A 57671-nucleotide genomic window follows, 5' to 3' on the forward strand; every position below is an offset into this window, starting at 1 on the left:
TTCGTTTGTCTCACGGATGATGACCCACAACCGGACCTTGGCCATTGTGCAAAGCATCTTGTGGCTGGGTCGAAAACTCGGATTCGACATCACGGCTGAGGGCATCGAAACCACCGAGCAATTGGAACGCCTGAAAGAACTGCGCTGCCCTTCGGCTCAAGGTTATCTGCTCGCGTACCCGATGCCGCCGGACCAACTGGCTGAGTTGTTGGCTGCGCAGCGTTGAGGGTTTAGCGCGGCGTTCTGCGGCACCTCTACACCGCGCTGTCGCGCTGCAAACTGAGTGGCACTTTGTGTGGATTGAGGTTGCAGCGTGTCAGGACGGAAGCCTTCCCGAATGAATTCGGTCCCACGGGTTTCTGGCGCTGCACAAACTGTAGGAGCTGCCGAAGGCTGCGATCAGTCCGAAGGACCTTCGCCAACAAGTTGGCTCAGATGGCTGAGGCAGTGCTCTGTCACGTTTTACCCCTCCATCACCCACATCAATCTTGCTATTCAGCCTCTCGCGTCTGGGCCTAGACTTCGGCCATTCCAAAAAAAGGTAGGCCGCCATGTCCGAGATGCTTCTGAGTTCACGCAACCTGGCCTTCGAGCTGTATGAAGTGTTGGACGCCGAAGCCTTGACCCAGCGCGAGCGTTTTGCCGAGCACAATCGCGAAACCTTTGACGCTGCCATCGGAACTGCACGGACCATCGCCGAAAAGTTTTTCGCGCCGCATAACCGTAAGGGTGACGAGAACGAGCCGCGTTATGAAAATGGCGAAGCGGTGTTGATTCCAGAAGTAAAACCGGCGGTGGATGCGTTTCTTGAGGCGGGTTTTCTGAACGCCGCGCGCAGTTTTGAAGCGGGCGGGATGCAGCTGCCGACGTTGTTGTCACAAGCCTGTTTCGCACACTTCCAGTCGGCTAACGCGGCGTCGACGTCATACCCGTTTTTGACCATGGGCGCGGCGAATCTAATTGAAAGCTTCGGCAACGATGAGCAGAAGCAGCGCTTTCTGCAGCCGATGATCGACGGCCGTTTTTTCGGCACCATGGCGCTGACAGAACCTCACGCGGGCTCGTCACTGTCGGATATTCGCACCAAAGCAGAACCTGCCGCTGACGGCACTTATCGACTGCGCGGCAACAAGATTTTCATCTCGGGTGGCGACCATCCGCTGTCTGAAAACATCGTGCACATGGTGTTGGCAAAACTGCCAGATGCGCCGTCCGGGGTGAAGGGTATTTCTTTGTTCATCGTGCCCAAATTCCTGGTCAACGATGACGGCAGCCTGGGCAAGCGTAATGACGTGTTGCTGGCCGGGTTATTTCACAAGATGGGCTGGCGCGGTACAACGTCAACGGCTCTGAATTTTGGCGACAACGGTGAGTGCATCGGTTACTTGGTGGGGAAACCGCATCAAGGCCTGAGCTACATGTTTCAGATGATGAACGAGGCCCGAATCGGCGTCGGCATGGGCGCTGTGATGCTCGGCTACGCCGGTTATTTGTATTCACTGGACTACGCCCGCGAACGACCGCAGGGTCGCCTGCCAGACAGCAAAAATCCGGACACTGCGCCGGTTTCGATCATCCAGCACGCCGACGTCAAACGCATGCTGTTGACGCAAAAAGCTTACGTCGAAGGCGCCTTTGATCTAGGCCTGTACGCCGCGCGCTTGTTCGACGACACGAACACCGGCGAAACCGAAGAGGTTCGAAAACAGGCTCATGAGTTGCTGGATTTACTGACACCTATCGTCAAGTCATGGCCTTCGGAGTTTTGCCTCAAGGCCAACGAACTGGCGATACAGATACTTGGCGGCCACGGCTACACCCGTGAATATCCGGTGGAACAGTACTACCGCGACAACCGTCTGAACCCGATTCATGAAGGCACCCACGGCATTCAATCTTTGGACTTGCTGGGGCGCAAGCTCGCACAAAACGGCGGTGCCGGGCTCAAGCAACTTATTCGGTTGATCACCGACACGGCGGCTCGATCACAGGCTTACGAAGGTTTGACCCCGCTCCGTCAGCCGCTGGAGCAACTGATCGCTCGCCTGCAAATCGTCACCCTTGGCTTACTGACCGATCTGGCCCAAGGAAAAATAAATAGCAGTTTGGCGAATTCAGCGCTGTACCTGAAAGTCTTCGGCCACACCGTCATCGGCTGGCGCTGGCTGGAACAAGCAATTCGTGCAGAGGAAGGGTTAGCAAAGGGTAACGAAGCCGACGAGAGCTTTTATAAAGGCAAGCTGCAGGCCGCCCGGTACTTCCTGACATGGGAAGTACCGGGTTGCCATCATGAACTAGCGATCCTGGAAGCTCGGGACGACACCTGCTTGTCGATGCGGGCCGACTGGTTCTAGCCCGCGAGTCTGAACATGGGGCTCAAATAGAATGACCATTCACCATTCGTTTGCGCTCCCTGGCAGAATTCGAGTTTTTCGCTTGAAGGGGAAGTAGAAGTCCCGCGCAGCCTCCATTTGTTCGGTATAAGCGGCAGAAATAATCACCTCGGGTTCAAGGCTTCGCGCCAACAGATCGAAATAGTCAGGACGCAGTTTTCTCATGACATCAGAAAATACGCTTGGGCCCGTCAATTCAAAGATCTTGATCATGTAGGGAGCCATCGCCGCTTTGGACGCAGCACTCAGCGCTTGGGTTGAGGTGTCTAAATGAGGACGCGGTGTTGTGAAAAACACAGGATCTTCGCTTACATAGCGCCTTTGCATCTCCCGCAACAGTTCCTTTAATACCGGGTTTCGAGGAAGGCTGGCGAAATGACTCGTGTTCGGGCCGACATAATTAAACGACGGTGCGCTGACTTCGTTCCCCATCAACACATCGCAAGGCCCCGCGTCGAGACTGACCCCCTCGAAAGAACTCATGATGATGTCGTCACAATCCATGTAAATCCCGCCATATTCATAAATCAACCGATAGCGAAGAACATCGGAGGCCGCCGCGAGATTTTGATAATCCCCATAGCGGAAATAATCAAACATCGGTGCACTTTCACTTTTCAGAAAATCTGAATAACAAGCCTCATCTTTTAGCCGTGAAAGATGAACATTGGGGTGATTGATGAACCGCGATGACAGGTCATGAAAGGCCAGTTCATTATCAATATCGATATGCAGGGTAAAGGCCAGATCAGGGCTTTTCGCTGCATTTTTCGACAGGTTAGTTAACAGCTGCTCTCCGGGTATCCGATTCCCCATCCAGATGTAGTGGACTTCGCGTGGAATGGCCGTGGCATTAGCAGGAAGCTCCGGCAACCTTGGAAAGGTGTAAATCCGATAGTCCTTACTTTGAGCAATCCTGCTTTCGATTTTTTTGTAATCGGCGGCGCCTGCACTATGCCACTCACCAGCCCTGTCTCTCCATACATAGTCACCGCGACTGTTTGTCCAGCCCGGCAACTCAGGATTGGCGTCGTAGTACACGCGCGTTCTTTTACCGTCCCGATGGATGAAATAACTGTCGTCTGCCATTTCAACCCCATCCATGGGGATTTCAATTTGAATCTTGGGAATGTCCGGTTGGAGGACGATAGGCGGGTATGGCGCTACCGGAACAGCACCCGTATCAATAGGGGCTGATGCGGAGCCATCAAAACTTTCACCACCGCGCAAGCCGGGTTTCAAATCCAGGTCCCAGCGCCCAAGACTCAGCTCTTTTACAAACGGACCAGGGGGGCCGGCCTCATATGGCGCAAAAATACGAAACTGGCTTGCCGCCTCCACCCACTCAACCCGATAGACCTTTGAGTGCAACCGAATGAAGGACTCATAGGTGTTAGTCAGGTTGTCGAATACTTGATAGGTCTCGTTAGCGCCGCTAGCCAATGTCCATGCACCGTTCTTCAGCGGTGACGTGTACTCAAGCGTCCTTAACTTAGCCCGCATGGCCGCACGCAACGAGCGCAAACCCTCAGGCTCAATACCGAAGCCACGCTCAGTATCGTCAATGCTTTTATGCCGTGCCTGCTCCGCGAGTCGGGCTTGTTGTTCTTCTGCAGCCAGGCTTTCAGGGGTTGCATCCGCCTGAGTTTCCACACCCGTATCAGTTTCCCAAGTAGAGGATGCAGCATCTTCGCGCACAACTCGGCCAGCATCGATTGCGCCAGCAACGACCTCGGCAATGATTGGCAAAGCGTTCAACACCCCAAACTGGATGTGTGCAAGCCCTTGCTCTTTTTCCGCCTTATCTTTGCCCTCAACCGTCTCATCTACACCCAAACCTACTAATGCAAGCGACAGCGCAGCGAGTAATGGGCTTACTTCAGGAGCGACCATTACCACCGCGCCCAAAACCAGAATCGCGTCCGTTACGCCCTCGGCCGCCGCAGCTTTCCAATAATCGCTCTGGGTATGTATCGTCTGTGCGGCGTCAGAGTCCAAACGCTCTTTGAGCGCTTGTTGAAAATGCGTAAAGGGCCATTCAATGGCAGCACCAAACTTGATGGTGGAGCGAGGGGGCCAGTAGCCCGTTGCCTGATTCAGAAATTTCGGATAAACCGCCAAGCCTGCCAGCGCCGCATGCAACCCACTTAAAAAGGGGCCGTCACCTTCGTCTTCCATTCTGAAATGGCTTTCTAACGCTTTCCTTTTTCGAGGGTCCCGGCATTGCTGCCCCAACCACTCTGCGGCTAAGGGTTCAGAATCAAAACCATGAAAAGGAGATGAATTACCCGGAATGTAGAGAATGACCCGGCCCGTTAACTCGTTTCTGATAGCCAAGATGTCGGTGGCGGTATAACGGTAAACAATGAGTTCACGGAAGGTGACGGTTCTTAAAAGCGGGGCATTGACGAAACGCTCCCACGTTAGGGTTTCCCATGGCTGGCTGGCATCCAACCCCAACGCGCTCAACAAAAACCCCTTGTCTTCAGCCGTCAACGACCTCGCCGCCGCCTGCCTATAGACGGCCTTTAGAAACGAACCTTTGATAAGCAAGTGGTAATAAGACCCGTGTTCCTTCCAAAACTCGCCAAGTCGCGCTTGATAATGCGCCTGGAGATTGCAGTCCCACACGTATTGTTTGAATTCGTCAGCTCGCATGTGCAAGTGCGTGGTGGCGTCGTACCGCTGCGGAGTGGTTTTGCGGTAAACAGCCTCATAGGCGGCGCAGTTCCAAAGCGGTAGCGGACTGTGTACGACATTGACTTCAAAGCCCCCTGACCGGTAACCCTCAAGTCTGCTGAGGTGGTCAAAAAAATCGCCATTACCGTTTTGCTGCCAGTTTCGCAGCATCGCCTGGGTGAGCGTCATGGAGAACGCAACGCTGGCGTTGAACGGGGCGTGTCTACCTGCCGTTTCGATATAAAGCGTGGCGATGACCATTTCACTAGGGTCCAAATCAATGCCCCACTTCTTTTGCGCGTAGGTACGCACCGTTTCCGTCGCGTATTCCTCTGGCGATTCATAGTTGATTTGCAAGGTTTTGAAAAATGTTTCAGCGAGGAGATCAGGCATACCCCGTGCCTGCTCAAGGGAGATTTTCTGGAGGGGCTCCTGCGTCACCGGGAACTCCTCGAAAAGTTTCTCGGCGCCCACGTCTGCGGCCGAACCAGGGTCCCACCCATAACCCGTGCTCAAATCCAAACCGGGATATTTTGCTCTAAGTTCGGCGGCCCTTTTATTGAAGGCCAATCGTTGTTCTTCCGTGATTTCCATGATGCTGACGTCCTGTCAATGATAAGAGCGCAGAAAATAATCAATCAACGACAGCAAAAAGCTTAATTAATTACCCCATAAGGTTTAAAAGCGGTAAGCAACCTACCGGGGTTAAGCAACCGAATGGCTGGGCCTAATCGGCGCCTTCAATTCGTAACAAACAGACAAAGCTTTGACAGCCATCCAATTCAACAGGTTAGAATCGCTTGGCACGCGGACTGCATGGTCAGTCAGCGCCTCGCTTTTCGATTTTGATTCTGGAGTACGCCCTTTGGATGCAAACACCATCAACAGCCTGTTCTTGATCGGCGCGTTGCTGGTGAGTGCAAGTATTCTGGTCAGCTCCCTGTCCTCGCGCCTCGGCATCCCTATTTTGGTAATCATCCTCGCGGTCGGTATGACGGCCGGAGTTGATGGTGCCGGCATCGTTTTCGATAACTACCCCACCGCTTATTTGGTCGGCAACCTCGCACTGGCAGTGATCCTGCTCGACGGCGGGTTGCGCACCCGAGTCGCCAGTTTTCGGGTGGCGTTATGGCCTGCACTGTCATTGGCCACGGTTGGCGTATTGATCACCACGGCGCTGACCGGCATGGTCGCTGCCTGGTTGTTCAACCTGAATTTGATTCAAGGTTTGTTGATTGGCGCCATTGTCGGTTCCACCGATGCCGCTGCGGTGTTCTCACTGCTGGGTGGCAAAGGCCTCAATGAGCGCGTCACCGCCAGCCTGGAAATCGAGTCCGGCAGCAACGACCCCATGGCGGTGTTTTTGACCGTGACCCTGATCGATATGCTGCACAGCGGCGAGACCGGTTTGCACTGGAGCCTACTGGGCCATTTGATTCAAGAGTTCGGCATCGGCGCAATTATTGGCTTGGGCGGCGGATGGATCATGCTGCAACTGGTCAACCGCATTAACCTGGCGACCGGCTTGTATTCAATTTTGGTGGTGGCGGGCGGGCTGGTGGTGTTTGCGTTGACCAACGCCATTCACGGCAGCGGCTTCCTCGCGGTCTACCTGTGCGGGCTCGTGTTGGGTAACCAACCCATTCGTAGCCGCCACGGGATTCTGCACATGCTCGACGGCATGGCCTGGCTGGCGCAAATCGGCATGTTTTTGGTGCTGGGTCTACTGGTTACGCCCCATGATTTGTTGCCTATCGCGTTGCCCGCGCTGGGCTTGGCACTGTGGATGATTCTCGTGGCACGGCCGCTGTCGGTTCTGGTTGGACTGTTGCCTTTCAAGGCGTTCCACACCCGAGAAAAAGCCTTTATTGCCTGGGTCGGGCTGCGTGGCGCGGTGCCGATCATTCTTGCGGTGTTCCCGCTCATGGCTGGTCTTCCCCATGCGCAGCTGTATTTCAACCTGGCGTTCTTTATCGTTTTGGTGTCGCTACTGGTGCAAGGCACGAGCCTGCCGTGGATTGCCAAACTGCTGAAAGTTACCGTCCCTCCCGAGCCCGCGCCGATATCCCGCTCCGCGCTGGAGGTGCATGTCACCAGTGAGTGGGAACTGTTCGTTTATCGCCTGGGCGCTGAAAAATGGTGCATCGGTGCGGCGCTCCGGGAACTGAAAATGCCCGAGGGCACTCGAATCGCAGCCCTGTTTCGTGGCCAGGAACTGCTCCATCCGTCGGGTAGTACGAAGCTGGAAGTGGACGATTTACTCTGCGTGATCGGCCATGAACACAACTTGTCAGCCCTAGGAAAACTGTTCAGCCAGGCCCCGCAACGTGGTCTTGATTTGCGATTTTTTGGCGATTTCGTTCTGCAGGGAGACGCTCAGCTCGGTGCTGTCGCGGCCTTGTACGGTTTGAAACTCGACGGTCTGGATGCAAATATGCCGCTCAGCCAATTCATCATTCAGAAGAATCGTGGCGAGCCCGTCGTGGGCGACCAGATCGAGTGGAATGGCACCCTGTGGACCGTCGCGGTGATGGACGGGAACAAGATCCTCAAAGTCGGCGTCAAATTCCCCGAAGGTAGCCGCCCAGGTCCTGGGTTGTTCCTCTAAACTTCCTTTTTCTTCAATCAGTTCGACCGGTATTTATGTTGACCTTGCGACCTTTTTTTACTGCCGCCCTCCTTGGACTTTGCCTCTCCATTTCCGCCGTTCAGGCCGCCGACCCACCTACCAGCGCCGCTGTGCAGCAAAGCTTGGCTAAAATTGCTGACCGCAAACTGCCGGACGCTGATCAAAAGGCCTTGCAGCAGGTCTTGGAGCAGACCCTTTCTTTTATTTCGAGCAAAGAAGACAGCGACAAGCGACTGGTCGACCTCAAGCAGCAACTGAGCCAGGCACCGCGCCAGACCACCGACAATCAACGCGAACTGACGCGATTGAAAGCCAGCAAGGTCGTTCCCATTGCCCAGCGCTTCGCCAACCTCGACGTGGCGCAGTTGGAGCAACTGCTCACTGAGCGCAGCACTCAGCTAGCGGATCTGCAAAAAACACTCAATGATGCCAACAGCCTGACTATTACCGCTCAGACTCGGCCTGAGCGGGCGCAAGCAGAAATCAGCGCCAATCAGACGCGCAGTCAGCAGATCAATAACCTGCTGAAAAGCGGTAAAGACAGCGGTAAAAGCATCAGTGCCGATCAACGCGACCAACTTAACGCCGAGCTGGCTTCGCTGAATGTGTTGACCCTGCTGCGGCGCCAGGAATTGGCAGGCAACAGTCAGTTACAAGACTTGGGCAATAGCCAGCGTGACTTGCTCACCGAAAAAGTCAGCCGGCAGGAACAGGACATCCAGGACCTGCAAACGCTGATCAACGACAAGCGTCGCGCCCAATCGCAACAGACTGTGACGCAGTTGTCCCTGGAAGCCCAGAAAGCCGGCAGCAGCAGCCTGCTGGCCACAGAGAGCGCGGCCAATCTCAAGCTCTCCGATTATCTGTTGCGCGGCACCGACCGACTGAACGAACTGACCCAACAAAACCTCAAGACCAAGCAGCAACTGGACAGCCTGACCCAAAGCGATCAGGCGCTCGACGAGCAAATCAACGTCCTTCGCGGCAGTTTGTTGCTGTCCAAAATTCTCTATAAACAGAAACAGGCCCTGCCGTTGCTGACCCTCGACAAAGGACTGGCGGATGAAATTGCTGACATTCGCTTGTATCAATTTGAGGTCAACCAACAACGGGAAGTGATGAGCAGCCCTGGCGCCTATGTCGACAAACTCCTCGCCACCCAACCGCCCGAAGACGTGACCCCGGCGCTGCGCAAAACGTTGCTCGATCTCGCAGTAACTCGCACCGATTTGCTTGAACGCTTGAATCACGAACTGAGTTCGCTGCTCAATGAATCCATCACGTTGCAGCTCAATCAAAAGCAATTGGTCGGCACTGCCGTCGGCCTACGCTCCACCCTTGATGAGCAGATGTTCTGGATCCCGAGCAACAAGCCCCTGGATCTAGACTGGATAGAAGGCATTCCACCGCGCCTCACCAAACAAATCACCACCCTGCCTTGGGCCTCCAGCGTCAGTGAGCTAACCGACGGCCTGACTCAACGGCCCCTGTTGTTCTTGCCACTGCTGGTGCTGATTGGTGCTTTGGTATGGAAACGTAAAGCGCTGTACGACAAGCTCAACCGACTGCATTCGGACATCGGCCACTTCAAGCGTGACAGCCAATGGCATACGCCGCTGGCGATTCTGATCAATATCTTGCTAGCCGTACCGGTTGCACTCGGGTTGGCACTGTGTGGGTACGCGCTGCAGATTGACGCCCGAGGCCAAAACGTCAACCTCGGTTCGGCCTTGCTGCAAATTGCCTTGGCGTGGCTAATGTTTTACACCGCCTATCGCGTTCTGGCGCCGGGCGGGGTTGCCCAACTGCACTTCCGCTGGGAAAAGCCGCAGGTTGAATTTCTTCAGGGCTGGATTCGTCGCTTGGGTCTGGTGGTGCTGGCCTTGGTGGCCGTGGTGGCCGTGGCCGAACACCAACCGGCTGCGCTGGCCGATGACGTGCTGGGCATCGCGGTGGTATTGACCTGCTATGCCTTGATGACATGGCTACTGAGTCGCTTGCTAATCCGCAGTCCGACGCAACACAGCGCCTCTTTTTTTCGCAAAGCCATTGGCTTGCTGTTCACCGCATTACCGATCGCGCTCTTCCTCGCGGTCTGCTTCGGCTACTACTACACCGCGCTGAAACTGAGTGATCGATTGATCGACACCCTGTATTTGATGATGTTGTGGCTGGTAATCGAAGCCGCCTTCGTTCGCGGGCTAAGCGTTGCCGCACGGCGACTGGCTTACCAACGAGCCCAAAGCAGACGTCAGGCCGCCAAGGAAAACGGCGATGGCGACGCGGTGGAAGAACCTGCGCTGGACATCGAAAAGGTCAACGACCAATCATTGCGTCTGATTCGGCTGGCGCTGCTTGCCGGCTTTATCGGCGCGCTGTATTGGGTCTGGTCGGACCTGATTAGCGTGTTTTCTTACCTGGATAACATCACGCTCTACGAATACACCAGTGGCACTGGCGCCACCATGAGCATGGTGCCCCTCAGCCTCGGCGACCTGATGGGTGCGCTGATCATCATCGGCACCACGGCAGTGTTGGCTGGCAACTTGCCCGGGCTGCTGGAAGTGCTGGTGCTGTCGCGGCTGAACCTTGCACAAGGTAGCTCCTACGCGACCACCACGTTGCTTTCGTACACCATTGCAGGCGTCGGCTTTGTTTCCACGTTGTCGGCGCTAGGCGTCAGTTGGGACAAGTTGCAGTGGCTGGTGGCTGCTCTGTCGGTCGGCTTGGGCTTCGGCATGCAGGAAATCTTCGCCAACTTCATCTCCGGCATCATGATTCTGTTCGAGCGTCCGGTACGCATCGGCGACACCATCACCATCGGGAGCCTGTCGGGCACGGTCAGCAAGATCCGCATCCGCGCCACGACCATCACCGACTTTGACCGCAAAGACATTATTGTCCCGAACAAGACGTTTATTACTGGGCAACTGATCAACTGGTCACTGACCGATACCATCACCCGTGTAACGCTCAAAGTAGGCGTCGACTACAGCTCGGACCTGGAATTGGTCCGCACCCTGCTGTTGCAGGCGGCCAACGACAACCCACGGGTACTGAAAGACCCGGCGCCTCATGTGTTCTTCCTGAACTTTGGCGAAAGCACGCTAGACCACGAGTTGCGCATACACGTTCGTGATCTGGGTGACCGCAACCCGGCGGTCGATGAGATAAATCGCTTCATCAACAAAGAGTTCAAAGCCAACAACATCAACATTTCGTTCCGGCAGATGGAGATTCACCTCAAAAATCTGCATGGGCAGGAATACAGGTTGGTGCCCACCGACGAACCGGGCGACGCAGGCAAACCCTCGCTTCCAGCCCCCTCTGCGATCAGCGACGTACCCGAGCCACCAGAGGCTAAGCTCGACTGATGGCTTTAATCCCAGCAGAATGGTCGGACATTCTGCTGGGAGATGGCCCTTGAAAGCCCTCGACGAACTGACCTTCGACAACCGCTTCGCCCGACTGGGGGACGCGTTCTCAACGTCGGTGCTGCCTGAACCCATTGCTGACCCACGGTTAGTCGTGTCAAGCGCGGCGGCCATGGCGTTGCTTGACCTCGATCCGGCCCAAGCCGAATTGCCGGTCTTCGCCGAAATCTTCAGCGGCCACAAACTCTGGGCCACTGCCGACCCTCGGGCGATGGTGTATTCCGGTCATCAATTTGGCTCGTACAATCCACGCTTGGGTGATGGCCGTGGCCTGCTGCTGGGCGAGGTCTACAACGAAGCCGGCGAACATTGGGACCTGCACCTCAAAGGCGCAGGGCAAACGCCGTATTCAAGAATGGGTGACGGTCGAGCGGTATTGCGCTCGTCGATTCGCGAATTTCTGGCGTCCGAAGCCCTGCATGCACTGGGCATTCCCACTAGCCGAGCGCTGTCTGTCATCGGTTCAAGCACCCCGGTGTGGCGTGAAAAGCAGGAACGCGCGGCCATGGTGCTGCGCTTGGCGCCCAGCCACATCCGCTTCGGCAGTTTTGAATACTTTTTCTATACCAAGCAGCCGGATGAACTCAAGGCGCTGGGCGAGCATGTACTTGCGATGCACTACCCCGAATGCCTGGAGCACGCCGAACCTTATTTGGCGATGTTTCGCCAGATCGTCGAGCGCAACGCCGAATTGATCGCGAAATGGCAAGCCTACGGTTTTTGCCATGGGGTGATGAACACCGACAACATGTCGATCCTGGGCATCACCTTCGACTTTGGCCCGTTCGCGTTTCTCGACGACTTCGATCAAAACTTCATCTGTAACCACTCCGACCATGACGGCCGTTACTCCTTCAGCAACCAAGTGCCCATTGGTCAATGGAACCTCAGCGCCCTCGCCCAAGCCCTGACGCCGTTCATCAGCGTCGAAGCATTGCGTGAAGCCCTCGGTTTGTTCCTGCCGCTGTACCAGGCTCATTATCTGGACCTCATGCGCCGCCGCTTGGGGCTGACCAGCGCTGAAGACGCAGACGCCACCTTGATCGAACGCCTGCTCAAACTGATGCAAACCGGTGGCGTCGATTACACCTTGTTCTTCCGTCGGTTGGGCGATGAATCTGCTCCAGTCGCGTGCAGTCGATTGCGCGACGATTTCATCGACATTCAAGGCTTCGACGCTTGGGCCGGCGACTATCAAGCGCGCATCGCCCGCGAAGACAACGGCAGCGAACTTGAACGCCAAACCCGGATGCACGCCGTCAATCCGCTCTACATCCTGCGCAATTATCTGGCACAAAAGGCCATTGACGCTGCCGAGAACGGTGACTACGAAGAAGTCCGTCGTTTGCACAGTGTCCTGACCAAACCCTTCGAGGCTCAGCCAGGAATGGAAAGCTACGCTGAGCGGCCGCCGGAGTGGGGCAAGCATTTGGAGATCAGTTGTTCGTCGTGACCCCATCTGCGGCGCAGTTCGTTCTGTAGAGCCAACTTGTTGGCGAAGCGCTTGACCCGGTGACGCGGTATTTCAGCTAAGCCGCCTCGCGAACAAGTTCGCTCTTACAGAAGACTGAACTGCGGCGTTAGTCGCGTGGCCAGACATCCTCATCAGCCAACTATGGAACCCGCCATGCCCCACCCTCTAACGATCCCTTGCCCACACTGCAACGGGCTCAACCGCATTCCTTCCGACCGCGTTGGCGATCAGCCCAAATGTGGGCGTTGCAAGGAGCCGGTGTTGCTCAGCAAACCCTTCGCGCTGACCCAAGCCAATTACGCCAGTCAGATCAAAGGTGATTTGCCGTTGTTGATTGATGTCTGGGCGCAGTGGTGTGGGCCATGCAAGTCGTTCGCACCGACCTTCGAGCAAGCGGCGATTCAACTCTCGGGCCGATGCCGATTGGCGAAACTCGACAGTGAAGCCAATCAGCAACTGTCCGGCCAGTTGAACATTCGCTCAATCCCTACCTTGATCCTGTTTAAAAATAGCCGAGAAGTCGCACGTCAAAGTGGCGCCTTCCCCCTGTCCCAACTGCTGGCTTGGTTAAAAACCCAGGGCATTTAGGTCATGGGCGGACAGGTTATGTGCACTGACTTTCCCGTAGGGCATTTCCGAAACCGCTTTTGCGCCTACTCATCGGTGCTTTTCTGCTCTAGCCTTGCGGACTCAAATCGAGCAATAGCCGGGAGCAGTCATGACGTATGTCATCAGGGAAGGTGATCGCACAACCACGGACGGTTTCGTCATTCGCGCATCGGGCAAGGTCGTCGTGCAATCACGCAAGCTAGCGCGGATGGGTGACTTGGTGTGGTGTCCGGGGTGCGAGCGCGTCGGTTTTATCGCCGAGGGCAACCCGACCTATATCGACCACTATGTGGCCGTCGCGACTCAGGGCCAGACGGTCCGGTGCGAGTGCTCGCCGGGTAGCCATCGCCTGTTGGCGAGCGCGGATAGCGTTCCGGCGGATATGGACGCGACCGTCAGCATCCCTCCTGACTTGGCCGAGATTGCACACATTGCCGCCGAGCGGCTGTTGAGTGCCATTCAGGCCGGCACGCTGGGCGAACATCTGTTTTCACCGTTACGGCCACCCGCCGAAACCTGACCACTCTCAATGCGGCGAGGCGCTCTCCAGCAAGCTATGCAGCTCGACAAATTGCTGGGTCAGCTTGTGTCGAGGATCGAGGTAGATCAGCGGCGTATTAGCTTGATGCGACTCGCGCATTTTTACCGAGCTGTTGAGGTAGACCGGCAGTACCGGCAACCCTTCAGCGATTAACTCGTCGAGTATTTGTTGCGGCAGACTGGCCCGGGATTGGAACTGATTGACGATGATGCCTTCGATTTCCAGGCCCTCATTGTGATCTTCCTTCAGCTCCTCGATCTCTTTGAGCAGACCGTATAACGCTTGTCGGGAAAAGCTGTCGCAGTCAAAAGGAATCAGGACTCTATCGGCGGCTATCAACGCCGAAACCGCGTAAAAATTCAGGGCTGGCGGCGTATCGAGATAGATACGGTCATAGTCCTCGTCTAACTCATCCAGCAGTTTGCGCAGTTTGTTTATCTTATGTTTGGCTTCAAGCTTGGGCTGCAAGTCTGCCAATTCAGCGGTGGCAGTGACCACGTGCAGGTTATCGAAAGGAGTTTCGTAGATATCGACCTTGTTTTTCTTGGCGAACGGCCCGGAAGACAGGGTTTGTTTGAAAAAGTCGGCGATTCCCATCGGGATATCGTCGCCGGTCAAACCCGTGAGGTACTGGGTTGAATTGGCTTGGGCATCAAGATCGATCAACAGCGTCCGATACCCTTCTGAGGCGCTGACGGCCGCGAGATTGCAGGCAATGCTGGACTTGCCCACGCCACCCTTTTGATTGAACACCACACGCCGCATAGGAAAAACTCCTTGGTTCTGAAAGAGTCCAGAATCGCCCGAGTCTATGCAAAGCAGGTCGCAAGGGCGAGCGATAGATCTAAGGACAGCAAAAGTGAGTAAAGAGTTACACCGTAAATCGAATGTCCTACATCACAATGTCAGAACAGAACATGAGTAAGCGTAGGAATAGACTGATGTAAACAAGCTATTTGTAACAGAATTTGCTACTGATCATCCCCACCGGGATAATGTGCGCCACTGGGCTATATCGTCCCGCCAAGGTTGGCCCCGTTCGGGAAGCTGTACTAGAAGTAGTCCGAAGGGACGGGAAGACAATCGTGATCACCTTTAACATCGCACAGTGGCGTGCCTGGGCTCCCGGCCTGGAAACGATCGAGGACTGGCAGCAGTGGAACAGTGGCCAGGCAACTGTCGACATCGGCGACACGGCGCCTGACGTCTCGTTCTTGCCAGCCATGCAGCGCAGACGCTTGAGCCGTCTGGCGCGGATGGCGTTTAGCGTCGGCTGGCCGCTGGCCGATGGTCGCGAGCAGCTGCCCCTTGTCTTCGTCTCCCGCCACGGCGAAACCCCGCGCACTTTCGAAATCCTTAGCGAACTGGCTGCCGACCAACCTTTGTCTCCCACACAGTTCAGCCTCTCTGTGCACAACGCAGTAATCGGCCTGTGGTCGATCATGCGTGGCGAAACCAGCGAAATGACCGCACTGGCTGCGGCGGGCGATGGCCTTGAACACGGCGTCATTGAAGTGGGGGCGCTGCTCGCCGAAGGGGCACCGGCCGTATTGCTTATCGTCACCGAAGAACAACCGCCCAATGCCTACGCCACGTGGGTGGACGACGTGCCCTTCCCGTATGCCGTCGGTTTGTTACTGACACCGGGTACAGACTGGCAACTGTCGTTGAACACCTGCGAGGAAAGCCTGCCCCGCATGCAACTGCCGCATGCCCTGAACCTGCTGCGCACTTTATTGAGCGGGCACTCCTGCTGCCAACATTCATGGAAGAACCGGCTGTGGAACTGGCAACGACGACCCTAAGCAAAAGCCGCGACGCCTACTATTGGCGCCTGCTGGCAACCGCCGTGAGCTTTACCCTTTTCGGGGTGGGCGGCCTGTGCCTGCGATTATTGATTTTTCCGGTATTGAGTTGCCTGCCAGGCTCCGCAAGCAACCATCGGCAACGCGCACGACGTACGGTCAGTCAGCTGTTCTGGCTGTTCATTCGCTTTATGGCGCGTACCGGCGTGCTGACGTATGACGTTCAAGGTGCCGAGCGCCTGGGGCGCCCCGGACAAATAATCATCGCCAACCATCCGTCGCTCATCGACGTGGTGTTTCTCATTGGCCTAGTACGTGACGCCAATTGCGTAGTCAAACAGAGTCTGTTTCAAAACCCCTTTACCCGAGGGCCCGTGCGATCCACCGACTACATCAGCAACGACGGCAGCATGGACATGCTCGATGCCGCCGCCGCTGCGTTACATAGCGGACAGACCTTGATCATTTTCCCGGAGGGCACCCGCACCCAACCCGGACAGCCACCGGCCTTTCATCGCGGTGGCGCCGCAATCGCCTTGCGGGGTGCGAAACTCGTGACCCCGGTGGTTATCCGAGTCAACCCAAGCACCCTGACCAAGGCCGAGCCTTGGTATCGAATTCCACAGCGGCGCTTTCACTTCAGTTTGAAAGTAGGTGCCGATATAGACCCACAAGCCTTTGCTGTGCTTGGCCCGGCGCCCGTGGCGTCACGCAAGCTCAACGACTACCTGCATCAATACTTCATTAAGGAGCTCGCCATAGATGAGCGATCTGCACCTGGAAATTAAGCAACTGATCATCGATGCTCTGGGCCTCGAAGACATCAGCACCCAAGACATTGGCAACGACCAGACCCTGTTCGGCGAAGGTTTAGGGCTGGACTCGGTAGACGCGCTGGAACTCGGCCTGGCTATCCAGAAACACTACGGCATCAAGATCGACGCCGACGCCAAGGATACCCGCAACCATTTCACCAGCGTCGACAGCCTAGCGGCGTTCGTCAGCGCCAGACGGGCGGCCTGAGGCATGATCACTCAAGAGCACGTGATGCAAACCCGCGAAGACATTTTTGAAACCCTGCGCACTGCGCTGGTCGAGCTGTTCGAACTTGAGCCCGAGCGTGTCACCCTGGAGTCCAACCTGTATCAGGACCTGGAAATCGACAGCATTGACGCTGTTGACCTGATTGATCACATCAAACGCAAAACCGGCAAGAAAATCGCTGCCGAAGAGTTCAAAGCCGTACGCACCGTCAACGATGTGGTCGAGGCTGTCTATCGCCTGGTTCACCCCGCCGCATGAGTCGGCTGATCGGCCTGGTGCTGTTGCTGGCGGGCATGTTGTACCCGTTCGCCGTTTATTTCGGTCTGGGCCACATCGCGCCTTGGCAGTTCGCCTTGCTTCTGGGTTGCCTGTGGCTGCTCCGTGGGCTGACCGGCGAACGAAGACCCGGCAGCCTTTGGATGGCGGTGGTTGCCATCGGTTTCTGCCTGTTATTGGGGGTCGTCGATAGCCCCGCGCTGTTGAGCTGGTATCCGATGCTGAGCAGCGGGTTCATGTTGATTCTGTTCGGCGTAAGCCTGATTTATGGCATGCCGATAGTTGAGCGTTTGGCACGCCTGACCGACCCAGAATTATCTGACATCGCCGTCCGCTACACCCGCACAGTGACCAAAATCTGGTGCCTGTTTTTTCTCGGCAACGGGCTGATCGCGAGCGCACTGACCCTGTGGGCGCCGCTCAGTTGGTGGACGCTGTACAACGGATTGATTTCATACGGGCTGATGGGCCTGTTGTTTGCTGGCGAGTGGTTAGTACGCCAGCGTGTAAGAGGCCGCGCATGAAGTGGATACCCCTTGAGCGTCTGTTGCTCGACGCTACACCGGGCCGTGACCTGACGCGAGCCCCCGCCCTTGATCACGCTCACTTTTTCGAACAAGCGCTGAGCCTTGCTGCCGGTTTACAGGCCCGAGGCATAAAGCGCTTGGCGGTGCATCTGGACGATGCGGGCGAGTTGGCCGTGGCGCTGTTTGGCGCCTGGCGTGCCGGGGTCAGTGTATTGATGCCGGCCGACATACAAGCGCCGACCCGGGCGCGCTGGTCGAGCGAGGTTGATCTGTGGTTAACCGATCAGGCCGAAGACACGCGGTTGAACGATCTGCTGGCTGAACCGTTATCGCCTGCTCTGCTGAATCTGGACACGTGCAGCCTAAGCCTGTGCACTTCCGGTTCCAGTGGCGAGCCGAAGCTGATCGAAAAGCGTTTGCGGCAGTTGGCCAACGAAGTCGACGCGCTGGAGCGGCTGTGGGGCGCAGACCTTGGGAGCGCCTGCATCGTCGGCAGCGTCGCGACGCAACACATCTATGGCTTGCTGTTTCGGTTGCTGTGGCCGCTGTGTGCCGGTCGCACCTTTGTCCGCCATCAACTGCCATTCCCCGAAGACTTGCAGCGCGCCAGCCAAGAACACCTGGCATTTGCCTGGGTCGCCAGCCCCGCCCTACTCAAACGCATGGGCGACAATCTGGACTGGCCGGGATTGAGCGCCGTGCGACGGGTATTTTCATCCGGCGGCGCCTTGCCGTCCGAGGCAGCTCAAAGCCTGCACCAACGCTTGGGACAATGGCCGACCGAGATTTTCGGCAGTTCGGAAACCGGCGGCATTGCTTGGCGTCAGGGCGACAACCTGTGGCAAGCTTTTGAGGGCGTGAACCTGAGCCAAGACAACGATGGCGCGCTATGCATTGAGTCACCGTATCTGCCAACCGGGCACATTGAGCACACCGCCGACGCCATACGCTTCGCCAATGATGGTCGTTTCGAGCTGTTGGGCCGTCTGGACCGCATCGTCAAACTGGAAGAGAAGCGTATTTCCCTGCCACTGCTGGAGCGCGCGCTGGAAACTCACAGCTGGGTTAGCGAGGCCCGTCTGGGCGTGGTTCAAGAGAATCGGGCGTCGCTGGGGGCGTTGCTGGTGCTCAGTCCGAGCGGCCTGCATGCCCTGCGCAACCAAGGTCGGCGGTCAATGACCGAGCGACTGCGCGCGCATTTGCGCCCGCACTGCGAAGCCATCGCCCTGCCCCGTCGCTGGCGGCTGCTGCGCCAATTGCCCTTTAACGCTCAAGGAAAATTGCCTCAGGCTGACGTCGACGCCTTACTGCGCGCCCCTCGCCCACTGGCGCCCGAACTGCTCAGTGAGCAGCAGGTAGACGGTGAATGGCGCGTGGAATTGGTTATCCCGCCCGACCTGGCGTATTTCAGCGGGCACTTTCCGCAGATCCCGGTGCTGCCCGGCGTGGTGCAAGTGGATTGGGCGCTGAGCCTGGGCCAACGGCTGTTAGACCTTCCGACCCGATTTGCCGGCATGGAAGTGTTGAAATTCCAGCAACTGGTACGCCCCGGCGATGAGATTTCCCTGACCCTGCGCTTCGATGCCGAGCGCAGTAAATTGTATTTCACCTACCGCAACGCCGATGCCCCCTGCGCCAGTGGCCGGATTTTGCTGGAGGCGGCGCATGCATAACCCGTGCGCGGTGATCCCGGTTTATAACCACGAACACGCGGTGTCTGCGGTCGTGCAGAAACTGTTAAGCGCCGGCTTGGCCTGCGTGCTGGTGGATGACGGCAGCAATCCGTGTTGCGCCGCTGTGCTGCAGACTTTGGCAGAGCAACCCGACGTCTATCTGTTGCGCCTATCTACCAATCAGGGCAAAGGCGGTGCGGTGATGGTCGGATTTCGCGAAGCGGCGCGTTTGGGATTCAGCCATGCGTTACAGGTCGATGCCGATGGGCAACATGACCTGCAAGATGTGGCGCTGTTTCTGGAGGCTTCACGCGGCCATCCGCAGGCGCTGATCTGCGGCTTCCCGCAATACGACGCCAGTGTGCCGAAGGGTCGTTTGTATGCACGCTATCTGACCCACGTCTGGGTCTGGATCAATAGCCTGTCGTTGCAGATTATCGATTCCATGTGTGGTTTTCGGATCTATCCACTGCCGCCGGTGCTCACCCTGATGGACTCTGTGCAGATCGGTCAGCGCATGGACTTCGATACGGAAATCATCGTGCGCCTGTCATGGCGCAACCAACCCATGCGCTGGTTGCCGGTTCGGGTGCATTACCCCCAAGACGGTGTGTCGCACTTCCGACTGCTCCACGACAATGCGCTGATTTCAAAAATGCACGCCAAGCTGTTCTTTGGAATGTTGGCGCGGCTGCCATTGATCCTCTGGCGAAGGTGGCTACCATGAGCGACACCAAACGGCATTGGGCCGACCACCGGGAACGTGGCAGTTTTTTGCTGATGAAACTGACCGCCTGGGCCGTGCGTCATCTCGGCCGGCGGGTACTGAGCCCAGTCCTGCACGGGATTGTTTTTTACTTCTTCCTGTTCGGCCGCGCCGCGCAAACAAGTGCTTGGCAATACCAGCAACACTTGGCCGACTGGAGCAACCAAGCGGCACTGCGCCCCACCCGCTGGCGCGTGTTCAAGCAGTTCATGGCGTTTGCAGACTCGCTGCTGGACAAGCTCGACATGTGGAACGGCACACTCAAAGTCGAACACATCGAAATCGTCGACCCCGCGTTATTACGCCAAGAACTGCGCGGCAAGCGCGGACAAATGCTGGTGGGTGCTCATTTGGGCAACCTTGAGGTCTGCCGCGCACTGGCCGAGCTGGGCGAGAAAGTCACCATGAACGTGTTGGTGCACACCAAGCATGCGGAGCACTTCAATCGACTGCTGGGTGAAGCCGGCGCAACCCATTTGCGTTTGGTTCAAGTCAGCGAACTGGACCCGGCGATCATGCTCCAATTGAGCCAACGCCTGGACCGTGGCGAATGGCTCGCCATCGCGGGGGACCGCGTTGCCCTGCACGGCGGGCGCAACGTGCAAGTAGACTTCCTCGGCCAACCAGCCCTGTTCCCACAAGGCCCGTGGCTGTTGGCCGGGTTATTGAAATGCCCGATCAACCTGATTTTTTGCCTGAAAGGCGCCCGTGGCTATCGAGTCATTCTCGAACCGTTCGCCGACGCCATTCAATGGCGCCGCAGCGACCGCCAGCAAGTAATCGCCGAACACACTCAGCGCTACGCCGACCGCCTCGGTTTCTATTGCCTTGAGGCGCCACAGCAGTGGTTCAACTTTTACCCTTTTTGGAAAACCCATGACGACCCAAGCGCTTGAATCGGTAACCTTCGGCGAACGGCCGTTGCAGATCGAAGAAGTCTTGGCGCTGGCCAACCGCCAAGTGCCGACCCGCTTGCAAAGTGATGCTGCCTTTCGCCAGCGGATTGCCAAAGGCGCGCAATTTCTTGATTCTCTGTTGGATAAAGAAGGCGTGATCTATGGCGTGACCACCGGCTACGGCGATTCCTGCGTGGTGGCGGTGCCGCTGCATCACGTCGAGGCGCTGCCGCGACATTTGTACACGTTCCACGGCTGTGGTCTGGGCAAAATGCTCGATGCGCAAGCCACCCGCGCCGTGCTGGCGGCGCGTTTACAATCGCTGTGCCAAGGCGTTTCCGGGGTCCGCGTCGAATTGCTTGAACGCCTGCAAGGATTTCTCGACCAAGACGTTCTGCCGCTGATCCCGGAAGAAGGCTCGGTAGGCGCTAGCGGCGATTTAACCCCGCTGTCCTACGTCGCCGCCACCTTGTCCGGTGAGCGGGAAGTGATGTTCCGCGGCGAACGCCGTGAAGCCAGCGATGTGCATCGTGAGTTGGGCTGGGATCCCTTAGTGCTGCGGCCCAAAGAAGCCCTGGCGCTGATGAATGGCACCGCTGTGATGACCGGCATCGCCTGCCTTGCGTTCGCCCGTGCTGACTATTTGATGCAGCTGGCAACGCGCATCACGGCCATGAACGTGGTCGCGCTGGAAGGAAACCCCGAGCATTTTGACGAGCGCCTGTTCGCCGCCAAACCACACCCTGGGCAGATGCAAGTCGCCGCCTGGTTACGCCAGGACCTGGCCATCGACGCACCCACCGCGCCACTGCACCGTTTACAGGATCGCTATTCGCTAAGGTGCGCGCCACACGTACTGGGGGTTTTGGCCGACAGCTTGAATTGGCTGCGTTCGTTCATCGAAATCGAACTGAACAGCGCCAACGATAACCCGATCATCGACGCCGAAGACGAGCGCGTGCTGCATGGCGGGCACTTTTATGGCGGCCACATCGCGTTTGCCATGGACAGCCTGAAAACACTAGTGGCCAACGTCGCCGATCTGCTGGATCGGCAATTAGCGCTGTTGGTGGACGTGCGTTACAACCACGGCCTGCCGAGTAACTTGTCCGGCGCCAGCGCCGAGCGGGCGATGCTCAACCATGGCTTCAAAGCGGTACAAATCGGCACCAGCGCCTGGACCGCCGAAGCCTTGAAAAATACGATGCCGGCCAGCGTGTTCTCACGTTCCACCGAATGCCACAACCAAGACAAAGTGAGCATGGGCACCATCGCTGCCCGCGACGCGATTCGGGTGCTGGAGCTGACCGAACAGGTCGCGGCCGCCACCTTGATCGCCGCGAACCAAGGCCTGTGGCTGCGCAGTCAGGCAGCAGACGCACGGCCATTGCCCCCGGCCTTGGCGGCCATGCACCAGCAGTTGCAGGAAGACTTTCCTCCGGTCATCGAAGACCGAGCATTGGAGCGCGAACTGCGCCTGTGCCTGCAGCGAATCGGCGATCGGCATTGGAGGCTGCATGCGCAGTAAGGGCCCGATTCACGCAGACACCGAAGTGGTGGTGCCGTTTTTCGACATCGACATGATGAACGTGGTCTGGCACGGCCATTACATCAAATACCTGGAAGTCGCCCGCTGCGCACTGCTCGATCAACTCGGCCACAACTACATGCAGATGCTGGAGTCGGGCTATGCGTGGCCAGTGATCGACCTGCAACTGCGCTACGTGCGTGGCGCGGTGTTTGGACAGCGGCTGAATGTCCGGGCCAACCTGATTGAGTGGGAGAACCGCCTGAAGATCAATTACCTGATCACCGACGCCGTGACCGGTGAGCGCCTGACACGCGCCACCACGGTTCAAGTGGCCGTGGAAGTTGCCAGCCGCGAGATGCAATTGGCCTCGCCCAAGGTGTTTATCGATGCGGTATTGAGAGCGCTGCCATGACTGTCGTTTTAAAAATGCTCTGCGCTGTGGCGCTGATTGGCCTGTCGCAGATGGCCAATGCGTTCGACGTGCAACAACTCAGCGCGCAGCTGGGTAAGCCTTCAGTGATTCACGGTGATTTCATTCAGGAAAAACACCTACGCGCCCTGCCGCAACCCTTGACCAGCAAAGGCAAGTTCGTCTTGGCCAAAGACTTCGGCCTGCTCTGGCTGCTGGCAACCCCGCTGAAACAGGACTACCGAATCAATACCGTCGGGATCGCCCGGCGTGATGCCCATGGCTGGCAACTGTTGCCCAACAAGAGCGCCGGAGCGGAACAAAACCGGTTGTTCCTCGCGGTGCTGCAAGGCGACAGCAGCGGCCTGCAACGTGATTTTGACTTGCAGCTAAAAGGTGACGCTCAAGCATGGCAACTGACCTTGACCCCGCGCTCACTGCTGCTGCAACAAGTGTTCAAGCAGATCAATATTGACGGCGGCGAACTGGTGCAGCGCATTGAACTGCTGGAAACCCAAGGCGACAGCACGTTGTTGCGGATGATCGACAGTACCAGCGCAACGGGCCTGAGCGACGCGGAGCACCACGACTTTGTTGACTAGCCGCGAACCGATTAAACACACATTGATGGAATATTGGCTGCCGCGTTTATTCCTGATCGTGCTGCTGGCGGTACTGGCCCTGGCAGGCTGGCAATGGCGCGACGGTCCTCCGTTGTCGGCCAACTTGATGGAATTGGTTCCCGGATCAACCCCAGACGCCTTGGAATTGCGCGCCGAAGAGCGCATGCAAGAGCCGCTCAACCGCGAAATGCTGGTGCTGGTCGGGCACGCCGACCGCCAACAGGCCATCAATCTCGCGCAAAAACTCGGTGAACAATGGCAAGCCAGTGGCCTGTTCGAAAAGGTCCAATGGAACCTCCAGGCGGACTTGCCGGGCGCGCGCCAACAATTGCTGCAAGGGCGATTGGCGATGTTGTCGCCGACAGATCGCAGCCAGTTGATCAATCAACCCCAAGCGTTTATTCAGCAACGGGTGGAAAGCCTATTTGACCCGTTCACCGGCTTCAGTCTGGTCGCCAGCCAGGATGACTGGCTTGGCCTGACCGGACGCATTCAAAACAGCCAGCCGCAACATGGTTCGGTGCAGCTCGATATCGGCAGCGGTGCCCTGATCGCCAACGCAGATGGCAAAAGCTGGGTATTGCTGCGCGCCAGAACCACGGGCAATGCGTTTGATATGCACTTGCCGATGCAGGTCGCGGACTTGCTCAGCGCCGCGCGGGTGCAGGCCCATCAAACCGATGCGCAACTGCTGGCTGCCAGCGGCCTGCTGTACGCCGCCAACGGTCAGCGCCAAGCCACTCGCGAAATTACCTGGGTGGGCGGCGGCGCCACCTTCGGAATTTTGTTATTGCTGTTATTGGCCTTCCGTCGTTGGCGGGTGCTGCTGGCATTCGTGCCGGTGGTAATTGGCATGCTGTTCGGCGCGGTGACCTGTGTCGCGCTGTTCGGGCATATGCACGTCATGACGCTGGTGCTGGGTTCAAGCCTGATCGGCGTGGCAGTGGATTACCCGCTGCACTCGCTGTCGAAAAGCTGGAGCATGAAACCCTGGCGAAGCTGGCCGGCGTTGCGCCTTACAGTGGGAGGCCTGAGCTTGAGCCTGGTCACCAGTTGCATCGGTTACTTGGCCTTGGCCTGGACGCCGTTTCCAGCACTGACGCAGATCGCAGTGTTCTCCGCCGCCGGCCTCGTGGGCGCTTATTTGACTGCCGTGTGCCTGTTGCCGGCGATGCTCAACACCCTCGAACTGCGTCCGGCCCAATGGCCATTACGTGTCGCCGAACGCTTGATGAGCTGGCGTGAGGCCCTGCTTCGGCGCGTTGGCACACCTGTTCTGCTGGTGCTGTTGCTGGTGTTTTGTGCCGCCGGGCTGTGGCAATTAACCACCAAAAACGACATTCGCCAATGGATCGGCGCGCCGCCGCAACTGCTGGCCGAAGCGCAGGCCATTGCGCGTATCACCGGTTATCAACCCACCAGTCAATTCTATTTGGTGCGCGCCGCCAATCAACAGCAACTGCTGCAGAGGCAAACCGAGTTAAGCCAGCGCCTCGATCAACTGGTCAGCCTGGACAAGTTGCAGGGTTACTTATCGCTGAACCAGCTGCTGAGCTCACCTTGCGAACAACACCAGGTGCGGGATGCGTTGGGTAAGTTGCCCTTGTTTTGGCAACCGCTGATTGACCTCGGTGTTCCCCAAGCCAATCTTCAAGCGGAGCTGACGCGGCTGCAGATGCTGCCGGACCAAGACATCGACGCCGCACTGGCCGGACCGCTGGGCGAACCGTGGCGCACATTATGGCTGGGGTCGACCGCTGATGGCGTCGCAGGCATGGTCAGCCTGCGCGGCTTGAACGACGCTAATTTGTTACGCGTGCAGGCGCTAGACATTGAAGGCGTGCAACTGGTTGATCGTCTCGGCGACTTGAACAGCGTGTTTGCCGCCACGCAAATCAGTGCGGCGGAGCTGAAACTGCTGTCTTGCGCGCTGATCGCACTGCTGTTGATTCTGCCGTTTGGTCTCAAGGGCGCGCTGCGGATCATCGCGTTGCCACTGCTGGCCGCGCTGTGCAGCTTGGCGAGCCTCGGCTGGATGGGCCAACCGCTGACCCTGTTCAGCGTGTTCGGACTGCTGCTGGTCACGGCCATCAGTGTCGATTACGCGATTTTGATGCGGGAGCAGATCGGCGGTGCGGCAGTCAGCCTGCTCGGGACCCTCCTGGCGGCCGTCACCACATGGCTATCGTTTGGTTTACTGGCGATTTCAAGCACGCCTGCGGTGAGCAATTTTGGTTTGTCGGTGAGTCTCGGTCTGGCTTTCAGCTTCATGCTCGCGCCATGGGCCGGCCGTCAAGCGGATGCCAAAACCGTTAGCGAGGCCGCCGTATGATGAGCGTGCTGCTGTTTGCTTTGGCGGGCATGTACCGAACTTTCATTAAGAATGCCGAACAGGCAAGGGAGCCTTTGTGCCAATAGCTGAAATGGAGCGACGCCAAGTTGTGGTCATTGGGGCTGGGCCTTCCGGCGCGATTGCCGCTGCACTGTTGAAACGCCAGGGTCACGACGTACTGGTCGTTGAGCGTCAGCTTTTCCCGCGTTTTTCCATTGGCGAAAGCCTGCTGTCCCATTGCCTGGATTTCGTCGAAGAAGCCGGCATGCTCGACGCGGTAAACGCGGCCGGGTTTCAAATGAAGAACGGCGCGGCCTTTGCCTGGGGAGATCGTTGCTCCCATTTCGACTTTGGTGACACATTCAGCAACGGCAAACCGACCACCTTTCAAGTAGAGCGCGCCAGCTTCGACAAGCTGCTTGCCGATCAGGCCGCACTGCAAGGCGTGGAAATCCGTTATCAGGAAGAAATCATCGCCGTCGATTTTGACGCGGCAAAACCCACCCTTCGAGCGCGTCGTGCAGACGGCAGCCTGTACAGCGTAGAGGCAGATTTTGTCCTTGATGCCAGCGGTTATGGCCGCGTGTTGCCGCGCTTTCTGGACCTCGAAGCACCGTCGAGCTTTCCGGTTCGCCATGCGGTGTTCACCCACATCGAAGACCGTATCGATGACCCACGCTTCGACCGCCTGAAAATTCTCATCACCACCCACCCCGTACATCGCGACGTGTGGTTTTGGCTGATCCCCTTCAGCAATGGCCGCTGTTCACTGGGCGTGGTCGGGGCGGTCGAAAAGATCAAAGACAAACCCGCAGACTTCGATGCGTGCCTGCGAGCGTTTATCGCCGAAGCACCCGAGCTGGAACGCCTGCTGCACGCCGCTGTGTGGGACACGCCGGCACGGACCATCGAGGGTTACTCTGCCAACGTAAAATCCTTGCACGGCAAGGGCTTCGCTTTACTGGGCAACGCCGCTGAGTTTCTTGATCCGGTGTTCTCGTCTGGCGTGACCATCGCCATGCGTTCGGCGAGCATGGCCGCGGCCGTGTTGAAACGTCAGTTGCAGGGCGAAACCGTTGATTGGGAGAGCGAATTCGCTGTGCCACTGAAACGTGGCGTGGACACCTTCCGCGCCTATGTCGAGGGTTGGTATGACGGCAGTTTTCAGGACGTTATTTTCCATCCTGGCAGTTCCCCGGAGATCCGCCGCATGATCAGTTCGATTCTCGCCGGTTATGCCTGGGACGAAGGCAACCCGTTTGTCAGTGAACCCAAGCGCCGCTTGCGGATGATTGCGCAAATTTGCGCGAGCAGCGCCCAATGAGCGCCCACAATTTCAGCGAGACCTACGTCGAGGAAACTCGTTTCGGCTTATGGTTTCTGCGCAGCCACACCTGGCAGCATCATGTCCTGCGCGTCGCGATTAACGATCTGCGCCGGTTGTTCAATGACGGCTCGGGCACGCTTCCGCCCTCCGACCCAGTGTTGCTCGATGTCGGTTGCGGTCAGGGAAAATCATTTCAGCGCTTGAAAGAGGTGTTCTCACCGGCGCGGTTATTGGGGGTGGACGCCGATCCGCGGAGCCTGACACTGAGCCGGACTGAAGCTCAGATACGCAGTATCAGCGTCGAGCTCACCGGCAGCGATTGTGCGCAGTTGCCAATGCCGGACGCCAGCGTAGATCTGTTGTTTTGCCATCAGACGTTTCACCATCTGGTGGAGCAGGAAAAAGCTCTCGCCGAGTTCTATCGGGTGCTGAAACCGGGTGGTTATTTACTGTTTGCCGAATCGACCAAGGCCTATATCGATACCTGGGTCATCCGCTGGTTGTTTCGCCACCCTATGCAGGTACAGAAAAGCGCGGCGCAGTACCTGGAAATGCTCCGCGGCCAGGGATTTGAGTTCGGCCCGCAAAACGTCTCGTATCCGTACCTGTGGTGGAGTCGCGCCAAAGATTTCGGTTTGTTGGAGCGTTTCGGACTGAAGCGTCCGGCGCCGTTTGGTCAGCGCGATGAAACCCTGGTCAACGTGGTGGCGCGCAAACCCGTGCAAGGCGCTGCCGGATGATTCGTCGTCTACTGCTCAGCCTTGGCTTTTTGCTGCTGTGTGCCTGCGCCAGCCCAGCGCCGCTGCCTGAACATTCGCCGCAACTGGCGCTGCCGATGCAACTGCATATTTTGCGCGAACAGGCTGAGCAGCGTCAGGACTGGTTGTTGGTGATCCAACAGGAAAGCGGCGGCCTGCGTTGGTCGTTGATGGACCCGCTCGGAATCCCGGTCGCGCGCCAACGCTTGGTTGACGGTACGTGGCAGGCTGACGGTTTGTTGCCGCCCAACCCACAAGCCCGAGAACTGTTCGCTGCATTGCTGTTTGCCCTGACCCCTGCCGCCCAATTGCGCAGCAACTACCCAGCAGCGCGAATTAATGCCGGGCAGCGCGACCTTGGCAGCCGCTGGCACGTTGAGTACCGTCTGCCCCTGGTATTCGATGTACGGATGGATCAAGGCGTGGCGTATCACGTCAGCCCCTTGGATGACGAGGCCAACCCATGACGGCCTACCTAAACGCCTTGGGCGTGATCTGTGCGCTTGGGGCTGATAAGGCCAACGTCGCTCGCGCGCTGTTTTCGGGTGATTGTTCGGGCATGCGTGACGACAGCGGTTGGGTGACTGGGCGCTCTTTCCCAGTCGGGGCTGTTCAAGGTGAGCTGCCATCTATCCCCAACGAATTGGCCCAGCACAGCAGCCGCAACAATCAGCTGTTGTTGGCCGCCGCGCTGCAAATCGAGGACGAGATTCGGCAGGCGATCAAACATTTCGGCCCGTCAAGGATTGGCGTGATTCTCGGCACCAGTACCTCAGGGATCGATGAAGCCAGCCGTGGTCTCGCCGCCTACCTGCGGGATCAAGTATTCCCCGCCGATTATGACTATCAGCAACAAGAACTTAGCGCCCCGGCGAATTTTCTTGCGGCGTGGCTGGACCTCAGCGGACCGGCGTATGTGATTTCTACCGCCTGCACGTCCAGCGCCAGGGCCTTGCTCAGCGCCCGGCGATTGCTCGACATGGGTCTTTGCGACGCGGTGTTGTGTGGCGGCGTCGACAGTTTGTGCAAGCTGACACTGTGTGGATTTTGCGCACTGGAAGCGGTCTCGGCACAACGCTGCAATCCGTTTTCAAGCAATCGCAATGGGATCAATATCGGCGAAGCCGCCGTGTTGTTTTTGATGACTCGCGAAGCCAGCGGCACCCACCCGATTGCTCTGCTGGGTGCGGGCGCCACGTCGGACGCGCACCATATTTCCGCGCCGGAACCTAGCGGCCGGGGCGCGCAGGAAGCCATGCAAAAAGCCCTGAGCAACGCCGGCTTGCAGGTCGAAGACATCGGTTATCTGAACCTGCATGGCACTGCGACTCAACACAACGACGCCATGGAAAGTTTCGCCGTGGACGCGGTATTCCCCAACGGCGTGCCCTGCTCTTCGACCAAGCCATTGAGCGGTCATACCCTCGGTGCCGCCGGGGCGTTGGAAGCAGCGTTTTGCTGGTTGTGCCTGGCCCCTGAAAACAGCGAAAACGCTCTGCCTCCGCACGCTTGGGACGGTCAAGCCGATCCGCAATTACCCGCGCTACAGTGGGTCGAACCCGGCCAATGTTTGACGCACGCCCATCCCCGTCGACTGATGAGCAATTCTTTCGCGTTCGGTGGCAACAACGTCAGCCTGATTATTGGAGACGCCTCGTGATCGACTGGCCGCTTGCCGAACTGTTGCCCCACGCCGGGAACATGATCCTCATTGATCGGGTGCTATCGTTCGATGCTGAGCAAATCCACACCCGGCTGACGGTGCGCCCTAATGGTCTGTTCAACCGCGCCGATGGCAGCCTGCCCGCCTGGGTCGGCGTCGAACTCATGGCGCAAAGCATCGCCGCGTTCGCTGGCTGTCACGCCCGTGAACAGGGCAAACCGGTGCAGTTGGGTTTTTTGCTGGGGACACGCAAGTTCGAATGCAACGTCGAGCATTTTCCCGTTGGTACTGAACTGACGATCCACGCCCTTTGCTCGTTGCAGGATGACGCTGGCATGGGCGTGTTTGAATGCCACTTGAGAGCCCCCGGCATTCACGCCACGGCGCGCCTTAACGTGTACTGCCCGCCCCAGCCCGCCGCCTATCTTGCCGAAGGAGTTCCCGCATGACTGAATCGATACTGGTCACCGGCTCCAGCCGTGGCATTGGCCGCGCCATTGCACTGCGCCTGGCTCAAGCCGGGTATGACTTGATCCTGCATTGCCGCAACGGTCGAATTGAAGCCGAAGCGGTACAGGTTGAAATCCAGTCTATGGGCCGCGCCGCGCGTATCTTGCAATTTGACGTCGCCGATCGAGCGGCCTGCAAAGCCATTCTCGAAGCCGACGTGGGAACCCATGGCGCGTATTACGGGGTGGTCTGCAACGCCGGACTTACCAGGGACGGCGCGTTCCCGGCGCTGACCGATGAAGACTGGGATTTGGTGATGCGCACCAATCTCGATGGCTTTTATAACGTGCTGCACCCGGTGATGATGCCGATGATTCGACGCCGTGCGGCGGGACGTATCGTCTGCATTACCTCGGTCTCGGGGATGATCGGCAACCGTGGACAGGTCAATTACAGTGCGTCGAAAGCCGGGATCATTGGCGCCGCTAAAGCACTGGCCATCGAACTGGGCAAACGCAAGATCACCGTCAACTGCGTCGCGCCCGGTTTGATCGACACCGCGATGCTCGACGAAAACGTGCCGGTGGAAGAATTGATGAAGATGATCCCGGCACAACGCATGGGCACCCCCGAAGAAGTCGCAGGTGCCGTGAATTTTCTGATGTCGGCCGAAGCGTCCTACATCACCCGCCAGGTCTTGGCAGTCAACGGAGGCCTGTGCTGATGAAACGCGTCGTCGTCACCGGCATGGCCGGCATCACCTCGTTAGGCAGTGATTGGGCCAGCATTCAGGCCAATTTCATCGCCAATCGCAGCGGCATTCGGCGGATGGATGAGTGGAACCGTTTCACAGAGCTCAACACCCGGCTCGCGGGGCCTATCGATGATTTCGCCGTGCCCAAACACTGGAACCGTAAGCAATTGCGCAGCATGGGCCGAGTCTCGCGGCTGGCCGTCGGGGCCGCCGAACAAGCGCTGCTCGACGCCGGGTTGTTGGGCGACGCGATCATTCGGGACGGACGAATGGGGGTGGCCTGCGGCTCGTCCACCGGCAGCACCGACGAGATCAAAGCCTTCGGCAATATGCTGCTCAATTCAGTGGCCGAAGGGCTAAACGCCAACTCTTACGTGCGGATGATGCCGCACACCACGGCCGCAAATATCAGCATCTTCTTTGGTCTGACCGGGCGCTTGATTCCCACGTCCAGCGCCTGCACCAGCGGCAGCCAAGGCATCGGTTACGCCTATGAGTCGATCAAGTTTGGCCGGCTGCCATTGATGCTCGCCGGCGGCGCTGAAGAACTGTGTCCAACCGAAGCCATGGTGTTTGATGCGCTGTACGCCACCAGCTTGAAAAATGACGCTCCGCACACCACTCCGCGCCCTTACGACAGCGCGCGTGATGGCTTAGTCATCGGTGAAGGCGGCGGCATGCTGGTGCTCGAAGAGCTGGAACATGCCTTGGCCCGAGGTGCGCACATTCATGCTGAGATCGTCGGTTTCGGCAGCAATGCCGACGGCGCTCACTCCACCCGCCCGGAGCAAATCACCATGCGCCGCGCCATGGAGTTGGCCCTGGAAGACGCAGGCCTGACGCCCGACGCGATCGGTTACGTCAACGGTCACGGCACCGCCACCGAACAAGGCGACATCGCCGAAACCCTGGCCACCAACAGCTTGTTCGGCCCGCGCATGCCCATCAGTTCGCAGAAAAGCTTTCTTGGCCACACCTTGGGCGCCTGTGGTGCACTGGAGTCGTGGTTCTGCATCGAAATGATGAACCGCGACCGTTATGTTCACACCCTCAACCTCGACGTTATCGACCCCCAGTGCGGCGAACTGGACTACCTACGCGGCGAAATGCGCCAGATGAGCAATCAGTACGTAATGAACAATAATTTTGCCTTCGGTGGTGTGAACACGTCACTGATATTCAAGCGTTGGGCGTGAGTTGACCACGCAGGTTCCTATCTGAGCCAACTTGTTGGCTCGTACAGATTGATGAACCACAGAGCAACGTTAGTCTTGGACTACAGCCTGTTGAGTTAACAACTCAACAAACGCCTTGGCCATCGGTGAATGTTGGTCTTTGCGTTGTACTAGCCAAACGGCCGTGTTGGCGCCTTCGTCCAGTACCGTCAGATAGACCACGCCGTCGATTCGCATCCGTTGGTAAGACGCTGGCAACACGGTCACGCCCAGTCCTGCCGCGACCAACCCAATGATGGTCATAGGTTCGCCAGCCTCTTGGGTTATCTGCGGACTGAATCCGGCTTGAAGTGCCAGGCTCAATAATTGTGCATACAAACCGCTGCCGTAGGTTCGGGGGAAAAAAACGAAAGGCTCCGCAGCCAACGCGGACAAATACAATCCTTTCTCACTGCCCGCCGCCAACGGATGGTCAGCACGAATAATCGCCACCAAGGGCTCGCGGAACAGTTCCACGGCGACCAGTGAATCCGGCAGTGGCAAGGGACGCATGATCCCGACTTGCACCGAATTTTCCACCAACGCCTCGGCGGTTTCCCTGCTGCTCATTTCCTGTAAAGCCAAGTGGACGGCAGGAAAAGCCTGACGAAACGCGAAGATCGCTTGGGGAATGCTGGAGTTGAACGGCGCCGATGCCGTGAAGCCAATCTTCAGTTCACCGAGCTGCCCCAACTGGGCACGACGCGCCACATCGGCGGCTTTCCCGACTTGGGCCAAGACTAGGCGCGCCTCGTCAAGGAACAACCGGCCAGCCTCACTCAACTCAACCCGACGGTTGGTACGATCAAATAGTCTCGCTCCGACCTCTTTTTCCAGCGCCTGAATTTGCTGACTTAACGGCGGTTGAGAAATACCTAACGCCAGCGCGGCCCTGCCAAAGTGCAGTTCTTCGGCTACGGCGATGAAGTAGCGCAGATGACGTAATTCCATGAACTCACCATTAGGTCTTTTTAAATATCAAACAGGTCGAACAATATATTGGAAAGAATCATTAGCGAGCTATATTCTTTTTTACATTGCTTGCCGCACACGCCATCGAGGTCATTTTGAAAACTGCTGTTGCTCTACCCTCCGAGATTGCCGATGGCCGACGTCGCCAACAAGCGCCTGTCCGTGGTGGGATCGAGGCACTGGAAGAAATCTATATCGAGAAAGGCACGCCCCTATTTTTACGTACGGTGCTGGCATTGTTCTCTGGCGGTTTTGCGACCTTTACGTTGTTGTATTGCGTGCAACCGCTGATGCCGGTGCTGTCCCGCGAATATTCAATTAATGCCGCACAAAGCAGCCTGATTCTGTCGGTCGCCACCGGCATGCTCGCCTTCGGCTTACTGATTACCGGACCGATTTCAGACCGGCTCGGGCGAAAACCGGTGATGGTGACGGCGCTGTTTTGTGCTGCCCTGTTCACCCTGCTTGGCGCCTTGATGCCGACGTGGGAAGGAATTCTGCTGATGCGCGCACTGGTTGGCCTGTCGCTCAGCGGTTTGGCGGCAGTGGCGATGACCTACCTGAGTGAAGAAATTCACCCTCAACACATCGGCTTGGCGATGGGCCTTTACATCGGCGGTAATGCCATCGGCGGCATGAGCGGTCGGGTGATCACTGGGGTCTTGGTGGATTATGTGAGCTGGCACACCGCTATGCTGGTCATTGGCGGCCTGGCGATGATCGCTGCGGCGGTGTTCTGGAAGATTCTCCCGGAATCACGCAACTTCCGTCCGCGCTCATTGCACCCTCGCAGCCTGCTTGATGGCTTCACCTTGCAGTTCCGTGATGCAGGCCTGCCGTGGCTGTTCCTCGAAGGTTTTCTGCTGATGGGCGCGTTTGTGACGATGTTCAACTACATCGGCTACCGCTTGCTGGCCGACCCTTATCATTTGAGTCAGTCGTTAGTCGGTCTGTTCTCGCTGGTGTACCTGTCGGGCATCTACAGCTCGGCGAAGATCGGTGCATTGGCCGATAAACTCGGCCGACGCAAAGTGCTGTGGTCGGTCATCGTCTTGATGCTGGTCGGCATCGCAGTAACGATGTTCAACCCATTGTCGATGGTCATCATTGGCGTGCTGTTGTTCACGTTCGGCTTCTTCGGCGCGCACTCCGTCGCCAGCAGTTGGATCGGCCGTCGCGCAATCAAGGCCAAGGGCCAGGCATCGTCGCTGTATTTGTTTTGCTACTACGCAGGCTCCAGCATAGCGGGCACTGCGGGCGGTTTTTTTTGGCATTACGCAGGGTGGAATGGTATCGGCGCGTTCATCGGGGTGTTGTTGGTGGCAGCATTGGCGGTGGCATTGCGCTTGGCGAAGTTGCGGCCATTGGGGACGAACGCTCAGGGCTGATGTTTCCTGCGCTACAAAAACGCCCGGAAGCCGGGCGTTCCAGTTCCAGCGCTTAAAGCGACATCCGCTGGATTATCCGTGCCCCACTGACCTCGTGCTTGATCACGCCAGCAATGTGCATCACGACCAATACAGCCAACAGTGCGCAGGCCACCTCATGAACAGTAAACAACGCTGCCAACCAGCGTGGGTCATTGATCAGGTTCGGGATACTGATCGCGTTAAAAACATTGATGGGCCGTTCCATCATCAGCACACCGGTCACCAATACCAGGCTTACCGTCCCGTAGATCAACGACTGCACCAGCGCAGCGGTGAGTTGCTCGAACGGCTTGCCTGAGGAGGGCGCGGGCCTGACGTGGGTCTGTCGAGCGTAAAACCGAAGGATAAACACCGGAATGAATAAGGTGCCCACCGACACGTTAACGAATGCCACCCATTTTTTGATCTCCGGGTTCACCGGCAACAGGCCAGTATAAAAGCCGCTGACCAACGCCCAACAAATCACTAACGCTGAAATCCAGTGCAAGGTGACCATGAGCTTTGAATATTTTTGAATGTTCATTACCCTGCTTATTTCTACCCAACAAAAAAACCTGCTACGGCGAGTGCGGTAGCAGGAACGGGGTGAAAACTACTTAGTCTGCGTGATACTGCGCCGACATTTCATGCACCGCTTCCATAAAGACGCCTGCGTTAGCCGGGTCAACTTCAGGCGTAATGCCATGACCGAGGTTGAAAACGTGTCCGGTGCCGCTGCCGTAACTGGCGAGGATGCGTGAGACTTCGCTGCGGATTGCGGCAGGGTTAGCGTAAAGCACGGTCGGGTCCATGTTGCCTTGCAAGGCGACTTTGTTGCCGACGCGCTGACGGGCTTCGCCGATGTCGCACGTCCAGTCCAGGCCCAGTGCATCAGCGCCCGCGTCAGCAATGCTTTCCAACCACAGGCCGCCGCCTTTGGTGAACAGGATGACCGGCACTTTGCGCCCGTCGTGTTCACGGATCAGGCCGTTGACGATTTTGCGCATGTAGGCCAGTGAGAATTCCTGATATGCCGCTGCCGACAGGCTACCGCCCCAACTGTCAAAGATCTGCACCGCTTGTGCGCCCGCGAGGATCTGGCCGTTGAGGTACGAGGTTACGGACTGCGCCAATTTATCCAGCAACAGATGCATGGCCTGTGGATTGTCGTAGAGCATGGCTTTGGACTTGCGGAAATCTTTCGATGAACCGCCTTCGACCATATACGTCGCCAGGGTCCATGGGCTGCCAGAGAAGCCAATCAAGGGCACGCGGCCGTTGAGCTCGCGGCTGATGGTGCTGACGGCGTCCATTACGTAGCCAAGGTCTTTCTGCGGATCAGGAATCGGCAGCGCTTCGATGTCGGCTAAGGTACTGACGGTTTTCTTGAAGCGCGGACCTTCGCCGGTTTCAAAATACAGACCAAGGCCCATGGCGTCCGGGATGGTCAGAATGTCGGAGAACAGGATGGCCGCGTCCAACTGGGGGTAGCGGTCCAGCGGTTGCAGTGTGACTTCGCAAGCGAACTCCGGATTCATGCACAGGCTCATGAAATCACCGGCCTTGGCGCGACTGGCGCGGTACTCCGGCAGATAACGACCGGCCTGACGCATCATCCACACGGGGGTGACATCGACGGGCTGCTTTAGCAGGGCACGAAGGAAACGATCGTTCTTCAGGACAGTCATGTCGGCATCCGGTTAAAAAGTGTGGGCATTTTCTCAGAGACGGACGCAAAAGGCACGGCAAGAGCCGTGCCTTTTATCTATCGAGGCGATTTGTCGCAGGTTTAGTGAGTATCAACCTTGTTAAATATCAGTTGCATCGCCCTTTTGGATTTAGGGTTTTTAGGATTTAACGTTGGCCGGTCGAACCATAAGCGCCAATTTCCTCGCCCGGTGCTTTGTCCGATGCCCGGAAGATCCAAGGTATAGAGACCACCCGCAGAGGGGTGCAATTTGCCTTCACCGTTAAGTAAGTACCTTTCAACAGCAGTGTTAATGGCGGCGGCAAGGTCATCATTCGGGAGACGTTTTTGAGCATCCTTAAACGCATGACTGTCTAAGAAGTCACCCATTTCAATTGTGAAATTCTTCTTACCGACCGACGAAACATTTACAGAACTGGCTGCTGCCGGCGCATCGCTGACGTTAGAGGCTTTGGCAGCTTTCGCAGCTTTTTTCGCGCCCTTACCTGGCCCTCCCCCCGATAATCCGATGTTGTTGTAATTCCAGTTTCCCTGTTCATCAATGCGAATGGGCATCTGGTAATAAGCATCCGGTCTTCGCGGATCTATAACACGCCATGTGGCGTTATCGGCATCGTACCGAATAGGAAAGGTCTTCCCTGCACGCTGGCCATAAAAACTCGAAGGGCCGGAAATGTTCGCTTTTTCATATACGCCGCTGTAGACGCCGTCGGTACGTAATTTCAACCCTCCAGGCTCATCCGACAAGGCCGTTGCCGGTGTCAGCCCGCCAAAGCGCGTCCTGTTCGCTTTTGGTTTCTTGCTCCCTGGTAAACCATCAGTCAGAAGTAACGCGGCCTGTACAAAATGCACAGCAGCGCTGCTATTCCCCTCGCCCACCGCTCGAACCCCCCGCGAAACGGCATAAATACTGCGCGCGGCAGCGATGGGCAATCTGACCTTAAACGGCGTGAACTCAATCGCCAATTCGGCCAATGAACTAGCAATGGTCCAGGCCGTTTGCCAGTTGACCTCGCTAGTGCTGGTCGTTTGCGCATCGACTTGATCGATAATGCGCTGAACTTCAGCCTCGTAACTGGCGAAGTAGACGTTCTCAGCAATTACCCGGGAAGGTGTGACTTTCAAGTGGCCCTCACTTATAAGTGTGCCAAATACTTCACCCAATGCGGTTTTCGGCTCTACAGGCAGCCTGCTTATCAGATAGTCAGCTAACAGAGAATTAGCGAATAGTTTCTCCAGCATTTCCTGCTCACTGGCATATTCACGGAAACTCACGCTGTCCGGAGCCGAGGGCGTATAGACCACTACACTCGGAATGCTTTGCCTGGATTCGGGAGCGATTATTAACACCCCCTGCAACGTCAGACCATCGAATTGGCCAGGGGAGTAAACCCCCGGTGGGCCGTAGTAATGCAAGTTAGTCGGCGTCGAATCGGTGAGCTTAACTTCCTGTACCCGAATGCGGTGACCTTCAACCCGTACGCTCGCCTCGCTATCGACCGCGCGATCAAGAACGGCCATTACCCACTTATAGCCTCGGTCTGCGAGTTCTGGCGGCAAACTACCGTCGTCTAGAAAGTCCATGGCCATTTTGGCTTCGATGGCGTCCAGACGCATTTGCGCATCCATGACCCGTGCATATTGATCGCGACTCCACTGACCATGAAAGGAGGTCAGCAAACGCTGCTTCAGAAATGCGGTGTAGCTGTCGCCCACATTTAGTTCGCGGACGAGACTGTGCACATAACGGCTGCTTAATTCCTTAATTGGAATGTCGTTTTTATCAACGAAGCTCGCCGTCAGCAAAAAGTTTAAATCGAAGAGGCTTATATTTTGCAAACAGAGCTGAGGGAGACTGCACCGTGTCGGAGTAATTTTAAGTCCCCCGCCGACTACCGGAAGAACCGCACCGCCGGGCCCAAGACCTACCGGCCCCTGAAAGGGGATCCACTCACTGTTGGTGATCTCGACCGTTATATCATCCGGATCCAGCCGCAAACCCAGGTCGAATTCAAGGCGGTCTCTGAGCAGGTTTTTGGCGTAAACGCGCAGTTGATCGGCATCGCCGTATTCACTGAGGCTTGGAAGCGCAGGCGCTTGCGCTTCTATCAACGCCTGACGATAGTTCTGAGTAGCATTGTTCCAAATGAGTTTGTCCGCGGTTGAGGCCTGCTTCATCCAATCGGGCAGCGACGCCTCCTTAACTTGCAAAGGTTGCTGCGGGTCATACCAACCGCCGCTCGCAGCGGCGGCGACATTGCCTAGCATCAGGCGCAAACCGTCAACATCGGTATCAGAATGCATCCCGAGACTTAAACGTTCATGAGGTTGCAGCACCGATGCAATGGCCAGATAAAAGGTGTCGGTGCCGCCACTGAAACGGTAAACCTCATCATTGCCGAGGTTTTTCGCCGCGTAGTAACCATTGCCGCTATGTAACAAAACAATTGAGGCTGTCGACGGTTCAGGGTCAATAACATACTTGCCTTCCTGATCGACTTCGGCGATCAATAATTGGTAACCCAAAAGACTCTTTAATATACGTTGGGCGCAGGTTCTAGTGAGTGCGTCAGCATCTTCGTTGTAGGTTCTTTTATGGAAAATGCCATCAAGCGCTCGGTCATTACGCCATTCTTCTACGGAATGATTCAAAGCTTTAATAAAGGAAGCAGGCAATACATCTTTATCCAAAAAATCTTGTTCCTCTGCCTCCGACAGAGGGAATCGGTCCAACAGCGCATTGAGACGCTCGGCGGGGACTGAGGGGCTCAGTGCCAATAACACCTTTAATACAGGTGAATGCTCGTGAACTTGCTGTAGCCAAAGTGGCAAGAAGCGGTTGCGATGGCTGAAGTAGGGATCGCACTTCATCGCGCCATCGTCCCAGAGCAAAGCCTCAAATACAGCGGCTCGCTCTGACTTGAGTAAATCAACCAGCTGCTTGCGTAGCGTAACAATGCGCCCGTCTGGGCTGGAGCTGTTCGGAAAGTCACCGCCAACCCCCAGTTGAGAACCCGCAGGAAGTTGGCTGATGATGAGCGGGAGCAGTTCTTCGTCGCCGTCGTCTGACGAGGTGGCATATTCGCCAGAGCGATCCTGCACCACTGAAACACTGTGTTTAATAACGCTGGGGTCACTGCCTTTAAGATAGGTCGCGATGGTATCGCCGTTTTCGTTGACGACCTTAAGTTGCACGTCCGATGGCCACTCGGTGAGTTGAGGCAGCAGACAAAAGATCAGCGGCTCGCTGCCCAGCGGAAAAAAACCTTTTTCGATGAATTTTTCGATGAACTGCTTGATGGTCCGATCTGTCTTTTCGCGAGCGCGTTGCTCTCGGGCTGACACTGAGCTTGGCATGAAGCCGGTGGCATTTTCGGAAAGCATGGATCGAAGAGGCGTTGCGGTAGGTGCTGTCATGATTGCATCCTTGCAAATGACATGGGTGTGGAGGAGGACAACCCTGGCGGCGACCTCCCCGTAATTGAAGAGGTGCACGCTAGCACACTGTGCAAACAGAAATAGCGCTCGGAAATATCAGGAAAACACAGTACCTGTAGAAGCCACACGTTAGTGATGGGCCATCGGACCTTATAGCAGCCTTTAGCAGTTTCTACAGAAACCTGTGCAGCGGCTGAATTTAAAGGCCCAGGTAGTCCAGAATCCCTTCGGCCGCGTTACGGCCTTCGAAAATGGCCGTTACTACCAAGTCAGAACCACGAACCATGTCGCCACCCGCGAAGATTTTCGGGTGGCTGGTCTGGTGCTTGAATTGCGCCTGTTCCGGGGCGATAACGCGACCTTGGCTGTCGGTCTGGATGCTGAACGCTTCGAACCACTGCGCTGGGCTTGGACGGAAACCGAAGGCGATGACAACGGCGTCTGCCGGAATAATCTCTTCAGAACCCGGAATCGGCTCAGGGCTGCGTCGGCCGCGGGCATCAGGCTCGCCAAGACGAGTCTCAACCACTTTCACGCCTTCAACTTTGTCTTCACCCACGATAGCAATCGGCTGACGGTTGTAGAGGAATCGCACCCCTTCTTCCTTGGCGTTCTTCACTTCTTTGCGCGAGCCCGGCATGTTCGCTTCATCACGACGATATGCACAGGTTACCGACTTGGCGCCCTGACGAATCGCGGTACGGTTGCAGTCCATCGCAGTGTCACCACCGCCCAGCACCACAATCTTTTTGCCCTTCATGTCGACGAAGTCTTCCGACGACTTTTCAAAGCCAAGATTGCGATTGACGTTAGCGATGAGGTAGTCGAGCGCGTCATGCACGCCCGGCAGGTCTTCACCGGCAAAACCGCCCTTCATGTAGGTGTAAGTGCCCATGCCCATGAACACGGCATCGTACTCTTCGAGCAGTTGATCCATGGTCACGTCCTTACCGACTTCGGTATTGAGACGGAACTCAATACCCATGCCAGTGAAGACTTCGCGACGATGGCTCAGTACGGTTTTTTCCAGCTTGAACTCAGGAATACCGAAGGTCAGCAGACCGCCGATTTCCGGGTTCTTGTCGAACACCACCGGAGCCACGCCGCCGCGCACCAATACGTCGGCGCAACCGAGGCCCGCAGGCCCGGCGCCGATGATCGCAACACGCTTACCGGTCGAGACGACCTTGGACATGTCGGGACGCCAGCCCATGGCGAAGGCGGTGTCGGTGATGTATTTCTCGACCGAACCAATAGTCACCGCACCAAAACCGTCGTTGAGGGTGCAAGCGCCCTCACACAGACGATCCTGAGGACACACACGGCCGCAAACTTCCGGCAGCGTGTTGGTCTGATGCGACAGCTCAGCGGCGGCCAGAATGTTGCCTTCCGCAACCAGCTTGAGCCAGTTGGGAATAAAGTTGTGCACCGGGCACTTCCACTCGCAATACGGGTTACCGCAGCCCAAACAGCGGTGGGCCTGATCGGCCGATTGCTGGGGTTTGAACGGTTCATAAATCTCGACGAACTCTTTCTTGCGCTGACGCAAGAGCTTCTTCTTCGGATCTTTGCGCCCAACCTCGATGAACTGGAAGTCATTACTCAGACGGTCAGCCATTACTAAAAAACTCCTGACTGCAGCTTCAGGCTCTAGCTTCAAGCTGCAAGAAAATCATATCAAGCCCAAACCCCGCGCTGCTTCAAACTGCAGCTTGGGGCTTGAAGCTTATGGCTGCTCTTATTCCGGATTCGCTCGGGTACTGGACAGCAGCGATTTCAAGCTCGCTGCTTTAGGCTTCACCAACCAGAACCGACGCAAATAGTCATCGAGGTTTTCCGAGAGGTTACGGCCCCACTCGCTGTTGGTTTCCTCGACATATTCGGCCAATACACGCTGCAAATGGCTGCGGTTGGCTTCCATCGATTCGCCGCTGATCCGCTGGATTTCCACCAACTCGTGGTTAACCTTGTCGACGAAGGTGTTGTCTTGGTCCAGCACGTAGGCGAAACCACCGGTCATGCCGGAACCGAAGTTGTTACCGGTTTTGCCCAGCACGCAGATGAAACCGCCCGTCATGTATTCGCAGCAGTGATCGCCAGTGCCTTCGACAATCGCGTGGGCGCCGGAGTTACGTACACCGAAACGCTCGCCTGCGGTACCAGCAGCAAACAACTTGCCACCGGTTGCGCCGTACAAGCAGGTGTTGCCGATGATGGCGCTGTCCTGAGTCTTGAACGCACTGCCAACCGGTGGAACGATGACCAGCTTGCCGCCAGCCATGCCTTTACCCACGTAGTCGTTAGCGTCGCCTTCGAGGTACATGTTCAAGCCGCCGACATTCCACACGCCGAAGCTTTGCCCGGCCGTGCCTTTAAAGCGGAACGTGATTGGGGCGTTGTCCATGCCGTGGTTGCCGTGCAGCTTGGCCACTTCACCGGAAATCCGCGCGCCGATGGAGCGGTCGCAGTTACAGATATCCAGTGAAAACTCGGCGCCGCTGAGTTCGACAATGGCTGGTTTGGCCAGCTCGACCATTTTTTCGGCCAGCAAGCCTTTGTCGAACGGCGGATTGCGGTCCACGGTGCAGAACTGAGCTTTGTCGGCAGGGATGTGATCGCTGCCCAACAGTGGCGTCAGGTCCAATTGCTGCTGCTTGGCAGTTTCGCCCGGCAGGATTTCCAGCAGGTCCGTGCGGCCGATCAGTTCTTCGAGGCTACGCACGCCCAACTTGGCCAACCACTCACGGGTCTCTTCGGCGACGAAGGTGAAAAAGTTGATCACCATGTCGACCGTGCCAATGTAGTGATCTTTGCGCAGCTTTTCGTTTTGGGTGGCAACCCCGGTGGCGCAGTTGTTCAGGTGGCAGATACGCAAGTATTTGCAGCCCAGCGCAATCATTGGCGCGGTACCGAAGCCGAAGCTTTCGGCGCCGAGGATCGCAGCCTTGATCACGTCGAGGCCGGTTTTCAAACCACCATCGGTTTGCACCCGGACCTTGCCGCGCAGGTCGTTGCCACGCAGGGTCTGGTGAGTTTCGGCCAAGCCGAGTTCCCACGGAGCGCCCGCGTATTTGATCGAGGTCAGCGGCGATGCACCGGTTCCGCCGTCGTAGCCGGAAATAGTGATCAGGTCGGCGTACGCCTTGGCGACGCCCGCCGCGATGGTACCGACGCCCGCTTCCGCGACCAACTTGACCGAAACCAGCGCTGCCGGGTTGACTTGTTTCAAGTCAAAAATCAGCTGCGACAAATCTTCGATGGAGTAGATGTCGTGGTGCGGTGGCGGCGAAATCAGGGTCACGCCAGGCACTGCATAACGCAACTTGGCAATCAAACCGTTGACCTTGCCGCCTGGCAGTTGACCACCTTCGCCGGGCTTGGCGCCCTGCGCGACTTTGATCTGCATCACTTCAGCATTGACCAGATATTCGGCGGTAACGCCAAAACGGCCGGTCGCGACTTGCTTGATCTTCGAGCTTTTGATCGTGCCGTAACGCGCAGGATCTTCGCCGCCTTCGCCGGAGTTAGAGCGCGCACCCAGGCGGTTCATGGCTTCGGCCAGGGCTTCGTGAGCTTCAGGCGACAGCGCGCCCAGAGAGATGCCTGCCGAGTCGAAACGCTTGAGAATCTTGTCCAGCGGCTCGATTTCTTCAATCGCCAACGGCTGGTCAAGGGTCTTGAGCTTGAACATGTCGCGAATCATCGACACCGGACGGGTGTCCACCAGCGTGGTGTATTCCTTAAACTTGCTGTAGTCGCCTTGCTGCACGGCGGCTTGCAAAGTGGTGACCACCTCAGGGTTGTAGGCGTGGTATTCACCGCCATGCACAAACTTGAGAAGGCCACCTTGTTGGATCGATTTGCGTGGGCTCCAGGCTTCAACGGCAAGCAGTTTCTGCTCGGCTTCGAGGTCGATAAAACGCGCACCTTTAATCCGGCTCGGCACGCCACGGAAGCTCTGGTTGACGATCTCGTCGGCCAGGCCGATGGCTTCGAACAATTGCGCGCCACGGTAGGACGCAACGGTTGAGATACCCATCTTCGACAGGATTTTCAGCAACCCTTTGGAGATGCCTTTGCGGTAGTACTTGAACGCTTCGTCCAGGTCCGCCAGCACTTCGCCGGTACGGATCAGGTCGGCCAATACTTCGTACGCGAGGAACGGGTAAACCGCTGAAGCGCCAAAACCGATCAACACCGCGAAATGATGCGGGTCTCGGGCTGTGGCGGTTTCTACCAGGATGTTGCTGTCGCAACGCAGGCCTTTTTCGGTCAGGCGATGGTGTACCGCGCCGACGGCCAGCGCGGCGTGAGCCGGCAGCTTGCCGGGGGCGATATGACGATCGCTCAGCACCAACTGAGTTTTACCAGCACGCACGGCTTCTTCCGCCTGATCGGCGATGTTCAGAATCGCCGCTTCAAGGCCGACGTTTTCGTCGTAGTTCAAGTCGATGAAATAACGTTCGAAACCCGGACGCTCCAGTGTCATCAGCGCACGCCATTTTGGCGGAGAAATAACCGGCGAGCTGAGAATCACCCGTGACGCGTGCTCAGGCGATTCCTGGAAGATGTTGCGCTCGGCACCGAGGCAGATCTCCAACGACATGACGATGGCTTCACGCAGCGGATCGATGGGCGGGTTAGTCACCTGCGCAAACTGCTGACGGAAGTAGTCATAAGGCGAGCGCACGCGCTGGGACAGCACGGCCATCGGCGTGTCATCACCCATGGAACCGACGGCTTCCTGGCCTTGTTCGGCCAACGGACGCAGCACCTGATCACGCTCTTCGAACGTCACCTGGAACATCTTCATGTATTGCTTGAGCTGGTCCGAGTCGTAGCTGGCTTCACCTTGATCATCGACCAGGTTGGCCTGGATGCGCAGGGCATTCTTGCGCAGCCATTGCTTGTACGGATGGCGCGATTTCAAGCGGTTGTCGATGGAGTCGGTATCCAGGATCTGGCCGGTCTCAGTGTCCACCGCGAAAATCTGCCCAGGACCGACACGGCCTTTGGCAATGACGTCTTCAGGCTTGTAGTTCCAGACACCGATTTCCGATGCCAGGGTGATGTAACCGTTTTTGGTGGTGACCCAACGTGCCGGACGCAGACCGTTACGGTCGAGCAGGCACACCGCGTGACGACCATCGGTCATTACGACACCGGCAGGGCCATCCCACGGTTCCATGTGCATGGAGTTGTATTCGTAGAACGCACGCAGTTCGGCGTCCATGGTGTCGGCATTTTGCCACGCAGGCGGAATCAGCATCCGCACGCCACGGAACAGGTCGATACCACCGGTCACCATCAGCTCAAGCATGTTGTCCATGCTCGATGAGTCGGAACCTACGCTGTTTACAAGCGGGCCAAGCTCTTCCAGGTCCGGCATCAGTTCGTTAGCGAACTTGGTGCGACGGGCCTGGGCCCAGTTGCGGTTCCCGGTGATGGTGTTGATCTCGCCGTTGTGGGCGAGAAAGCGAAAAGGCTGTGCCAGCGGCCATTTCGGCAGGGTGTTGGTCGAGAAACGCTGGTGAAACACGCAAATCGCGGTTTGCAGGCGTTCGTCGCGGAGGTCTGGGAAGAAGGCCGTCAAATCGGCCGGCATCATCAGGCCTTTATAAATGATGGTCTTGTGCGAAAAGCTGCACACGTAATGCTCGCTGTCGGCGGCATTGGCCACTGACGAGCGACGACGGGAGCTGAACAATTTGATCGCGAACGCTTGATCGCTGAGGCCTTCGCCACCGATGTAGACCTGCTCGATTTGCGGCAGACGCTCCAGGGCCAGACGGCCGAGTACGCTGGTATCAATCGGAACTTTACGCCAGCCGATCAATTGCAGACCGGCAGCCAGAATCTCACGGTTCATGTTTTCGCGCGCAGCGTCTGCTTTGGCCGTGTCCTGATTGAGGAACACCATGCCGACGGCGTACTGCTTGGGTAACTCGACATCGAAATGTTGCTGGGCCATGGCCCGCAAAAACGCATCGGGTTTTTGAATCAGCAGACCACAGCCATCGCCGGTCTTGCCGTCAGCATTGATCCCACCACGGTGGGTCATGCAGGTCAGGGCTTCGATAGCCGTCTGCAACAGGTTATGGCTCGCCTCGCCCTGCATATGGGCGATCAGGCCAAAACCACAGTTATCCTTGAACTCATCTGGATGGTACAGACCTGCTTTCATAGACACTTTCTCACCAGGCTGCCTCTTTTTGAGGCAATTTTCTTTTCAATTCAATCAGTTACCAACCGCGCCAGACGTTCGCCAGCTTTGCGGGGGCAAAAGGGAGGTCATTGTACACACCGACACAAAAGCTCACAAACTCGGCGACGAACAGTCGCAAATCTATGTCGCATTGATGAAAGGTTTAAAGCTAGAAGTTGTGCTAGTCAAAGTCTTTTTTATGAAATCGACCAGACTGCCCTAAATCATCGCTTATGCCTGTAACACAGACACCAGCAGGCGCGCTGCGGTTAAGCAGCACGCTCACGCGAGATTTCGGGAGTGCCGTATCGGCGACCCACGCTTTTAGCGCAGGCCGCCAGCATATCAGCGACTTGCGGCCAGTTCCTGTTGGATGCTGGCGACAGTACGAGGCCAAGGTTTACCAGCCTGAACCTTGGCTGGCAATACCTTGATGGCTGCGCTAGCAGCTGCGTGGGTAGAAAAATTGCCGTAGGTCACGACATACAAGGGTTTGCCCTGCAGGGTTTTCTTGAAATAACGGTATTCGCCGCCTTGTTCGTGAACATAGGTCTGAGCGGTGGTTTCGGAACTGGTGCCGAGGATTTGCACGACGTAGTTGCCCGGCGCCTGACCGGCGTACCAGTTACCGCCAACAGCTGGCTTGGCCGCAGCGGCCACTGGTTTCTCTGCAACCTTCGGCGCTGGTTTGGCCGTAGCGACTTGAACCGACGCAGGCTTGGCAACTGGCGCCGGCTTGGCAGTCGCGACCGGGACAGCGCGAGTAGCAACAGGTGCAGCCGTTGGTGCCGGGCCAGCAGGAACGCCAACCGGTGGCGCGGTGGTAGTCACGGTGGGCGGCTGCAGATTGCCCGCCGGGCCGCCTTCGTCACCATCGCTACCGCCCGCGGCTTCAGCCAGCGGACCGCGCATGACCGGTTGCGACTTGCCCACCAATGGTAATGGCATGGGTTGTGAATTGCCGGCGAACTCAATCGCTGGACCACCCTGATTATTCGATTGCTGAGCGGCAGGCTGGCCCTGACCGAGTGGCAACTGCGCCTGAGCATTGACCGGCGCGGTGGCGGCAGGCGCCGTGGCGGTGTTATTGGCGTTACGGCCCGGCATCAGCCATGCGGCCAATATTCCGACGACAACGACGGCTCCTAAAGCCAGTACATGTTTCTTTGGCATCTTGAACCCCATACTTGGACGCTTAACCGCCGTGCGGCTAGCGATCATGGCTTCGATCATGGCATCGCGGGCGACCTGGTTGATCGCGCCCGGCCAGCCGCTGGAATGCTCGTGAATATCGGCAATCTGATCAGCCGTGAACAATTCGATGCCTTGACCGGCACCGTCCAGTCGCTGAGCCAGGTACTCGCGCGTTTCCTCTTCGGTGTAGGGTTGCAACTCGATGACGTGGAAGCGTTCTTGCTCTTGCACTTCCTCTGCGCCGAGCTGATCCAGGCGGTCGATCAACGACGACTCGCCAAACAGGAAGACATGCGGACGACCTTCTGGCGTACCCACGGCCAACCCAAGCAAGGCTTCGAGTGCGGATTCCCCAAGTTGTTCGGCATCGTCGACCAATAAATAGACTTCTTGCCCGGTCAACGCCAGCTGTACGACCTGCGACAGGATCGCGCGCATCTCTGGCTGAACTACACCAAGGGCTTGGGCAACCTGACGAAGTACACCTGTGGCATCGGTGGCACCGCGTGCCGATATGACCACACTTTGCACCGACTGCTTGTTGGTGCTGGCCACAAGAGCTTGACGCAATAACGTCTTGCCACTGCCTTGGGGGCCAGTGACGACTAACAATAACTCGCTGTAGCGCGCCAGGTGATGGAGCTGGCCGAGTACCGGTTTACGCTGCGCCGGGAAAAATTTGAAGCCAGGTACCCGCGTTGCAAAGGGGTCATGACTCAACTGGTAATGGCCGAGAAAGGCCTCGTCGGCATGCAAACTAGTCATGGATTTTTCATTAACCTCTAAGCTGATCCACCAGGGTCCGGTAGTCCGTTCCCAGCGTGGCCTGTAATACTTCTTTCGGATAATCGGCCGTCACGACAGCTTCGCCAATCCGCCGTAGCAGGACCAGACGCAAACGTCCGTCGATGACTTTCTTGTCAATGGCCATGTGTTCGAGGAAATCCTCCTCGGTCATGTTTTCCGGCGGTACTACCGGCAATCCAGCGCGCTGAAACAAGCGAATACCGCGATCACGCTCCTGCTGGGTGATCCAGCCCAGGCGGGCGGACATCTCGAGTGCCATGACCGTACCTGTTGCAACCGCTTCGCCATGCAGCCATACGCCGTAACCCATATGGGTCTCAATGGCATGCCCAAAGGTGTGGCCCAGATTCAGCGTTGCTCGAAGGCTGCCGGTCTCGCGCTCGTCAACACCAACGACTGCCGCTTTTGCCGAGCAAGAGCGCTCGATGGCAACCGTCAGCGCCGCTTGGTCGAGGGCGCGCAACTGGTCAACGTTTTCTTCAATCCAGGTCAGAAACGGCTCATCGCAGATAAGGCCGTATTTGATGACTTCCGCCAATCCGGCCGACAGCTCACGCTCAGGCAAGGTGTTCAGGGTGGTAGTGTCGATCAGTACAACATTGGGCTGATAAAACGCGCCCACCATGTTTTTGCCTAGCGGATGATTGATCCCGGTTTTACCACCCACGGACGAATCGACCTGGGACAACAAAGTGGTTGGAATCTGAATGAAATCTACGCCGCGCTGATAACAGGCGGCTGCAAAACCGGCCATGTCGCCGATCACGCCGCCACCCAAGGCAATAACCGTGGTGCGGCGATCATGCCGTGCAGTGAGCAGAGCATCGAAAATGGTTTGCAGGGTTTCCCAGTTCTTGAACGCTTCGCCGTCAGCAAGCACCACCGGCAACACGTTGTAATTGCTCAGCGTGCGGGTCAGTCGCTCAAGGTAAAGGGGCGCAACGGTCGCATTGGAAACAATCGCCACCTGCCGTCCGGCAATGTGTGGCGCCAGCAGTTCAGGCCGATCCAGCAAGCCTTCGCCAATGTGAATCGGGTAGCTTCGTTCGCCCAGCTCGACCGTAAGTGTCTGCATGTGTCCCCACGCTGATAAAGAGTGCGCCTGCCGCGTCATCTCTGAGTCTGATTATGAAATCATGGCTGCTATAAAAATCATGGCTTTACGCCACATCGCAACGCTGTTTTTTATGCCAAGGGTGAGTGACGGAGGATAACGCATTTCGCTCCACGCTTTAACGGGGAGCGAGTTCGGCCAAGCGGGCCAAAATGTGTAATACCACCATTCGCGGCGGCCGCTCATCGGTTTCCACCACCAAATCAGCGATTTCTCGATAGAGCGGATCACGGATTTCCAGCAGTTCGCGCAGCACGCGGGCGGGGTCGGCGGTTCGCAACAAAGGTCGGTTACGGTCACGGGCAGTGCGCCCGACTTGTTGCTCTACCGAGGCATGCAAATACACCACGCGCCCACCCGCATGGAGCGCCTGGCGATTCTCGCTGCGCATGACTGCACCGCCACCGGTGGCGAGTACGATGCCGTCGGCCTCGCACAGTTCAGCAATCATTTGCTGTTCGCGATCGCGGAAGCCTGGCTCGCCCTCTTTGTCGAAAATCCACGGAATGTTGGCACCGGAACGCAGTTCAATTTCCTTGTCGGAATCTTTGAACGGCAAGCGCAACTCTTTGGACAGCAATCGACCGATGGTGCTTTTGCCCGCCCCCATCGGCCCTACAAGTATTATATTTCGCACAGAATCAACGACTCACAGCAATCGCCTGGTTATTCATGATACGCGGGGTAAGAAACACCAGCAGTTCGGATTTTGCTTCCGAGACTACGTCGCGCCGGAAAAGGCGGCCAACATACGGCACATCACCCAAAAATGGCACCTTTTCAACGGTTTTACTTTGGGTGTTGGAGAATACGCCACCAATCACGATGGTTTCACCGTCCGCTACGAGCACCTTGGCATTCACTTCGTTTTTCTTGATCGGCGGTACGCCGAGCACGGTATTGACGTAGTCCGGCTCATCCTTGGTCACCTTGACCTCCATGATGATGCGGTTATCCGGCGTGATCTGCGGGGTTACCTCCAAAGACAACGCAGCCTCTTTAAAGGATACGGAGGTTGCACCGCTGGAGCTGGCCTCCTGATACGGGACTTCCGTACCTTTCAGGATTTTCGCCGTTTCCTTGTCAGAGGTGACAACTTTCGGCTGGGAAACTACTTCGCCGTTTCCGGTCTTCTCCATGGCGCTGAGCTGAAGGTCCAGCAACGTATTGTTGGTCAGGAAGGAAATACCGATTCCGGAGGTCGCATTGGCTGCGCCCAGATCGACATACGGAGAATTGAGGTTTGGAGTAGTGCCAGTGGGCGTCGTCACCAGACCGGAGCCGCCCACTGTCGTTTTGCCGTTACCGCTAGCATTGGTCGAACCGCCCCATTGCACGCCCAGCGCCTTGTCGTAACCGACGTTGGCTTCGACGATCCGCGCTTCGATCATCACCTGACGTACCGGGATGTCCAACTGCGAGACAATTCGGCGCAACTCATCGAGTCGATCCTGGGTCTGGTAGGCAATGATGTTGTTAGTCCGATCATCCACGGTAATCGAACCGCGCTCTTCGGTTTTAGCTTCGGCGCTGGTGACTGACTGGAATAGCTTGGCAATATCAGCGGCTTTGGCGTAGTTCACTTGCAGCAGCTCGCGGCGTAGCGGTGCCAGCTCGGCAATTTGCTTCATCGACTCCAGCTCCTGCCGCTCACGGGCAGCGATTTCGTCTGCCGGCGCGACCAGCAATACGTTGCCCACTTTGCGCTTATCCAGGCCTTTGGTTTTCAGCACCAAATCCAGCGCCTGATCCCACGGCACGTTCTGCAGACGCAAGGTAATCCCGCCCTGCACCGTGTCGCTGGCCACTAGGTTGAGATTGGTAAAATCGGCAATCAACTGCAGGACCGAGCGCACGTCGATGTCCTGGAAGTTCAGCGAAAGCTTTTCGCCGGTGTAGACCAGCTTGTCGAGGTTGCGACGATCCACATCATCGTTGGTCAACGGACGCACGCTGATGGTCAGCTTGTTATCGGTCTGGTAGGCCGAGTAATCGAACGCCCCGGTTGGCTCAATATTGATACTGGCTTTGTCACCCGTAGCGCTGGCAGTGACGAACTGCACTGGTGTTGCGAAATCTTTCACATCCAGCCGAACGCGCAAAGGGTCCGGCAACTGGGTCTTGGCAAAATCCACGCGAATTTTACCGCCCTGCTCCTGGATGTCTGGAGCGATGCCCGAGTCGGTCAACTCGATGACTACGTTACCCTCGCCCAACTCGCCGCGCTGGAAGTCGATGTTCTTGATCGCCTTACCCACTGCGGCATAGGATTTAGCCGGAGCAGCGGCAGGTACCGAAACCCGCGCTGCACCCGTGGCAGTACTTGGCTGGGAGCGTTGAGCCGTCGCGGCGCCCTGACCCACCACCAAGAACAGGTTGTTGCCATCGACCCGCGAGCTATAAGGCGCAAGCGTGGTCATGTTAATGATCACCCGCGTACGGTCTTTAGCTTCGACCACTACCACGCTGCGGGCATTCCCTACGCCCAACTCGCGAGTCTTGCTCGCCAACTGACTGGTCACGCCAGGCAAGTCCAACGCAATCCGCGCCGGTTGCTCGGTGGTATAGCCACGCGGAACGGGGATCGGCCCGTCGAAGGTCAACTTCAGCTCTACGCGGTCTCCCGGCAACGCCGCAACATCCAGCGTTTTCAAGCTGGCAGCTTCGAGCATCGGCGATATCATCGCGACCCAAAGCGAAACGCCGATAACCGAGAAAATCCTGTTCATGATCAAATTCCGTTGTGCTGATCCGAGGGTGTTGTACATGCTTGGCTCCACCCTTTTATGATTTCTCTTTGAGGGAAATAATGCGTGGCCGCTCTAGCCATGCGCCCTCTCCATCAGGAACTAATTCAACCACATCGACCTGCGAATCACTGATTGCAACGATGCGTCCGTCATTGCGGCCCAAGTAGTCGCCGACCTTCATCCGATACACACCACCCGCGCCACGTACCAGGGCAAAGGTTCCCGAGAGGTTGGCCATCGTGCCTACCATTTCGAATTGCTCGATGTTGAACCCTTCGAGGAACTGCTTAACCCGAGTTTCATCCGGCTTAACTTCCTTCGAACCTTTTTGACGCTTGGTCAAGTCAACCTTGATCGGCGGCTGAAACGGACTGCGCAGTGCGGCGGCGCTGTAGGAAAACGCTTCATAAGGACGAAATTTTGGCAGAGGTTCGATCACGCCGGTAGGGCGAGCGCGCACCTCGTCCATGTAGGTCTGCAAGTCGCCAAACTGATTAGCGTTGTCGCAACCGGCCAGGCTGATCAAGGTGACACTGATGCACAACAGTCCAGTGGCCCTCATTTCTGCTGCCCTTTGTCGTTGTAACGGTAGGTCTTGGCCAGAATGCTCATACGCAATTTTTGCGTACCGCCGGGCTCGACCGGTTTGATCTGGAAGTCGTGCAGCGTCACGATTCGCGGCAGGCTGGCAACGCCGCTGGCGAAGGTAGCCAGGTCGTGATAAGCCCCGACCACAGTGATTTGAATCGGCAGTTCGATGTAGAACTGCTGGGTCACTTCTGGCAGCAACTTGATCTCTTCAAACTCCAGCCCACTGCCCAACCCCGTTCGGGTGATATCTTCAAGCAGTCCCGGAACCTCAGTGTCGCTGGGCAACTGCCGCAGCAGTGCGCCGAACGAGTTCTCCATTTCCTTCATTTGTATTTTGTAGGCATTCAGGTTCGCTGCCTGATAGGCCTTGGTAGAGAACTGCTCCTTGAGCGTGACCTCACTGGCCAGTGACTGGTCGAGTTGATCCTGTAGGTCCTTCAGGTAAAAGTTGTAACCCAGCGCCAGCACGATAATCAAAACCAGCGCACCAGCGATGGTCTTGACCGCCGCAGGCCATGAACCGAGATTGTTCAGGTCCAGGTCGTTGAAATCGATCTTGCGCAGGCTGTCCAGCCATTCTCCAGGCTTCATCGTTTACCCCCCTCAACTTGTGGCTGAGTTTGGCGCACGGTCAGCTGGAACGTATTCGCTTGATCGACCCCCCCGGCAGTGGTGGCCTTGACCTCGGTCAGACTCGGGCCTTCAAGCCAGTCGGACGCTTCGAGATTACGCATCAAGTCGGAAACGCGGTTGTTCGACTCCGCAGCACCGGAAATACCAATGAGCTTGTCCGTCATTTTTACTTCAGTGAAATACACGCCATCGGGCAGCGTGCGCGCCAGTTGGTCAAAAACTCGACCGATGATTGGACGGTTGCCTTGCAGGTCCTGGATGATTTTCATCCGTTCCAGCAATTGCTTGCGACGCGCTTTCAACTCACTGATTTCTTTGATTCGCTGGTCGAGCTGAACAATTTCTTTCTGTATGAAGGCGTTGCGCGCAGCCTGGTGCTCAATGGAATTGCTGATGTATTGATCACCCAGAAAGACCACACCAACGGCAATGACCAATACGCCGACAAGGGCTGTTAGGAAGCGCTTTTTTCGCTCTTCGCGCAGTTGCTCACGCCACGGCAGTAAGTTAATCCGCGCCATTAGTCGAAACTCCTCAGCGCGAGACCACAGGCAATCATCAATGCCGGTGCATCACTGGCCAAGGCCCCGGCGTTGACTTTGCTGCTCAGCGCCATATCGGCGAAGGGGTTGGCGACCAGTGTTGGCGTGCCGATGCGTTGTTGAATCAAATGATCCAGACCCGCAATCGAGGCGGTACCGCCTGCCAGCATGATGTAATCCACGCTGTTGTATTGGCCAGCAGCAAAGAAGAACTGCAACGAACGCGACACTTGTTGAACCACCGCATCCTTGAACGGCTGCAGCACTTCGGTCACGTAGTCGTCGGGCAGCCCGCCTTGCTTCTTCGCCAGGCCAGCCTCCTCCACTACGAGGCCGTAGCGTCGTTGAATTTCTTCAGTGAGTTGGCGGCCACCGAACAGTTGCTCGCGGGTATAGATAATTCGACCGCTGTGCAGAACGCTCAAGGTGGTCATGGTGGCGCCGATATCGACCACTGCCACGGTCAGTTGCTCGTGATCATGGCCAAGCTGCGCGGTAAGAAGGCCAAAGGAACGCTCCAATGCGTACGCTTCTACGTCAACCACTTTGGCTGTCAGGCCCGCAAGCGCCAAGGCTGCTTCACGGACTTCGACGTTCTCCTTGCGGCAGGCAGCCAGCAATACCTCGACGCGCTCGGGGTTGCGCGCCGAATAACCCTGCACTTCAAAGTCGATAGCGACTTCTTCCAGCGGATAGGGAATGTACTGATCAGCCTCGATCTTCAGCTGGTTTTCCATGTCATCGTCTGACAGGCCAGCATCCATCTCGATGGTTTTGGTAATGACCGCAGAACCGGCCACTGCAACCGCCACATTTTTGACATTAGTCTTGGCCTTGATCAGCACACGAGACAGCGCCTGACCAACCCCTTCGAGCTCGGCAATATTCTTTTCTACTACAGCGTTGGCGGGCAGCGGTTCTACTGCATACGATTCAACTTTGTAGCGGGTGCCGGATCTACTCAATTCCAGGAGTTTTACCGAGGTGGAGCTAATATCGATCCCTAGAAGGGTATTGGCCTTCTTACCGAAGAGTTCGAACACAAACCGATTCCCTATGAGTTTCCGTCACTTACGGATTGTTTAGCGCCCTATGCCTCTTGCACCTGCCCGAACAGTAGCGCAAATAACGCTCGGACACGAAAAATGCTTATAATGCCCAGCGTTTTTTTCGTAAAGCCAAGCTTCAAGGCATGCCTCTTTTTTTGATGCTTTCGCTTAACCCATTCTTTTATCTGGAAATCCAAAAGCCTTGATACGCCTGCTGAAGTTTTTCTGGTGGTCATTCGTCGCGGTATTTTGCGGGCTGCTGCTCGTATTAAGCGGCGCCTACCTCTACTTGACCCCCGGCTTGCCGTCTGTTGACGCGCTGCGCAGCATTCAGCTACAGATCCCGCTTCGGGTCTATAGCAGTGATGGCAAATTGATTGCTGAATTTGGCGAAATGCGCCGTTCACCTATTCGTTTTGCCGATATTCCTCCTAATTTCATCAATGCGCTGCTGTCTGCCGAAGATGACAACTTCGCCAATCACTACGGCGTAGACCCCAGCAGCCTTATGCGAGCGGCGTCTCAGCTGATCAAAAGCGGCCATATCCAATCCGGCGGCAGCACCATCACGATGCAAGTCGCGAAGAACTTCTTTTTGACGAGTGAACGCAGTTTTTCACGCAAAACCAATGAAATCCTCTTAGCCCTGCAAATTGAGCGCCAACTGACCAAGGACGAAATCCTTGAGTTGTACGTCAATAAAATTTACCTGGGGAACCGTGCGTACGGCATTGAAGCCGCCGCCCAGGTTTATTACGGCAAGTCGATTCGTGATGTGAGCATCGCGCAGATGGCGATGATCGCCGGCCTGCCTAAAGCACCATCGCGCTTCAACCCGCTGGCCAACCCAGTACGCGCCAAAGAACGCCGCGACTGGATTCTCGGCCGCATGTACAAACTGGGTAAAATCGACCAAAACGCCTACCAGGTTGCATTGGCTGAACCGATCAACGCCAGCTACCACGTGCCGACACCGGAAGTGAACGCACCGTATATTGCCGAAATGGCTCGTGCCGAGATGGTCGGCCGTTATGGCAGCGAGGCGTACACCGAAGGCTTCCGAGTCACTACCACGGTGCCAAGTGATCGCCAGGAAGACGCCAACACTGCAGTGCAGGAAGGTTTGATCAGCTACGACCAACGACACGGCTACCGTGGCCCGGAAACGCGTTTGGCCGGCAAGACCCATGAAGCGTGGGTGCTGGAAATGACCAAACAGCGTCCGATCAGTGGACTAGAGCCCGCCATCGTGACTCAGGTTGATAAAACCGGGTTACACGTCCTGACCCGCAACGGCGACAAAGAAGAGACCGTGGCATGGGAGACCATGAAATGGGCTCGGCCATACCTGAACACCAACAGTTTGGGCAAAGTGCCGTCGCAACCATCTGATGTAGCGCAGGTCGGTGATTTGATTCGCGTCCAGCGTCAATCCAATGACTCGCTCAAGTTCAGCCAAATCCCGGCAGCACAGAGCGCACTGGTGTCGCTTGATCCGCAAAACGGCGCTATTCGCGCGCTGGTCGGCGGTTTCGCGTTCGAACAGAGCAATTACAACCGCGCCCTGCAGGCCAAGCGCCAGCCGGGCTCGAGCTTCAAACCCTTCCTGTACTGCGCGGCGCTGGATAATGGCTTCACCGCCTCCAGCCTGGTCAACGATGCGCCGATCGTGTTTGTCGACGAATACCTGGATAAGGTCTGGCGTCCGAAGAACGACACCAACACCTTCCTGGGTCCGATCCGTCTGCGTGAAGCGCTGTATAAGTCGCGCAATCTGGTTTCGATCCGCCTGTTGCAAAGTTTGGGTGTCGAGAACGCGATCAACTACATCACGCGCTTCGGCTTTAACAAGCAGGACCTGCCGCGCAACCTGTCGCTGGCGCTTGGAACGGCAACGCTGACGCCAATGGAAATCGCCACGGGATGGAGCACGTTTGCCAATGGCGGATACAAAATCGCTCCGTACTTGATCCAGCGTATTGAAAACCGTGACGGTGCAACACTGTTCGTTGCCAACCCGCCGAGCGTACCGCTTAACGATGCCAAGGTCGCGGTTGATACCGCAACGTTTGCCATCAACGACACCCCGGGCGTTGCGCCTGCCACCCCGACCGCACCGACCGATCCTCAGGTTCCTGCAGTTGCAGAGCGGATAGTCGACGGCCGTACCACTTACATCCTGAACAGCATGCTGGAAGACGTGATCAAGAAAGGCACCGGCCGCCGCGCCCTGTCGATGAATCGTCCGGACATTGCGGGCAAAACCGGGACAACCAACGAATCCAAAGACGCGTGGTTCACCGGTTATAACGCCGATTACATCACCACCGTCTGGACCGGTTTCGACCAGCCAGAAAGCTTGGGCCGGCAGGAGTTTGGCGGGACGGTTGCGCTGCCGATCTGGATGAACTACATGAGCGCCGCGTTGAAAAACAAACCGCCCCATACTCAGGCCGAACCTGAAGGCATTCTTAGCTTGCGGGTCGATCCGATCAGTGGCCGCGCAGCGTCACCGGGAACGCCTAACGCCTACTTCGAGCTGTTCAAAAGCGAAGACACACCACCAAGCGTGAATGAAGTCGGCGGCAGCGGCACCGGACCAAACAGCCCATTGCCAGCGGATGAATCGGCGCCGATCGATTTATTCTGATCCCCGTAGGAACCAACTTGTTGGCGAGGCGATATACCTGATACACCGCGTCAAGCCTTTCGCCAACAAGTTGGCTCCTACAGGAATTTGGCACCAAAAAAAACCTCCATTGCTGGAGGTTTTTTTTGCATCGCGATCAAGACTTAGCCGTTGAAAACGTCATCAACGCTTTTCAGCGGGTAGTTCTTTGGATACGGCAGCGTTGCAACGCCGGTCTCGATGGCGGCTTTAGCCACGGCATCGGAAATCACGCCCAGCAGACGAGCATCCATTGGTTTCGGGATAATGTACTCACGACCGAACTCCAGCTTGATGCCGCCGTACGCGTCGCACACCTCCTGAGGAACCGGCAGCTTGGCCAATTGACGCAAAGCGTTAGCCGCGGCGATTTTCATCTCTTCGTTGATGCGCTTGGCGCGAACGTCCAGTGCGCCACGGAAGATGAATGGGAAGCCCAGCACGTTGTTGACCTGGTTCGGGTAGTCCGAACGGCCTGTGGCCATGATCACGTCATCACGGGTGGCGTGAGCCAACTCGGGAGCGATTTCCGGGTCCGGGTTCGAGCACGCGAACACGATCGGGTTAGCCGCCATCAGCTTCAGGTTGTCGGCGCTGAGCAGGTTCGGACCTGACAGACCCACAAAAACGTCTGCATCAAGCATGGCGTCAGACAGCGTGCGTTTTTCGGTGGCGTGAGCGAATACCGCCTTGTACTGGTTCAGATCGGTACGGCCGGAGTGAATCACGCCGGTGCGGTCGACCATGAACACGTTTTCGATTTTTGCGCCCATGCTTACCAGCA

The 57671-nt window shown here is 57.0% G+C and carries 44 protein-coding genes and 1 pseudogene (2 of these 45 running past the window's edge); 28 read left to right on the top strand and 17 right to left on the bottom strand.

Translation table 11 applies throughout. The annotated features are described in order from the left end of the window. Both RHM65_RS03685 and RHM65_RS03690 read left to right on the top strand, forming a co-directional pair. A protein-coding gene (locus RHM65_RS03685) for a putative bifunctional diguanylate cyclase/phosphodiesterase (protein ID WP_416194781.1) crosses the window boundary here: on the top strand, nt 1-226 show its 3' portion. The gene continues 1739 nt to the left of window position 1, outside the view; only the last 226 of its 1965 coding nucleotides appear in the window; the start codon falls outside the window, past its left edge; the stop codon is at nt 224-226. Between the two features lie 325 nt (nt 227-551). Beyond that, nucleotides 552-2354 carry an acyl-CoA dehydrogenase gene (locus RHM65_RS03690; protein ID WP_322167284.1) on the top strand — a complete coding sequence of 601 codons (1803 nt, stop codon included), beginning with the start codon at nt 552-554 and terminating at the stop codon, nt 2352-2354. Between the two features lie 39 nt (nt 2355-2393). Here the strand turns inward: RHM65_RS03690 and RHM65_RS03695 are convergent, their stop codons facing one another. Next, nucleotides 2394-5666 carry a dermonecrotic toxin domain-containing protein gene (locus tag RHM65_RS03695; protein ID WP_322167283.1) on the bottom strand — a complete coding sequence of 1091 codons (3273 nt, stop codon included), beginning with the start codon at nt 5664-5666 and terminating at the stop codon, nt 2394-2396. 271 nt (nt 5667-5937) lie between these two features. On the opposite strand from RHM65_RS03695, the gene RHM65_RS03700 reads away from it, so the two are divergent. The 5 genes and pseudogenes from RHM65_RS03700 (at nt 5938) to RHM65_RS03720 (ending at nt 13738) form a co-directional block, all read left to right on the top strand. Then, entirely contained in the window at nt 5938-7680 is a 1743-nt protein-coding gene (locus tag RHM65_RS03700) for a potassium/proton antiporter (RefSeq protein WP_322167282.1), read from the top strand. A 35-nt stretch (nt 7681-7715) separates the two neighbouring features. Further along, nucleotides 7716-10982: pseudogene (gene mscK / locus RHM65_RS03705) on the top strand (mechanosensitive channel MscK); the annotation flags it as partial. Between the two features lie 142 nt (nt 10983-11124). Further along, nucleotides 11125-12588 carry a protein adenylyltransferase SelO gene (gene selO / locus RHM65_RS03710; protein ID WP_322167280.1) on the top strand — a complete coding sequence of 488 codons (1464 nt, stop codon included), beginning with the start codon at nt 11125-11127 and terminating at the stop codon, nt 12586-12588. A 174-nt stretch (nt 12589-12762) separates the two neighbouring features. After that, on the top strand, nt 12763-13197 hold the full coding sequence (gene trxC / locus RHM65_RS03715; RefSeq protein ID WP_322167279.1) for a thioredoxin TrxC: 435 nt from the start codon (nt 12763-12765) through the stop codon (nt 13195-13197). A 130-nt stretch (nt 13198-13327) separates the two neighbouring features. Beyond that, nucleotides 13328-13738: a PAAR domain-containing protein gene (locus RHM65_RS03720; protein ID WP_322167278.1), complete on the top strand. Its 411-nt coding sequence runs from the start codon at nt 13328-13330 to the stop codon at nt 13736-13738. A 6-nt stretch (nt 13739-13744) separates the two neighbouring features. On the opposite strand, the gene RHM65_RS03725 is transcribed toward RHM65_RS03720, so the two are convergent. Continuing rightward, complete coding sequence (locus RHM65_RS03725; protein WP_322167277.1) at nt 13745-14524, bottom strand: ParA family protein; 780 nt, start codon at nt 14522-14524, stop codon at nt 13745-13747. A 320-nt stretch (nt 14525-14844) separates the two neighbouring features. On the opposite strand from RHM65_RS03725, the gene RHM65_RS03730 reads away from it, so the two are divergent. The 19 genes from RHM65_RS03730 (at nt 14845) to RHM65_RS03820 (ending at nt 31789) form a co-directional block, all read left to right on the top strand. After that, nucleotides 14845-15564, top strand: a complete 720-nt coding sequence (locus RHM65_RS03730; RefSeq protein ID WP_322167276.1) for a beta-ketoacyl synthase chain length factor — start codon at nt 14845-14847, stop codon at nt 15562-15564. After that, a complete protein-coding gene (locus RHM65_RS03735) occupies nt 15540-16352 on the top strand; it encodes a 1-acyl-sn-glycerol-3-phosphate acyltransferase (protein ID WP_322170672.1) in 813 nt (270 codons plus the stop codon). The genes RHM65_RS03730 and RHM65_RS03735 overlap by 25 nt, the downstream gene beginning before the upstream one ends. After that, nucleotides 16327-16587 carry a phosphopantetheine-binding protein gene (locus tag RHM65_RS03740; protein WP_322167274.1) on the top strand — a complete coding sequence of 87 codons (261 nt, stop codon included), beginning with the start codon at nt 16327-16329 and terminating at the stop codon, nt 16585-16587. Before RHM65_RS03735 ends, RHM65_RS03740 begins: the two co-directional genes overlap by 26 nt. Nucleotides 16588-16611: 24 nt before the next feature. Beyond that, a complete protein-coding gene (locus RHM65_RS03745; RefSeq protein ID WP_322170669.1) occupies nt 16612-16866 on the top strand; it encodes an acyl carrier protein in 255 nt (84 codons plus the stop codon). Then, nucleotides 16863-17408 carry a hypothetical protein gene (locus RHM65_RS03750; protein ID WP_322167273.1) on the top strand — a complete coding sequence of 182 codons (546 nt, stop codon included), beginning with the start codon at nt 16863-16865 and terminating at the stop codon, nt 17406-17408. The genes RHM65_RS03745 and RHM65_RS03750 overlap by 4 nt, the downstream gene beginning before the upstream one ends. Beyond that, complete coding sequence (locus tag RHM65_RS03755; protein WP_322167272.1) at nt 17405-19084, top strand: AMP-binding protein; 1680 nt, start codon at nt 17405-17407, stop codon at nt 19082-19084. The genes RHM65_RS03750 and RHM65_RS03755 overlap by 4 nt, the downstream gene beginning before the upstream one ends. Continuing rightward, the gene (locus RHM65_RS03760; RefSeq protein WP_322167270.1) at nt 19077-19811 is read left to right on the top strand and encodes a glycosyltransferase family 2 protein; all 735 of its coding nucleotides are present in this window, start codon (nt 19077-19079) and stop codon (nt 19809-19811) included. Before RHM65_RS03755 ends, RHM65_RS03760 begins: the two co-directional genes overlap by 8 nt. After that, complete coding sequence (locus RHM65_RS03765) at nt 19808-20746, top strand: glycosyl transferase (protein ID WP_322167269.1); 939 nt, start codon at nt 19808-19810, stop codon at nt 20744-20746. Before RHM65_RS03760 ends, RHM65_RS03765 begins: the two co-directional genes overlap by 4 nt. Continuing rightward, nucleotides 20727-22274, top strand: coding sequence for an aromatic amino acid ammonia-lyase (locus tag RHM65_RS03770; protein WP_322167268.1), 1548 nt, complete (start codon nt 20727-20729; stop codon nt 22272-22274). The genes RHM65_RS03765 and RHM65_RS03770 overlap by 20 nt, the downstream gene beginning before the upstream one ends. After that, nucleotides 22264-22689, top strand: coding sequence for an acyl-CoA thioesterase (locus tag RHM65_RS03775; RefSeq protein ID WP_322167267.1), 426 nt, complete (start codon nt 22264-22266; stop codon nt 22687-22689). Before RHM65_RS03770 ends, RHM65_RS03775 begins: the two co-directional genes overlap by 11 nt. Then, nucleotides 22686-23288 (top strand): outer membrane lipoprotein carrier protein LolA, encoded by a 603-nt coding sequence (locus RHM65_RS03780; protein ID WP_322167266.1) that lies wholly within the window; start codon nt 22686-22688, stop codon nt 23286-23288. Before RHM65_RS03775 ends, RHM65_RS03780 begins: the two co-directional genes overlap by 4 nt. 25 nt (nt 23289-23313) lie before the next feature. Further along, nucleotides 23314-25641, top strand: a complete 2328-nt coding sequence (locus tag RHM65_RS03785; RefSeq protein WP_322170665.1) for an MMPL family transporter — start codon at nt 23314-23316, stop codon at nt 25639-25641. A 76-nt stretch (nt 25642-25717) separates the two neighbouring features. After that, nucleotides 25718-26965 carry an NAD(P)/FAD-dependent oxidoreductase gene (locus RHM65_RS03790; protein WP_322167265.1) on the top strand — a complete coding sequence of 416 codons (1248 nt, stop codon included), beginning with the start codon at nt 25718-25720 and terminating at the stop codon, nt 26963-26965. Further along, nucleotides 26962-27708 (top strand): class I SAM-dependent methyltransferase, encoded by a 747-nt coding sequence (locus RHM65_RS03795; protein WP_322167264.1) that lies wholly within the window; start codon nt 26962-26964, stop codon nt 27706-27708. The genes RHM65_RS03790 and RHM65_RS03795 overlap by 4 nt, the downstream gene beginning before the upstream one ends. Further along, the gene (locus RHM65_RS03800; protein ID WP_322184253.1) at nt 27705-28193 is read left to right on the top strand and encodes a DUF3261 domain-containing protein; all 489 of its coding nucleotides are present in this window, start codon (nt 27705-27707) and stop codon (nt 28191-28193) included. Before RHM65_RS03795 ends, RHM65_RS03800 begins: the two co-directional genes overlap by 4 nt. After that, nucleotides 28190-29386, top strand: coding sequence for a beta-ketoacyl-[acyl-carrier-protein] synthase family protein (locus RHM65_RS03805; protein ID WP_322184255.1), 1197 nt, complete (start codon nt 28190-28192; stop codon nt 29384-29386). Before RHM65_RS03800 ends, RHM65_RS03805 begins: the two co-directional genes overlap by 4 nt. Beyond that, on the top strand, nt 29383-29838 hold the full coding sequence (locus RHM65_RS03810) for a hotdog family protein (protein WP_322184257.1): 456 nt from the start codon (nt 29383-29385) through the stop codon (nt 29836-29838). The genes RHM65_RS03805 and RHM65_RS03810 overlap by 4 nt, the downstream gene beginning before the upstream one ends. Further along, entirely contained in the window at nt 29835-30563 is a 729-nt protein-coding gene (gene fabG / locus RHM65_RS03815; RefSeq protein ID WP_322184259.1) for a 3-oxoacyl-ACP reductase FabG, read from the top strand. The genes RHM65_RS03810 and fabG overlap by 4 nt, the downstream gene beginning before the upstream one ends. Next, nucleotides 30563-31789 (top strand): beta-ketoacyl-ACP synthase, encoded by a 1227-nt coding sequence (locus RHM65_RS03820; protein ID WP_322184261.1) that lies wholly within the window; start codon nt 30563-30565, stop codon nt 31787-31789. Before fabG ends, RHM65_RS03820 begins: the two co-directional genes overlap by 1 nt. A gap of 69 nt (nt 31790-31858) precedes the next feature. On the opposite strand, the gene RHM65_RS03825 is transcribed toward RHM65_RS03820, so the two are convergent. Beyond that, a complete protein-coding gene (locus tag RHM65_RS03825; RefSeq protein WP_322184263.1) occupies nt 31859-32758 on the bottom strand; it encodes a LysR family transcriptional regulator in 900 nt (299 codons plus the stop codon). A 116-nt stretch (nt 32759-32874) separates the two neighbouring features. Here RHM65_RS03825 and RHM65_RS03830 point away from each other — a divergent pair, with 116 nt between their 5' ends. Next, on the top strand, nt 32875-34167 hold the full coding sequence (locus RHM65_RS03830; RefSeq protein ID WP_416195116.1) for an MFS transporter: 1293 nt from the start codon (nt 32875-32877) through the stop codon (nt 34165-34167). Between the two features lie 52 nt (nt 34168-34219). On the opposite strand, the gene RHM65_RS03835 is transcribed toward RHM65_RS03830, so the two are convergent. The 13 genes from RHM65_RS03835 to RHM65_RS03895 form a co-directional block, all read right to left on the bottom strand. Then, a complete protein-coding gene (locus RHM65_RS03835; RefSeq protein WP_322167255.1) occupies nt 34220-34732 on the bottom strand; it encodes a cytochrome b in 513 nt (170 codons plus the stop codon). A gap of 73 nt (nt 34733-34805) precedes the next feature. After that, on the bottom strand, nt 34806-35876 hold the full coding sequence (hemE, locus tag RHM65_RS03840) for a uroporphyrinogen decarboxylase (protein WP_322167254.1): 1071 nt from the start codon (nt 35874-35876) through the stop codon (nt 34806-34808). A 101-nt stretch (nt 35877-35977) separates the two neighbouring features. After that, entirely contained in the window at nt 35978-39313 is a 3336-nt protein-coding gene (locus RHM65_RS03845) for a dermonecrotic toxin domain-containing protein (RefSeq protein ID WP_322184265.1), read from the bottom strand. Between the two features lie 220 nt (nt 39314-39533). After that, nucleotides 39534-40952 (bottom strand): FAD-dependent oxidoreductase, encoded by a 1419-nt coding sequence (locus RHM65_RS03850; protein ID WP_322167251.1) that lies wholly within the window; start codon nt 40950-40952, stop codon nt 39534-39536. 120 nt (nt 40953-41072) lie between these two features. Further along, nucleotides 41073-45518, bottom strand: coding sequence for a glutamate synthase large subunit (gene gltB / locus RHM65_RS03855; protein ID WP_322167250.1), 4446 nt, complete (start codon nt 45516-45518; stop codon nt 41073-41075). Between the two features lie 366 nt (nt 45519-45884). Continuing rightward, nucleotides 45885-47498 (bottom strand): AAA family ATPase, encoded by a 1614-nt coding sequence (locus RHM65_RS03860; protein ID WP_322184267.1) that lies wholly within the window; start codon nt 47496-47498, stop codon nt 45885-45887. A 10-nt stretch (nt 47499-47508) separates the two neighbouring features. After that, the gene (gene aroB / locus RHM65_RS03865) at nt 47509-48615 is read right to left on the bottom strand and encodes a 3-dehydroquinate synthase (protein WP_322167248.1); all 1107 of its coding nucleotides are present in this window, start codon (nt 48613-48615) and stop codon (nt 47509-47511) included. Nucleotides 48616-48772: 157 nt separating this feature from the next. Further along, entirely contained in the window at nt 48773-49291 is a 519-nt protein-coding gene (gene aroK / locus RHM65_RS03870) for a shikimate kinase AroK (RefSeq protein WP_322167247.1), read from the bottom strand. Nucleotides 49292-49295: 4 nt separating this feature from the next. Continuing rightward, nucleotides 49296-51383 (bottom strand): type IV pilus secretin PilQ, encoded by a 2088-nt coding sequence (pilQ, locus tag RHM65_RS03875; protein WP_322167246.1) that lies wholly within the window; start codon nt 51381-51383, stop codon nt 49296-49298. Between the two features lie 55 nt (nt 51384-51438). After that, entirely contained in the window at nt 51439-51966 is a 528-nt protein-coding gene (gene pilP / locus RHM65_RS03880) for a type 4a pilus biogenesis lipoprotein PilP (protein WP_322184269.1), read from the bottom strand. Next, nucleotides 51963-52586, bottom strand: a complete 624-nt coding sequence (gene pilO, locus RHM65_RS03885; protein ID WP_322167244.1) for a type 4a pilus biogenesis protein PilO — start codon at nt 52584-52586, stop codon at nt 51963-51965. Before pilO ends, pilP begins: the two co-directional genes overlap by 4 nt. Further along, nucleotides 52583-53149: a PilN domain-containing protein gene (locus RHM65_RS03890; RefSeq protein WP_322167243.1), complete on the bottom strand. Its 567-nt coding sequence runs from the start codon at nt 53147-53149 to the stop codon at nt 52583-52585. Before RHM65_RS03890 ends, pilO begins: the two co-directional genes overlap by 4 nt. After that, on the bottom strand, nt 53149-54213 hold the full coding sequence (locus RHM65_RS03895; protein ID WP_322167242.1) for a pilus assembly protein PilM: 1065 nt from the start codon (nt 54211-54213) through the stop codon (nt 53149-53151). Before RHM65_RS03895 ends, RHM65_RS03890 begins: the two co-directional genes overlap by 1 nt. Before the next feature lie 211 nt (nt 54214-54424). Here RHM65_RS03895 and RHM65_RS03900 point away from each other — a divergent pair, with 211 nt between their 5' ends. After that, on the top strand, nt 54425-56869 hold the full coding sequence (locus tag RHM65_RS03900) for a penicillin-binding protein 1A (protein ID WP_416194780.1): 2445 nt from the start codon (nt 54425-54427) through the stop codon (nt 56867-56869). A 143-nt stretch (nt 56870-57012) separates the two neighbouring features. Here the strand turns inward: RHM65_RS03900 and RHM65_RS03905 are convergent, their stop codons facing one another. Next, nucleotides 57013-57671, bottom strand: partial view of a malic enzyme-like NAD(P)-binding protein gene (locus tag RHM65_RS03905; RefSeq protein WP_322167240.1) — the 3' portion only. 610 nt of this gene lie beyond the right edge of the window; the window shows 659 of its 1269 coding nt (coding positions 611-1269); its start codon lies off the right edge, out of view; it ends in the stop codon at nt 57013-57015.

Source organism: Pseudomonas sp. CCI4.2, assembly GCF_034350045.1.
Taxonomy (GTDB): Bacteria; Pseudomonadota; Gammaproteobacteria; order Pseudomonadales; family Pseudomonadaceae; genus Aquipseudomonas.

Bases quoted from the DNA above. Each gene is read 5' to 3' on its own strand.
- RHM65_RS03690 (WP_322167284.1), top strand. From the start codon at position 552: ATGTCCGAGATGCTTCTGAGTTCACGCAACCTGGCCTTCGAGCTGTAT.
- RHM65_RS03695 (WP_322167283.1), bottom strand. From the start codon at position 5,666: ATGGAAATCACGGAAGAACAACGATTGGCCTTCAATAAAAGGGCCGCC.
- trxC (WP_322167279.1), top strand. From the start codon at position 12,763: ATGCCCCACCCTCTAACGATCCCTTGCCCACACTGCAACGGGCTCAAC.
- RHM65_RS03720 (WP_322167278.1), top strand. From the start codon at position 13,328: ATGACGTATGTCATCAGGGAAGGTGATCGCACAACCACGGACGGTTTC.
- RHM65_RS03725 (WP_322167277.1), bottom strand. From the start codon at position 14,524: ATGCGGCGTGTGGTGTTCAATCAAAAGGGTGGCGTGGGCAAGTCCAGC.
- RHM65_RS03740 (WP_322167274.1), top strand. From the start codon at position 16,327: ATGAGCGATCTGCACCTGGAAATTAAGCAACTGATCATCGATGCTCTG.
- RHM65_RS03745 (WP_322170669.1), top strand. From the start codon at position 16,612: ATGCAAACCCGCGAAGACATTTTTGAAACCCTGCGCACTGCGCTGGTC.
- RHM65_RS03750 (WP_322167273.1), top strand. From the start codon at position 16,863: ATGAGTCGGCTGATCGGCCTGGTGCTGTTGCTGGCGGGCATGTTGTAC.
- RHM65_RS03755 (WP_322167272.1), top strand. From the start codon at position 17,405: ATGAAGTGGATACCCCTTGAGCGTCTGTTGCTCGACGCTACACCGGGC.
- RHM65_RS03760 (WP_322167270.1), top strand. From the start codon at position 19,077: ATGCATAACCCGTGCGCGGTGATCCCGGTTTATAACCACGAACACGCG.
- RHM65_RS03765 (WP_322167269.1), top strand. From the start codon at position 19,808: ATGAGCGACACCAAACGGCATTGGGCCGACCACCGGGAACGTGGCAGT.
- RHM65_RS03770 (WP_322167268.1), top strand. From the start codon at position 20,727: ATGACGACCCAAGCGCTTGAATCGGTAACCTTCGGCGAACGGCCGTTG.
- RHM65_RS03775 (WP_322167267.1), top strand. From the start codon at position 22,264: ATGCGCAGTAAGGGCCCGATTCACGCAGACACCGAAGTGGTGGTGCCG.
- RHM65_RS03780 (WP_322167266.1), top strand. From the start codon at position 22,686: ATGACTGTCGTTTTAAAAATGCTCTGCGCTGTGGCGCTGATTGGCCTG.
- RHM65_RS03785 (WP_322170665.1), top strand. From the start codon at position 23,314: ATGGAATATTGGCTGCCGCGTTTATTCCTGATCGTGCTGCTGGCGGTA.
- RHM65_RS03795 (WP_322167264.1), top strand. From the start codon at position 26,962: ATGAGCGCCCACAATTTCAGCGAGACCTACGTCGAGGAAACTCGTTTC.
- RHM65_RS03800 (WP_322184253.1), top strand. From the start codon at position 27,705: ATGATTCGTCGTCTACTGCTCAGCCTTGGCTTTTTGCTGCTGTGTGCC.
- RHM65_RS03805 (WP_322184255.1), top strand. From the start codon at position 28,190: ATGACGGCCTACCTAAACGCCTTGGGCGTGATCTGTGCGCTTGGGGCT.
- fabG (WP_322184259.1), top strand. From the start codon at position 29,835: ATGACTGAATCGATACTGGTCACCGGCTCCAGCCGTGGCATTGGCCGC.
- RHM65_RS03820 (WP_322184261.1), top strand. From the start codon at position 30,563: ATGAAACGCGTCGTCGTCACCGGCATGGCCGGCATCACCTCGTTAGGC.
- RHM65_RS03825 (WP_322184263.1), bottom strand. From the start codon at position 32,758: ATGGAATTACGTCATCTGCGCTACTTCATCGCCGTAGCCGAAGAACTG.
- RHM65_RS03835 (WP_322167255.1), bottom strand. From the start codon at position 34,732: ATGAACATTCAAAAATATTCAAAGCTCATGGTCACCTTGCACTGGATT.
- hemE (WP_322167254.1), bottom strand. From the start codon at position 35,876: ATGACTGTCCTGAAGAACGATCGTTTCCTTCGTGCCCTGCTAAAGCAG.
- RHM65_RS03845 (WP_322184265.1), bottom strand. From the start codon at position 39,313: ATGACAGCACCTACCGCAACGCCTCTTCGATCCATGCTTTCCGAAAAT.
- RHM65_RS03850 (WP_322167251.1), bottom strand. From the start codon at position 40,952: ATGGCTGACCGTCTGAGTAATGACTTCCAGTTCATCGAGGTTGGGCGC.
- gltB (WP_322167250.1), bottom strand. From the start codon at position 45,518: ATGAAAGCAGGTCTGTACCATCCAGATGAGTTCAAGGATAACTGTGGT.
- RHM65_RS03860 (WP_322184267.1), bottom strand. From the start codon at position 47,498: ATGACTAGTTTGCATGCCGACGAGGCCTTTCTCGGCCATTACCAGTTG.
- aroB (WP_322167248.1), bottom strand. From the start codon at position 48,615: ATGCAGACACTTACGGTCGAGCTGGGCGAACGAAGCTACCCGATTCAC.
- pilQ (WP_322167246.1), bottom strand. From the start codon at position 51,383: ATGAACAGGATTTTCTCGGTTATCGGCGTTTCGCTTTGGGTCGCGATG.
- pilP (WP_322184269.1), bottom strand. From the start codon at position 51,966: ATGAGGGCCACTGGACTGTTGTGCATCAGTGTCACCTTGATCAGCCTG.
- pilO (WP_322167244.1), bottom strand. From the start codon at position 52,586: ATGAAGCCTGGAGAATGGCTGGACAGCCTGCGCAAGATCGATTTCAAC.
- RHM65_RS03890 (WP_322167243.1), bottom strand. From the start codon at position 53,149: ATGGCGCGGATTAACTTACTGCCGTGGCGTGAGCAACTGCGCGAAGAG.